This is a genomic window from Bacillus atrophaeus (assembly GCF_001584335.1).
GTDB classification, from domain to species: domain Bacteria; phylum Bacillota; class Bacilli; order Bacillales; family Bacillaceae; genus Bacillus; species Bacillus atrophaeus.
Genome location: NZ_LSBB01000023.1, coordinates 1 through 57,671 on the forward strand (window position 1 = coordinate 1; position 57,671 = coordinate 57,671).

Annotated in this window: 50 protein-coding genes (1 of these 50 running past the window's edge); 13 read left to right on the forward strand and 37 right to left on the reverse strand. The window is 46.4% G+C overall.

The features are described 5' to 3' along the window. From AXI57_RS19400 to AXI57_RS19420, 5 genes are all read right to left on the reverse strand, one after another. Positions 1 to 583: NTTRR-F1 domain (locus AXI57_RS19400; protein ID WP_155724098.1), on the reverse strand; the 583-nt coding region annotated here is incomplete at its 3' end. Between the two features lie 131 nt (positions 584 to 714). Next, a complete protein-coding gene (locus tag AXI57_RS19405) occupies positions 715 to 1,422 on the reverse strand; it encodes a hypothetical protein (protein WP_003328328.1) in 708 nt (235 codons plus the stop codon). A 110-nt stretch (positions 1,423 to 1,532) separates the two neighbouring features. Continuing rightward, on the reverse strand, positions 1,533 to 2,969 hold the full coding sequence (locus AXI57_RS19410) for an anion permease (RefSeq protein ID WP_013390434.1): 1,437 nt from the start codon (positions 2,967 to 2,969) through the stop codon (positions 1,533 to 1,535). 125 nt (positions 2,970 to 3,094) lie between these two features. Continuing rightward, the gene (locus AXI57_RS19415) at positions 3,095 to 4,357 is read right to left on the reverse strand and encodes a pectate lyase (protein ID WP_061671023.1); all 1,263 of its coding nucleotides are present in this window, start codon (positions 4,355 to 4,357) and stop codon (positions 3,095 to 3,097) included. 209 nt (positions 4,358 to 4,566) lie between these two features. Next, positions 4,567 to 4,914: a YflT domain-containing protein gene (locus AXI57_RS19420; RefSeq protein WP_003328334.1), complete on the reverse strand. Its 348-nt coding sequence runs from the start codon at positions 4,912 to 4,914 to the stop codon at positions 4,567 to 4,569. A gap of 229 nt (positions 4,915 to 5,143) precedes the next feature. Between AXI57_RS19420 and AXI57_RS19425 the strand changes: the two genes are divergently transcribed. The 6 genes from AXI57_RS19425 (at position 5,144) to AXI57_RS19450 (ending at position 10,591) form a co-directional block, all read left to right on the forward strand. After that, positions 5,144 to 5,512 carry a DUF3212 family protein gene (locus tag AXI57_RS19425; RefSeq protein ID WP_034718380.1) on the forward strand — a complete coding sequence of 123 codons (369 nt, stop codon included), beginning with the start codon at positions 5,144 to 5,146 and terminating at the stop codon, positions 5,510 to 5,512. A gap of 104 nt (positions 5,513 to 5,616) precedes the next feature. Continuing rightward, complete coding sequence (locus tag AXI57_RS19430; protein WP_061671024.1) at positions 5,617 to 6,558, forward strand: ABC transporter substrate-binding protein; 942 nt, start codon at positions 5,617 to 5,619, stop codon at positions 6,556 to 6,558. A gap of 68 nt (positions 6,559 to 6,626) precedes the next feature. Further along, positions 6,627 to 7,628 (forward strand): Fe(3+) dicitrate ABC transporter permease FecD, encoded by a 1,002-nt coding sequence (gene fecD / locus AXI57_RS19435; protein WP_061671161.1) that lies wholly within the window; start codon positions 6,627 to 6,629, stop codon positions 7,626 to 7,628. Further along, positions 7,625 to 8,626 carry a Fe(3+)-citrate ABC transporter permease YfmE gene (gene yfmE, locus AXI57_RS19440; RefSeq protein WP_061671025.1) on the forward strand — a complete coding sequence of 334 codons (1,002 nt, stop codon included), beginning with the start codon at positions 7,625 to 7,627 and terminating at the stop codon, positions 8,624 to 8,626. The genes fecD and yfmE overlap by 4 nt, the downstream gene beginning before the upstream one ends. Positions 8,627 to 8,638: 12 nt before the next feature. Next, positions 8,639 to 9,436: a Fe(3+)-citrate ABC transporter ATP-binding protein YfmF gene (gene yfmF / locus AXI57_RS19445; protein ID WP_061671026.1), complete on the forward strand. Its 798-nt coding sequence runs from the start codon at positions 8,639 to 8,641 to the stop codon at positions 9,434 to 9,436. A gap of 126 nt (positions 9,437 to 9,562) precedes the next feature. Then, positions 9,563 to 10,591 (forward strand): NADP-dependent oxidoreductase, encoded by a 1,029-nt coding sequence (locus tag AXI57_RS19450; RefSeq protein WP_010787916.1) that lies wholly within the window; start codon positions 9,563 to 9,565, stop codon positions 10,589 to 10,591. 29 nt (positions 10,592 to 10,620) lie between these two features. On the opposite strand, the gene AXI57_RS19455 is transcribed toward AXI57_RS19450, so the two are convergent. Then, a complete protein-coding gene (locus AXI57_RS19455) occupies positions 10,621 to 11,751 on the reverse strand; it encodes a DEAD/DEAH box helicase (protein ID WP_061671027.1) in 1,131 nt (376 codons plus the stop codon). A 168-nt stretch (positions 11,752 to 11,919) separates the two neighbouring features. Here AXI57_RS19455 and AXI57_RS19460 point away from each other — a divergent pair, with 168 nt between their 5' ends. Then, positions 11,920 to 13,476, forward strand: a complete 1,557-nt coding sequence (locus AXI57_RS19460; protein WP_010787914.1) for an ABC-F family ATP-binding cassette domain-containing protein — start codon at positions 11,920 to 11,922, stop codon at positions 13,474 to 13,476. Positions 13,477 to 13,570: 94 nt separating this feature from the next. On the opposite strand, the gene AXI57_RS19465 is transcribed toward AXI57_RS19460, so the two are convergent. The 4 genes from AXI57_RS19465 to AXI57_RS19480 all read right to left on the reverse strand — a co-directional run bounded on the left by AXI57_RS19465 (position 13,571) and on the right by AXI57_RS19480 (position 17,955). Then, on the reverse strand, positions 13,571 to 14,083 hold the full coding sequence (locus AXI57_RS19465; protein WP_061671028.1) for a GNAT family N-acetyltransferase: 513 nt from the start codon (positions 14,081 to 14,083) through the stop codon (positions 13,571 to 13,573). Between the two features lie 190 nt (positions 14,084 to 14,273). After that, positions 14,274 to 15,464, reverse strand: a complete 1,191-nt coding sequence (locus AXI57_RS19470) for an MFS transporter (protein WP_003328347.1) — start codon at positions 15,462 to 15,464, stop codon at positions 14,274 to 14,276. Between the two features lie 63 nt (positions 15,465 to 15,527). Then, positions 15,528 to 15,950, reverse strand: coding sequence for a MerR family transcriptional regulator (locus AXI57_RS19475; RefSeq protein WP_003328348.1), 423 nt, complete (start codon positions 15,948 to 15,950; stop codon positions 15,528 to 15,530). A gap of 115 nt (positions 15,951 to 16,065) precedes the next feature. Further along, positions 16,066 to 17,955, reverse strand: coding sequence for an ABC-F family ATP-binding cassette domain-containing protein (locus AXI57_RS19480; protein WP_061671029.1), 1,890 nt, complete (start codon positions 17,953 to 17,955; stop codon positions 16,066 to 16,068). Positions 17,956 to 18,170: 215 nt separating this feature from the next. Between AXI57_RS19480 and AXI57_RS19485 the strand changes: the two genes are divergently transcribed. Next, complete coding sequence (locus tag AXI57_RS19485; protein ID WP_061671030.1) at positions 18,171 to 19,247, forward strand: tetratricopeptide repeat-containing glycosyltransferase family 2 protein; 1,077 nt, start codon at positions 18,171 to 18,173, stop codon at positions 19,245 to 19,247. A 39-nt stretch (positions 19,248 to 19,286) separates the two neighbouring features. On the opposite strand, the gene AXI57_RS19490 is transcribed toward AXI57_RS19485, so the two are convergent. Both AXI57_RS19490 and yfmT read right to left on the reverse strand, forming a co-directional pair. Further along, a complete protein-coding gene (locus AXI57_RS19490) occupies positions 19,287 to 19,907 on the reverse strand; it encodes a methyl-accepting chemotaxis protein (RefSeq protein WP_371861955.1) in 621 nt (206 codons plus the stop codon). A gap of 252 nt (positions 19,908 to 20,159) precedes the next feature. Beyond that, positions 20,160 to 21,617, reverse strand: a complete 1,458-nt coding sequence (gene yfmT / locus AXI57_RS19495; protein ID WP_061671031.1) for a benzaldehyde dehydrogenase — start codon at positions 21,615 to 21,617, stop codon at positions 20,160 to 20,162. Positions 21,618 to 21,873: 256 nt separating this feature from the next. On the opposite strand from yfmT, the gene AXI57_RS19500 reads away from it, so the two are divergent. Further along, positions 21,874 to 23,259: a branched-chain amino acid transporter BcaP gene (locus tag AXI57_RS19500; RefSeq protein WP_061671032.1), complete on the forward strand. Its 1,386-nt coding sequence runs from the start codon at positions 21,874 to 21,876 to the stop codon at positions 23,257 to 23,259. A gap of 120 nt (positions 23,260 to 23,379) precedes the next feature. Continuing rightward, positions 23,380 to 24,612, forward strand: coding sequence for an MFS transporter (locus tag AXI57_RS19505; RefSeq protein ID WP_061671033.1), 1,233 nt, complete (start codon positions 23,380 to 23,382; stop codon positions 24,610 to 24,612). A 43-nt stretch (positions 24,613 to 24,655) separates the two neighbouring features. Here the strand turns inward: AXI57_RS19505 and AXI57_RS19510 are convergent, their stop codons facing one another. From AXI57_RS19510 to AXI57_RS19540, 7 genes are all read right to left on the reverse strand, one after another. Continuing rightward, the gene (locus tag AXI57_RS19510) at positions 24,656 to 25,591 is read right to left on the reverse strand and encodes a hypothetical protein (protein WP_003328358.1); all 936 of its coding nucleotides are present in this window, start codon (positions 25,589 to 25,591) and stop codon (positions 24,656 to 24,658) included. A gap of 14 nt (positions 25,592 to 25,605) precedes the next feature. Further along, positions 25,606 to 26,769, reverse strand: coding sequence for a glycosyltransferase family 2 protein (locus tag AXI57_RS19515; RefSeq protein ID WP_061671034.1), 1,164 nt, complete (start codon positions 26,767 to 26,769; stop codon positions 25,606 to 25,608). Positions 26,770 to 26,796: 27 nt separating this feature from the next. After that, the gene (locus AXI57_RS19520) at positions 26,797 to 27,708 is read right to left on the reverse strand and encodes a putative nucleotide-diphospho-sugar transferase (RefSeq protein WP_061671035.1); all 912 of its coding nucleotides are present in this window, start codon (positions 27,706 to 27,708) and stop codon (positions 26,797 to 26,799) included. 24 nt (positions 27,709 to 27,732) lie between these two features. Continuing rightward, a complete protein-coding gene (locus AXI57_RS19525; RefSeq protein ID WP_010787904.1) occupies positions 27,733 to 28,701 on the reverse strand; it encodes a GDP-mannose 4,6-dehydratase in 969 nt (322 codons plus the stop codon). A 6-nt stretch (positions 28,702 to 28,707) separates the two neighbouring features. Further along, positions 28,708 to 29,472 carry a glucose-1-phosphate cytidylyltransferase gene (locus AXI57_RS19530; protein ID WP_003328362.1) on the reverse strand — a complete coding sequence of 255 codons (765 nt, stop codon included), beginning with the start codon at positions 29,470 to 29,472 and terminating at the stop codon, positions 28,708 to 28,710. A 248-nt stretch (positions 29,473 to 29,720) separates the two neighbouring features. Beyond that, on the reverse strand, positions 29,721 to 31,643 hold the full coding sequence (gene ltaS / locus AXI57_RS19535; RefSeq protein ID WP_061671036.1) for a lipoteichoic acid synthase: 1,923 nt from the start codon (positions 31,641 to 31,643) through the stop codon (positions 29,721 to 29,723). Between the two features lie 546 nt (positions 31,644 to 32,189). Beyond that, positions 32,190 to 35,375: a bifunctional cytochrome P450/NADPH--P450 reductase gene (locus AXI57_RS19540; protein WP_061671037.1), complete on the reverse strand. Its 3,186-nt coding sequence runs from the start codon at positions 35,373 to 35,375 to the stop codon at positions 32,190 to 32,192. A gap of 171 nt (positions 35,376 to 35,546) precedes the next feature. Here AXI57_RS19540 and AXI57_RS19545 point away from each other — a divergent pair, with 171 nt between their 5' ends. Next, on the forward strand, positions 35,547 to 36,617 hold the full coding sequence (locus tag AXI57_RS19545; RefSeq protein WP_003328371.1) for a DUF3900 domain-containing protein: 1,071 nt from the start codon (positions 35,547 to 35,549) through the stop codon (positions 36,615 to 36,617). 189 nt (positions 36,618 to 36,806) lie between these two features. Here the strand turns inward: AXI57_RS19545 and AXI57_RS19550 are convergent, their stop codons facing one another. The 4 genes from AXI57_RS19550 to AXI57_RS19560 form a co-directional block, all read right to left on the reverse strand. After that, positions 36,807 to 37,451: a Bax inhibitor-1/YccA family protein gene (locus tag AXI57_RS19550; RefSeq protein WP_010787895.1), complete on the reverse strand. Its 645-nt coding sequence runs from the start codon at positions 37,449 to 37,451 to the stop codon at positions 36,807 to 36,809. A 121-nt stretch (positions 37,452 to 37,572) separates the two neighbouring features. Further along, positions 37,573 to 37,887, reverse strand: a complete 315-nt coding sequence (locus tag AXI57_RS19555) for a hypothetical protein (RefSeq protein WP_061671038.1) — start codon at positions 37,885 to 37,887, stop codon at positions 37,573 to 37,575. Between the two features lie 36 nt (positions 37,888 to 37,923). Then, complete coding sequence (locus AXI57_RS21150) at positions 37,924 to 38,100, reverse strand: YezD family protein (protein ID WP_013390429.1); 177 nt, start codon at positions 38,098 to 38,100, stop codon at positions 37,924 to 37,926. Positions 38,101 to 38,357: 257 nt separating this feature from the next. Then, complete coding sequence (locus AXI57_RS19560) at positions 38,358 to 39,227, reverse strand: STAS domain-containing protein (protein ID WP_013390428.1); 870 nt, start codon at positions 39,225 to 39,227, stop codon at positions 38,358 to 38,360. A gap of 214 nt (positions 39,228 to 39,441) precedes the next feature. On the opposite strand from AXI57_RS19560, the gene AXI57_RS19565 reads away from it, so the two are divergent. Beyond that, positions 39,442 to 39,804 carry a VOC family protein gene (locus AXI57_RS19565; protein WP_061671039.1) on the forward strand — a complete coding sequence of 121 codons (363 nt, stop codon included), beginning with the start codon at positions 39,442 to 39,444 and terminating at the stop codon, positions 39,802 to 39,804. Between the two features lie 104 nt (positions 39,805 to 39,908). After that, positions 39,909 to 40,232: a heme-degrading oxygenase HmoA gene (gene hmoA, locus AXI57_RS19570; RefSeq protein ID WP_010787891.1), complete on the forward strand. Its 324-nt coding sequence runs from the start codon at positions 39,909 to 39,911 to the stop codon at positions 40,230 to 40,232. Between the two features lie 89 nt (positions 40,233 to 40,321). Here the strand turns inward: hmoA and AXI57_RS19575 are convergent, their stop codons facing one another. The 14 genes from AXI57_RS19575 to AXI57_RS19640 all read right to left on the reverse strand — a co-directional run. Next, positions 40,322 to 41,017 carry a DUF421 domain-containing protein gene (locus tag AXI57_RS19575; protein ID WP_003328379.1) on the reverse strand — a complete coding sequence of 232 codons (696 nt, stop codon included), beginning with the start codon at positions 41,015 to 41,017 and terminating at the stop codon, positions 40,322 to 40,324. Positions 41,018 to 41,134: 117 nt separating this feature from the next. Beyond that, on the reverse strand, positions 41,135 to 42,481 hold the full coding sequence (locus AXI57_RS19580; RefSeq protein WP_061671040.1) for a family 4 glycosyl hydrolase: 1,347 nt from the start codon (positions 42,479 to 42,481) through the stop codon (positions 41,135 to 41,137). Positions 42,482 to 42,490: 9 nt separating this feature from the next. Continuing rightward, entirely contained in the window at positions 42,491 to 43,378 is an 888-nt protein-coding gene (locus tag AXI57_RS19585) for a carbohydrate ABC transporter permease (protein ID WP_003328381.1), read from the reverse strand. Positions 43,379 to 43,402: 24 nt separating this feature from the next. Beyond that, positions 43,403 to 44,359, reverse strand: coding sequence for an ABC transporter permease (locus AXI57_RS19590; RefSeq protein WP_003328382.1), 957 nt, complete (start codon positions 44,357 to 44,359; stop codon positions 43,403 to 43,405). 55 nt (positions 44,360 to 44,414) lie between these two features. Next, positions 44,415 to 45,938 carry an extracellular solute-binding protein gene (locus AXI57_RS19595; RefSeq protein WP_061671041.1) on the reverse strand — a complete coding sequence of 508 codons (1,524 nt, stop codon included), beginning with the start codon at positions 45,936 to 45,938 and terminating at the stop codon, positions 44,415 to 44,417. Between the two features lie 126 nt (positions 45,939 to 46,064). Then, positions 46,065 to 48,638: an exo-rhamnogalacturonan lyase family protein gene (locus AXI57_RS19600; RefSeq protein WP_061671042.1), complete on the reverse strand. Its 2,574-nt coding sequence runs from the start codon at positions 48,636 to 48,638 to the stop codon at positions 46,065 to 46,067. A 46-nt stretch (positions 48,639 to 48,684) separates the two neighbouring features. Next, positions 48,685 to 50,676, reverse strand: coding sequence for a beta-galactosidase (locus AXI57_RS19605; protein ID WP_061671043.1), 1,992 nt, complete (start codon positions 50,674 to 50,676; stop codon positions 48,685 to 48,687). Positions 50,677 to 50,682: 6 nt separating this feature from the next. Further along, a complete protein-coding gene (locus tag AXI57_RS19610; RefSeq protein WP_061671044.1) occupies positions 50,683 to 51,336 on the reverse strand; it encodes a rhamnogalacturonan acetylesterase in 654 nt (217 codons plus the stop codon). 107 nt (positions 51,337 to 51,443) lie between these two features. After that, complete coding sequence (locus AXI57_RS19615) at positions 51,444 to 53,282, reverse strand: rhamnogalacturonan lyase (protein WP_141292184.1); 1,839 nt, start codon at positions 53,280 to 53,282, stop codon at positions 51,444 to 51,446. Positions 53,283 to 53,334: 52 nt separating this feature from the next. Continuing rightward, a complete protein-coding gene (locus AXI57_RS19620; protein WP_061671045.1) occupies positions 53,335 to 55,185 on the reverse strand; it encodes a rhamnogalacturonan lyase in 1,851 nt (616 codons plus the stop codon). Between the two features lie 138 nt (positions 55,186 to 55,323). Then, a complete protein-coding gene (locus AXI57_RS19625; RefSeq protein ID WP_061671046.1) occupies positions 55,324 to 55,950 on the reverse strand; it encodes a YesL family protein in 627 nt (208 codons plus the stop codon). Continuing rightward, positions 55,947 to 56,606, reverse strand: coding sequence for a DUF1961 family protein (locus AXI57_RS19630; RefSeq protein ID WP_061671047.1), 660 nt, complete (start codon positions 56,604 to 56,606; stop codon positions 55,947 to 55,949). The genes AXI57_RS19625 and AXI57_RS19630 overlap by 4 nt, the downstream gene beginning before the upstream one ends. Further along, entirely contained in the window at positions 56,603 to 57,298 is a 696-nt protein-coding gene (locus tag AXI57_RS19635; protein ID WP_061671048.1) for a rhamnogalacturonan acetylesterase, read from the reverse strand. Before AXI57_RS19635 ends, AXI57_RS19630 begins: the two co-directional genes overlap by 4 nt. Positions 57,299 to 57,315: 17 nt before the next feature. Beyond that, positions 57,316 to 57,671 carry the final stretch of a helix-turn-helix domain-containing protein gene (locus AXI57_RS19640; protein ID WP_061671049.1) on the reverse strand. 1,969 nt of this gene lie beyond the right edge of the window, so the window shows 356 of its 2,325 coding nt (coding positions 1,970-2,325); its start codon lies beyond the right edge, outside the window — the gene reads right to left on this strand; it ends in the stop codon at positions 57,316 to 57,318.

A 57,671-nucleotide genomic window follows, 5' to 3' on the forward strand; every position in this document is an offset into this window, starting at 1 on the left:
CTGTTGGTCCGGTTTCTCCGGTTGCTCCTGTCGCTCCGGTTACTCCTGTTGCTCCCGTTACACCTGTTGCTCCGGTTGCCCCCGTTACGCCAGTTACACCTGTTGGTCCTGTTACTCCGATTCCATTCACAAACTCAACGATCGAAACATCATCTATTAAAACAGGACCAAAAGATGTTTTACTAATTATGATAATAGCGAAAGCTCCATCCGACGGTATTTGATGTGTTGTTTGATAGATTTCATTCCAGGTATTAAATACAAGATTCGGTAAATTGTCAGGAACAATGACAACGTCTAACCCGGTTCCAATTTGTTCGCCTATGTCGTTTACGAATAAGATTTGCATCGATACTTGAGGACTTGGTTCAATACCAAGTGTCCCTAAAGAAACTTGGAAGGCCAGTGATTGCCCGGCAGTAACCGGAACCATTTGTGCGAGAAAAGCAAAAGGTATTGTATTAGCAAACTGTGCAGAATATCTTCCGGTATGGACAAATTGACTGTTTATTTCAGTATATGCTGAGCTCCATCCCGTCAAATCGCCAGTTTCAAACCCCCCGTTTACAATGAGATTACTCATTCAACATCCATCGCTCCCTTGTCTGTTTCTATGGTTTACCTATCATATGCAGCATAAGGACTGCCGGCTTCCTTCTGTCAGACCCAAAAATAAAAAAGATGATTGTGATCTATCACCTTTTTTTAAAAAACTTATATCTGCGGAATCCCTGTGACGTTAAAATTACGAGTCGTCACATCTACTTGTGTGACATCCTTTGCATGTAATACGGTGAAAACCAAATCATAAGAAAGCGATTCACCCGCTGACATTTCATCAACATACGTATAAGGAATGAGGATGGATTGTCCGCCAGAATAAAACAAATTACTCTCACGTATTTGTGTATGAATCGGGATACCATTTCTTTGCAGATTGATAGAAAGCTGCATGGAAAAACTAGGGGCTAATGGATTCACTTCAATATTTACTTGAGCTGTCGCATCCACTTTCACGAATTGGTTGGTTTTTGCATCTAATGTTGCGCTTAACACATTGACCGGCGTATGGTCTAATGGAATTACAACCTGTTCCGATGCGTTTTGAAAGGCCAATATCGGCAGCACCGCAGGAGCCGGGGGACCAGTCGGGCCGATCGGACCCGGCGGCCCCTGTGCACCTTGCGGGCCGCGTGCGCCAACAGGTCCTCTTCTGCCTTCTGGTCCCTGTACTTGATTAGGCGGGCAAATGGCAGGGGATTGTGCGCAGGATACAGAAGTTACATTGGGGTCAGTCCTGCCAGCATTTTTTTCTGTATAAGATTGCAATTTTTCTTTGTACCAGCTTTTCGCATGCCGGCTCATATATTTATAAGGTTTGTATTCCGTGTTCCCATTATGATTTCGGCGAAACCTGCTCATTACATCACCTCATACATCATATTACTCACACCGTTATGTAATGTGATTGTCCGAGGTGTAATATCTGGACATAAAAAAAGCAGAACGCGAAAACGCGTCTGCCTTTTTTTCTACCATATCCCCAACACTTTCCACCATAATCCGCCGATGACCAGCCATGTCACAATATGGACAATCGACAGGATAAATCCGATAGACCACCATTTGCCTTGCGGAATGTATCCTGCTCCGAAGAAGACCGGAGCCGCTCCAGAACCGTAGTGGGTCGTTGACCCGAACAGATTGCTGAAGAATGCGAGGCTCAGCGCTGCTAAAAGCGGCGGTGCGCCCGCTGCCACAACCACAGCCAAAAATGCTGAATACATCGCACTGATGTGGGCTGTGGCACTTGCAAAGAAGTAGTGAGAGTAGAAATACACAACAATTAAGATTAAGAATGCCACAATCCATGAGAATCCTGATACTGAAGATTTCATAGCGTTACTGAACCAAGAAACCATACCTAACTCATTCAGGAAATTGGCCAGCATGACAAGCGCCGCAAACCATGTGAGCGTATCCCACGCGCCTTGTTCTTTCTTAATATCATCCCAAGTCAATACCTGTGATAATAAAAGAACGGACAATCCAATTAACGCTGTTGTCGTGGCATCAATGTTGAAGCTTCCGCCAAAGATCCAAAGAGCGAGCACCAAAAGAAAGACAACAACCATGGATAGTTCAGATTTTTTAAATGGTCCCATTTCTTTCAGCTTTTCTGTTGCAATTTTAGCCGCATCGGGTGTTTCTTTAATTTCCGGCGGATACAGCTTGTAAATGACAAGCGGTGTAATGATTAAGCTCACAAGTCCCGGAACAATTGCGGCAATCGCCCAGCTTGTCCATGTTAAGTCCACCCCTGCGACATCATGGGCCAGCTTGGCAATCAGCGGGTTTGCCGCCATCGCTGTCAAGAACATGGCAGATGTAATCAAGTTCCCCTGAAAACCGGTTTTCAATAAGAAAGCACCGATCTTTCTTTCTGTCCCATCTGCCGGGCTTGATCCGAATGTCTCTGATAATGATCTGATAATAGGAAAAATAATGCCTCCTGCACGCGCCGTATTACTTGGAATAGCAGGTGATAGTATTAAATCACTGAATAACAGTGAATAAGAAAGTCCAAGTGTTTTCTTTCCGAATTTCTGAACGAATACATAAGAAATTCTCGCACCCAGTCCGGTTTTGATAAATCCCCGGGAAATAAAGAATGCGATAACGATAAGCCAGATGGTCTTATTTCCGAATCCGCTTAATGTATTCTCGATAGATAACGTTCCGGTTAAAGCAGTAACTGCCAATGCAAAAATAGCGATTGCACCCATTGGCAAGGGCTTGGAGATAAAGCCGATAATCGTTGCGACGAAAATCGCGAACAAATGCCAAGCTTTAGGTTCAAGTCCGGACGGCGCGGGAATAAACCAAATGATTAATCCCACAGCGACAGTAATCAGTAAAGGAACGAGTTTTACTGCTGACTGTTTTTCTGCGTCTTTTTCTGAAGCCATTGTAGGTCTCCTCCTGTAAACTTGTTTTCCCATCCCCCCTTTTATTTTACTCCTTAACTAAGTTAATAAACGTTTTTCTTAATTAAAAAACACAAAGGGGATCAGTCCTTTGTGTTTTTTAAAATTCAGTTTATTTTACCTGCTCCCGCTTGAGATATAACATTCGATTTCACATTGACGGAAGCATCAATTGATCCATGCAGCGATGGGGTCCAGCCGACAGAAGAACTCAGCCCGTTGGCAGACGATGCGTTGATCTGAGTACCATTCAGCAATGTGCCGGAATCATATAAAGCCGTCCCCCCGCTGAACACGCTGACCGTCTTAGCTGCTGACAGTCCCGGTACGTCAATCGCATTGTTTTGCGCGTAGATTTTAGATGATTTTCCTACTCCCCACGCATAGCTGAAGGCATAACCTGAAGAGCCTGTGCTGCCTTCATAATAGTTGTTGTACAGGTGTACCTGCCCAAAACGGACTCTCGGTGCGCGCTGGACGATATTTTTGTAGCGGTTATGGTGAAGGGTTATTTTTAATTTGCCATCATCTGATGTTTTGCTGTCGCTTGATCCGAAAATAGAGCTTTTATCATGATCGTGATAATAGTTGTAAGACATTGTGATATAGTTGGCGCCATTTGAGGCATCGGTTTGGCCGTCATGGTGCTGATATTTTCTTCCGAAATAATTTGGAGATGTGCTGTCCGGGCGGGAGCCGTCATTAAATGTACAATGATCGATCCATACGTGTGTGCCGCCGTTTATGGTGATGTTGTCATATTGTGAGTTCCAGTTTCCTGAGCTTCCGTCAGTCGGATCCCATTGCGGGAAATAATCATATGCGTCTTGGAATTCAATATTGCGGATGATCACGTTATCGCTCTTGATCTGGAAGTTTCCCCCCAGGATCTTGGCGTCTGTCCCCGAACCGACGATCGTCGTATTCGAAGGAATATCGAGCATGACGCGGGCCTTTTGGTTTTTCTGAGAACGTGCTCTGGCCTCTTCCTGTGTTCCCGACGGCTCTTTTTTGCCCCATGTGCTTGGGTCGTAAGCTTTCAAATATTTGTTAAGGTCGTACTCTGGATCTTTATAGTCGTTTAAACCAAGCGGCTTCAGATTGTCATCCACATTCATGTCAATCGTTCCCTTGATATAAATGATTTTTGGCGTTGTGTTGGTGTTCTTGCCCAATGCAGAAACAAGCTGGTTTCTGTTGCTGGCTGTATATACTTGGGATGAAGATGCTTTTGATCCGCCTGTCGTGCCAGTGGAGTACGCTCCCCAGCCATCATTTGACCCTAACGTCTGATGGCCCAAATCCGCCGCGTTTGCCCCAACCGGAGTCAAACCTAAAAAAAGAGCCGTGGCTAATACCATTTTTTTCATTCACTATGTACCCCCATTTTCTTTTTTGTGAGATTTTATTCCATTTTCTCACAGAAATATAATAGCAAATTCAGGGGTTTTCATAACCGAAAATATACACCATTCTGATTGCGGCATTCTGCAAAAATCACCGCAGAGACCGCAAACCATGTTTTCACGCAAAAAACCCGAAAGGCTTATGTATCGCCTTTCGGGAGTCAGTTTCTGCATTACGCCCATGATTTAACTTTTTCATTATCCGTTACAAAGAGAAGCACTTTTCCTTCATCCAGGCGTTCTTCAAATTGTGAAGCCTCTTGTTCTGAAAAGCCAATTTCATGGATTTTGTTGCGAAGCTCATCGCCTTTTTTATTAAAGACATTACCTACCGCATGCTTAAGCCCTGTTTCTTTCGCCCCAATTGTATTGGCGTCCGTATTGTCGGCTAATCGTTCTGTTCTGTCATCGTCGTGGGATAAGACGTACACATCTTCTTTCGCCACACCCAGCTGTTTCAGCTCTTCGACATCCTTCATTAATTTCTCATCATTTGTATATTCTCTTACTACTGGTTTCATCTCGAATTCCTCCTTTGATGATTCTATTTATTTCATACCCTGTGTGTTTTTTTGTTAAACAAGACGGAGAACATTTCTCTCTAAAAACAGGAAGAATGGTAGTAGATATTTATTTCCCTGCTATGTTAAAGTAAAAGCAACCGTTACTTGTTTTCAGAATAATCAAAACTTGTAAAAAATGGTTCGCGGAAAGCCCGATCGTGTTCCGTACGAGCAGGAGGTGGGTCCCATACAATATTTTTCACCCGAACAACAATACAACGCGTGGGTTGTGAGTGATTTAGTCAAACAGGTATTTCATCAGCGTATTGGCAGCCCGGCCGGAATTCATGAGCTGGCAGTCTTTGCAGAGGAAACCTTCCATATCGATATTGACTTTGTTTTCTCTATTATTATGAATATCGGAGACATTGAATTCGCCGTCTCTGAAGAGTTAGAGGAAAAACTGTCCGGCTATCTCAGCGCTCTCCTTCCGTTTGTCAGTGCTGATATGCTCGCTGCTTCTCAAGCAAATGCCAATGAATTTTTGTCTAATAAACACGACACCAATGCATACCATTTATTTCTTCCTGATGACGCATTCATCAGAAAGCAATAATCATCGTTTCCTTAAAACATCTTGACATGATAAGCCATACTATTATAGTGTTTTATTTGTGATAATGATTCTCATTATTAAAAATCAGAAAAGGGAAGAATAAAATGCGTACCTATCAGAAAAAATTCATTGCAATCATGAGTGTTTTATTACTAGCCTGTTTGATCGTGTCAGGCTGTTCATCCAGCCAAGAAAACAACGGCAGCAAATCCGATAAGAATTCCAGAGTGATCCAGCACGAAGAAGGAAAAACGCCAGTGACCGGCACTCCTAAAAAGGTCGTTGTCCTTGAACTATCATTCTTAGACGCTGTGAAAAATCTCGGCATAACGCCGGTTGGCATTGCCGATGACAACAAAAAAGATATGATTAAAAAGCTTGTCGGCAGCTCAATCGATTACACATCGGTAGGCACACGAAGCGAGCCGAACCTTGAAGTGATCAGCTCCTTAAAACCTGATTTGATCATCGCTGACGCTGAGCGTCATAAAAATATTTATAAACAACTGAAACAAATCGCACCGACAATTGAATTAAAGAGCCGGGAAGCGACGTATGATGAAACAATTGACAGCTACAAAACGATTTCTAAAGCCTTAAATAAGGAAGAGGAAGGAAAAGAAAAGCTTGCGCAGCATAATAAGGTAATTGACGGCCTGAAAGCGGAGCTCCCGAAAGATGAAGACCGCAGCATTGTTCTCGGGGTAGCAAGATCAGATTCCTTCCAGCTCCATACATCATCTTCATATGACGGCGAAATCTTCAGAATGCTTGGCTTTACACACGCTGTCAAATCAGATACCGCCTATCAAGAGGTCAACCTGGAGCAATTAAGCAAAATCGACCCGGATATTTTATTTATTTCAGCTAACGAGGGCAAAACGATCGTTGACGATTGGAAAAAGAATCCGCTCTGGAAAAACCTAAAAGCTGTGAAAAACGGCCAGATTTATGATGCGGACCGTGATATTTGGACAAGATTCAGAGGAATCCAGTCAAGTGAAACAAGCGCCAAAGATGTGCTCAAAAAAGTGTATAATAAGTAGTATCCAAAAAGAAGCGAGGAGATCCCTTGCTTCTTTTTGATAACAGACGCAATAAGGAAGTGAGACTGTTGTATCATTCAGCCAAACGGCGCTCAGCATCTAGATTGATGATTTTTATCATCGCACTTATTCTGTTTATATTCGGGCTGGGGCTGAATCTTTCTGTAGGAGCATCTGACATCGGCATTATTGATGCTTTGAAATATCTTTTTGTATGGGATGGGTCAAAAGAACAGCTCATCATCTCTACCCTCCGCCTTCCCCGAACCTTAATCGGCGTTTTCGTCGGCGCCAGCCTGGCTGTGGCCGGCGCGCTGATGCAGGCTATGACAAGAAACCCTCTGGCTTCACCTCAAATTTTCGGCGTGAACGCGGGTGCATCCCTTTTTGTCGTTGCTTCAATTGTCATATTGCCTGCGTCAGCCTACTCCTCTGTTGTGTTTGCTTTCGCGGGCGCGGCAGCAGGCGGCGCGATCGTTTATATGATTGCTTCATCAGGCGGAATGACACCTGTCAAACTGGCTTTATCAGGTATGGCGGTGCATTTGTTTCTGTCTTCTATGACACAAGCGGTCATTATTTTAAATGAGTCCGGAGAGGATGTTCTGTACTGGATGACGGGAGCGATTGACGGCAGCAGCTGGCAGGATGTCCTGACGATTGCCCCGTTTTCAGTCATCGGGATCAGTCTTGCCCTCGTGTTTTCCGGATCAGTCTCTGTTCTAGGTCTTGGTGATGAAACGGCAAAAGGGCTCGGACAAAATATGAACGGAATCCGGATCCTGATCAGCTTTATTATTTTGATCCTTTCAGGTGCTTCTGTCGCCGTCGCCGGGCCGATCGGCTTTGTCGGATTGCTTGTTCCGCATATTGTCCGCAAGGTCGCGGGAGAAAATTATAAGTATGTGCTTCCGTTTTCCGCATTGTTCGGCGCGATTTTATTGGTATACGCAGATGTTCTGGCCAGATGGATTGCCTTTCCTTATGAATCTCCGGTCGGTATCGTCACAGCTATTATCGGGACACCATTTTTCTTATACTTGGCAAGGAAAGGGCGAAATCTGAAATGAAGAAAACAACCAGAAAACAAAAACGCCCCTTGTTCGTCATACTCATACTGGCTGCGATCCTGCTCGTTCTTTCCGTGATCAGCATCGGATTCGGGGCATTATATATTTCACCTGATGCGGTGATTACAAACTTATTGGGACTGGATGACTCCTTTGAATTTATCATTCAGCAATATCGATTGCCGCGCATTATATTAGCCATATTGGCAGGTGCCGGACTTGCTGCGGCGGGGGCGATTTTGCAGGGCGTCATCCGAAATCCGCTTGCTTCTCCCGACGTGATAGGGATTTCAAAAGGATCGGGTCTTGCGGCAATGGCCGTCATCCTGATCTTTCCTAAATCTCCGGTTTACGTGCTGCCGTTCTCAGCATTTGCCGGAGCAGCCATTATTGCTGTACTATTATTACTGATAGCCCGCAAAAAAAGCATTCAGCCCTCTTCATTGGCTTTATCAGGCATCGCCTTAGGCGCTGTCTGCCACGCCGGCATGCAATATATGATGGTGAAGTTTCCGGGTGATGTGAATGCGGCGCTCATTTGGCTGACAGGAAGCCTCTGGGGCAGAAATTGGGAAGAAGTCAAGCTGCTTTCGCCATGGCTTTTGGTTCTTTTGCCGATCGTCTGCATCCTCATTCCGAAACTTGATCTCATGTCATTAGGAGATGAGCTTGCGCAAGGACTTGGCGAAAACGCAAATCGGCTGAGATTCATCCTGATTTTCACTGCAGTAGCGCTTGCCGGAAGCTGCGTGGCCGTTGTCGGATCTATCGGTTTTATCGGACTGCTTGCCCCGCATATCGCCAGACGGCTTGCCGGAGAAAAAGCCAAATATTTACTGCCTGCATCGGCATTAATCGGTGCTATTATATTACTTATCGCAGATACGTTAGGACGCGGCATCATGCCGCCGGTTGAAATACCGGCCGGAATATTGACAGCCGTGATCGGCGCGCCCTATTTTTTATATTTATTAAAATTCGAAGCGAGGAAACAGTAGGGAGAGAATACAATGGGAAAATTGACTGCAGACCAGCTCACTCTATCATATGACAGCACAGTGATTATTGACGGTGTTGACTTAAAGATTGAAGAAGGAAAAATCACTGCACTCATCGGCGCCAATGGCTGCGGGAAATCGACAATCCTCAAATCGCTTGCCAGACTGATGGCTCCGAAAAGCGGTTCTGTTCTTTTAGAAGGAAAAGATATTCACCGCCAGCCGTCAAAAGAAGTGGCAAAAAAATTGGCGATCCTGCCGCAATCCCCTCAGGCGCCTGAAGGATTGACGGTACGGGAATTATGCTATTTCGGCAGACATCCCCATAAGAAGCTGTTATCCAAGCATACCCAAGAGGACCACGACATGGTAGAGTGGGCGCTGGAAGCAACGGGGATGAACGAGCTGAAGGACCGGACGCTTGATGCGCTGTCAGGCGGCCAAAGGCAGCGAGCATGGATCTCTATGGCGCTCGCACAAGGCACTGATCTGCTTTTGCTTGATGAACCGACCACTTATTTAGATATTTCACATCAGATTGAAGTGCTCGAACTATTAAAAACGCTGAACCGCGACCATGGGCGCACAGTCGTCATGGTGCTTCATGATTTAAACCAGGCCGCTCAATATGCGGACTATCTCATCAGCGTGCTGGACGGAAAAATATACAATGCCGGAACACCTGAAGACGTGTTTACCCAGCCATTTTTCCGAGAAGTCTTCGGACTGGAATGCTGCATCATGAGAAGCCCGATCGATCAGAAGCCGATGTGCCTGCCGACGGGGCTATGTCCGAAATTACGTGCATGAAACAAAAGGAGGGCTGATCCCCTCCTTTTTTATATTTCCCCAGCACACTTTCCCCCCGCGTTACTTTTGTGTTCCTCAGCCTGTCCGTGTTACATTGGTGTAAATCAATATGATAGGAGGATCAGCATGCCAGAATCTCAACAGCAAATACAATTAGCCAGACGCCCTCAAGGGGTTCCCAAACATGAAGACTTCCGTTTTGAAACGATTTCTGTCCCTGAACCCAAACAAGGTGAAGTGCTTGTTAAAACGCTTTATGTATCGGTCGATCCGTATATGCGCGGCCGGATGCAGAATACGAAGTCATATGTGGAGCCGTTTGCCCTGGACGAAGCTTTATCAGGCGGGGTGATAGCTGAGGTTGTGTCAGACGGTGATGGTCAGTTTAAAAAAGGCGATATCGTCATCGGCAACTTAAACTGGCAGGAGTATTCCGCTGCCAGCGAGTCCGCCCTGCGGAAAATTGATACAAGCATCGCTCCGGCTTCAGCTTATCTCGGTATATTGGGAATGACTGGCTTAACCGCATACTTCGGTCTTATGGACATCGGCCGCCCAAAACAAGGCGAAACCGTTGTCGTTTCAGGAGCTGCGGGAGCAGTCGGCTCAACTGTCGGACAGATCGCCAAAATTAAAGGCGCGCGCGTTGTAGGGATTGCGGGGTCTGATGAAAAGATAGCTTATTTGAAGGATGAGCTGCAATTCGATGAAGCCATTAACTACAAAACCGAAGATGACATCCAAAAAGCGCTTGCTGACGCTTGCCCGGATGGTGTCGATGTCTATTTTGACAATGTCGGCGGCCCGATTTCAGACTCCGTTATGAACCTGCTGAATGAGTTTGCCCGCATACCTGTGTGCGGCGCGATTTCATCCTACAATGCCGAAAGCGAGAAGGATGATATGGGGCCTCGTGTGCAGTCCAAGTTGATTAAAACAAAAGCGCTGATGCAAGGCTTTATCGTCAGTGACTATTCTGAGCGTTTTCCTGAAGGGGCAAAGCAGCTGGCGGAATGGCTGAAGGATGGAAAGCTTCATTATGAGGAAACCATTACAGAAGGCTTTGACAAAATTCCTGACGCTTTCCTCGGACTCTTTCAAGGAAAAAACAAAGGAAAACAGCTGATAAAAGTCAGTGAACCAAGTGTGCAATAATAAAAAAGACGGGGAGATCCCCGCCTTTTTTATTTTTCTGCCAATTGGCCTTTAGCATAAACAACCTGCTGTAAAGTCAGTCCAAGTCTCTTTGCCATTTTTTTCAGCTTTGATTCCTCCATTGGAGTGACAAGGCTGATCACGGTTCCTTCTTTTCCCGCTCTTCCGGTTCTCCCCGATCTGTGAATATATCCATCCTCATCAGGAATATCAGCATGAATCACATAAGGCAGATTCTCGATGTCTAAGCCGCGCGCCGCAATGTCCGTCGCCAAAAGCAGCGGAAATTCGCCGTTTTCAAAAGCTGCCAGTATCTTCGCACGCTCCATCTTTTTCGCTTCACTGTGTAAGATGCCAAGATCGACATGGTGATACGCAAGCTTTTCCGCATAGACGCTTAAATTGCCGATATCTCTGACGAATACGAGCGCCTGCATGCCTTGAAGCCTTGAAAGCTTTTGTAAAAGCTTCACTTTATCCCGCTGATCACAGACTAAGTATTGATGCTTCACTTTACCAGCATCGTGTTGGCTGCGCTCCACCTTCAGCACTTCAGGCTCTTGCGTCATTTCACGCAGCACCTGTTCCGTTTCCTGCTTTAAAGTCGCTGAGAAACAAAGCAGCTGCCGGTCCTTAAGCGTCGTTTTGATAATTTGCTTCATTGTTTCACGATGCTCCGGTAAAATGAGCTGATCCGCTTCATCAAGGACAATGGTCTTGACTTCATGCATTTTCAGCTTCTTCATCTTAATTAATTCAGACACTCTTCCCGGTGTACCGACAATGATATGCGGGTGTTTTTTCAGCTTTTCCACCTGCTTTTTCACGTTCGCCCCTCCGATGATAGATGCCGCCCGCAATTCAGAACCCGATTTCCAATCCTGAATCACTTGAAAAATCTGCATCACAAGCTCGCGTGATGGAGCTAAGATGACGGCTTGAGCGTGTTTTTGCTCAGGCTGTAGCCGTTCCAGAACCGGCAGCGCATAAGCAAGCGTCTTGCCCGTTCCCGTTGGCGATTCAGCGATGACATCCTTTCCTTCCATGATGAGTTCAGCCGTCTGCTCCTGTACGTCAGTCGGTTTCGTGAAGCCTGATGTCTCCCAGTTTTCTTTAATAAAAGTCTTTGCGTTATGTAAAAATGGCCATGTTTGCGTCATTTTTTTCTCCTCAATTCTTCAAATCTATTCCATAGTATCTCAAAATGAGAGCCGGAACGCAATTTTTCTTTTCGCTTTCGAGTCTTTTAACAATTCGGATAGTCCGTTATAATCAAACATGAGAACTACACGCAAGAAGCGTGTTTAATTATAGACAGAGGTGTGAATATGAGTATTTTATCAGTGAAAGATTTAAGCCACGGCTTCGGCGACCGGGCCATTTTCAACAATGTGTCCTTCCGTCTCCTAAAGGGAGAACACGTCGGACTGATCGGCGCGAACGGCGAAGGAAAATCAACCTTCATGAATATTATTACCGGAAAGCTTGAACCTGATGAAGGAAAAGTGGAATGGTCAAAAAACGTCCGTGTCGGCTACCTTGATCAGCATACGGTGCTGGAGAAAGGAAAAACCATCCGCGATGCGCTGAAAGACGCGTTTCATTATCTGTTCGCGATGGAAGAAGAAATGAACGGCATTTATAACAAAATGGGAGAAGCCGATCCTGATGAGCTTGAGAAACTTCTTGAGGATGTCGGCGTCATTCAGGACGCTCTCACAAATAATGATTTTTATATTATTGATTCCAAAGTGGAAGAAATTGCCCGCGGCCTCGGCTTAAGTGATATCGGACTTGATCGTGACGTCACGGATCTAAGCGGCGGACAGCGTACAAAGGTGCTCCTTGCCAAGCTTCTTCTTGAGAAGCCGGAAATCCTGCTTCTTGATGAGCCGACCAACTATCTTGATGAACAGCACATCGAATGGCTGAAGCGCTACTTGCAGGAGTACGAGAACGCGTTCATTCTGATCTCTCATGACATTCCGTTTTTAAATAGCGTCATCAATCTGATTTACCACGTAGAAAATCAAGAATTGACCCGCTATGTCGGCGATTATAATCAGTTTATGGAAGTCTATGCAGTGAAGAAGCAGCAGTTGGAAGCAGCCTATAAAAAGCAGCAGCAGGAAGTCGCTGAGCTGAAGGATTTCGTTGCGCGCAACAAAGCCCGGGTCAGCACGCGGAACATGGCAATGTCCCGCCAGAAAAAGCTTGATAAGATGGATATGATTGAGCTTGCCGCAGAGAAACCAAAACCAGAATTCCACTTCAAGCCGGCCAGAACATCAGGCAAGCTGATTTTTGAAACGAAAGACCTTGTCATCGGTTATGATACACCGCTCTCCCGTCCTTTGAATCTCCGGATGGAACGCGGACAAAAAATCGCCCTTTACGGTGCAAACGGCATCGGTAAAACGACATTGCTTAAAAGTCTGCTTGGTGAAATCCAGCCACTTGAAGGCTCAGTTGAGCGCGGTGAGCATCTGTTTACGGGATATTTCGAGCAAGAGGTTAAGGAAACGAACAACAACACATGTATCGAAGAGGTATGGAGTGAATTCCCTTCCTATACGCAGTACGAAATCCGTGCCGCGCTGGCAAAATGCGGGCTGACCACGAAGCACATTGAAAGCCGCGTCTCCGTATTAAGCGGAGGCGAAAAAGCGAAAGTCAGACTGTGCAAGCTGATCAACTCAGAAACGAATCTGCTTGTACTCGATGAGCCGACAAACCACTTGGATGTCGATGCCAAGGAAGAACTCAAACGCGCGCTTAAGGAATACAAAGGCTCCATCCTGTTGATTTCCCACGAGCCTGAATTTTATATGGACATTGCGACAGAAACATGGAACTGTGAGTCTTGGACGACGAAAGTGCTTTAATCAAAATGAAAACCCGCCTCCTTTAAGGGCGGGTTTATTTTGTTACTGCCATTTTTTCTCGGTATATGCTTCCGCTAACGTCTTCGTTTGTAACTCATATCCACTCCTCTTCTAAAATAGCGTAATAATACTCATCCCACCATTGGTTTCCATTTGGAATACATTTTTTAAAATAGCCTTCTCTTCTCATTCCGATCTTCTCCATTACTCGATAGGAAGCGATATTCTGCGGCTGACAGGTTGCGATAATCCGATGTAATTTCATGTTTGTAAAACCAAATTCTAATATAGCTTGTGCAGCTTCTGAGGCATACCCTTTATTATAATACTTCGGATTAAATACCCACCCAATTTCATAACTATGCTCACCAAAATACTTAAAAAAAGCAATGTGACCGATTACAATGTTTTCTTCCTTTAATACCACGGGAAATTTTTCAGCATTTTCACCCATATTTTCATTCACAAACTTCTTGGCATCCTCTTCAGTAAACACACCTTCCGGTATATATTTCATAACATGAGGATTTGATGTGTATTCATAGACATCTTGCCAATCTTCGCATTTAAATTTACGTATTACCAGCCTATCCGTTTTTATATCCATTTGATTCTCTCCAATCATAAATAGTAATCCATTTATCTATTTCGATAGGAAAGATATAAAAACCTTTAACCTGCCCCGATATTGAAATTAGACATTGAAATCCATCAATTCATATCAACCTCCGGCTCTATTTCCTGCATACATTAGCCCTTTAAAAAAAAGACACTGCATCCCGCGCAGTGTCTTTTTTTTAATGTCCAGCCTTAATCCCGGCCAAATGTTTGCGTCCCGCAAGAAGCACGAGCATACCCACAAGAACAACAATTCCGCCAACCGTATACGGTGTATGGGCTGTAAAATGTTCAGACAGCATTCCCGCAATCCACGGCGCGATCGCACCGCCGATGAAGCGGACAGAGCTGTAAGCAGAAGAGGCAATGGAACGTTCGACAGGAGCAGAGCCCATGACGGCGGTTGTCATAATGGTATTGACCATCCCGAGAACCGCTCCCGCAATAACGATACATGTAATCACAAGAACCATATGCTCCGTCCAGATGCCCATGATGAATAAAATTAGGGCAAACGCGATAAACAAAAGAACCAGGGAGCGCACAGTGCCAAGCGCTTTGTGAAGTGCCGGCGCAGTAAATACCGACGTGATGGCTAACAGCAGCCCCCAGCCGAAAAAGACGTAACCAAGTCCGTGTTCATCCAAATCAAGAACAAACGGCGAATAGGCGAGTAAAATAAAAAATCCAAAGTTGTATAAGAATGCAGATACCGCCATTGTCAGCAGCCCTTTGTATTTCAGCGCCTTCATAGCGTCAAACACACCAACACGTTTCGCCGGTTTTGCAATGTTCGGAAGCATGATTGAAATCGCGCATAAAGCGACAAACATCAGGACAGACACACCAAAGAACGGCGCGCGCCATGAGATGCTTCCCAGCTCGCCGCCTAAAAGAGGACCGACTGAAATCCCGAGTCCAAGCGCAGCTTCATACAGAATAATCGCTTTGGCGCTTCCGCCGACAGATACTCCTACGATAACCGCGAGCGCTGTTGAAATAAACAGGGCGTTCCCTAAGCCCCAGCCGCCCCGATAGCCGACAAGCTGTGCAATAGAACCTGAGCTTCCGCCAAGTCCGGCGAAAATAATAATAAAAATAAGACCGAGAATCAATGTCCATTTTGCACCGATCCTGCTTGAAATCGCTCCAGAAAAAAACATCATAAAACCTGTCACGAGCAAATAACTTGTAAATAACAGTGATACTTCACTAGGTGAAGCATGTAATTGTGCTGCAATCGCCGGAAGAATAGGATCGACCAGCCCGATTCCCATAAAGGAAATGACACAGGCAAATGCAACAGCCCACACCGCTTTCGGCTGGCTCAGCAATCCTGTTTTCTGATTCACTTGTGTATTGTTATCCATATGATCTGACCTCCAACTTGATACATTAAAAGAAACGCTACATCCATAGCGTTTTTACTAAAATCATTCGATTGACTGAATAGCGTGTTCCGCTTTGTCTTTCATTCCGTTCAGCCGCTCTTTGAAGCTTTGGAACGTGCGTATCTTTTCATCAATCATCGTAAGCTGATGATTCAATGTTTCCTGAATTTCTTCCAATTTCTCTTTACGCTCTTTTGGATCAAGCGACAGCAAATAGCCTTCTTTCTTTAATTCAAGCTGGCGGCTTGTTTCCATGAAATGCTGAAGCTCCTGAAGAGAAAAGCCGAGCACTTCTTTGGTATTGATCACCTTCTCCAACTCTTCCATATCGTCTTCCGAATAAAGCCGAACTCCGCCTTCTGTCCGTTTCGGCGCAGGAATTAAACCGATCTCCTCATAAAATCGGATGGTCCGCTTTGTCAGCCCGCTTCTTTTGGCCACCTGATCAATCTTCATCCATTCCAAGGTTACTCCCCCTTTTGCTGTATCTGATCTTATTATACACCTTTTGAACCTTAACGTAAACGTGAACTTTTCGACAAAAAGAAAAACCGCGTCACGCGGTCTCCCTTTTTTCTTCTTATTGCTCAAGCTCTTCAATCATAAGCGACAATTCTGTCCAGCGATCCATGGCGGCTTCCAGCTCTTCCGCTGTTTTTGCCTGCTCAGCCATCAGGTCTTGAATTTTTCCAAAATCACTTCCCGCGCCGGCGATTTCTGCCTCAAGCTGTTCGTGCTTCTCTTCCAGCTTTGCGATTTTGTCTTCAATGCCATCCCATTCAAGCTGATCCTTGTATGAAAGCTTCTTCCGCTTTTTCTTCGGCTCTGCTTCAGTGCGTTTCTCTTCTGCCGGCTGTTTTTCTGCTGATTTCTTGGTCTTCGCTTTTTCCATGTACTCACTGTAAGAGCCTTGGAATCGTGAAATCACGCCGCTTCCTTCAAACACAATCAGCCGGTCCACAACTCTGTCAAGAAAATACCGGTCATGGGATACCGTAATGACAACGCCGGGAAATTGGTCTAAATAGTCTTCCAACACGCCCAGTGTTTCTGTATCCAGATCATTGGTCGGCTCATCCAAAAACAGGACATTCGGTTCCTGCATCAGTACATGCAGCAAGTACAAACGGCGTTTTTCCCCGCCGGACAGCTTGCGGATAAATGTGCGCTGCATATGGCGCGGGAACAAGAAACGCTCCAGCATTTGCTCCGCTGTAATGACATCTCCTTCAGTTGTTTTGACGATTTCCGCTGTTTCTTTTATATAATCAATGACTTTCAGCTCGCCATTCATTTCACTGTGGTCTTGCGTATAATAACCGATCCGAACCGTTTGGCCGATTGTAATCTCACCCCTATCCGGTATCACCCGTCCGGCAAGGCTGTTTAAAAGCGTTGTTTTCCCGATGCCGTTCGGTCCGATGATACCGATTCGCTCACCAGGGATGATCAATTCGCTGAAGCTGTCCACCAATGTATTCCCGCCGTATGAAATTGTCACTTGCTCGGCTTCAATCACCTGTTTGCCGAGGCGGTGTGAGCCGATCGCAAAATCGAGTGCACCTGAAGAGGAAGGCCCGTCTTGCTCCTTCAGCGCCTCGACTCTGTCGATTCGCGCTTTTTGTTTTGTTGACCGTGCTTTTGCTCCTCGTCTGAGCCAAGCTAATTCACGTCTAAGCAAATTCTGGCGCTTTGTTTCTTTTTGCTCCGCCTGCGCTTCCCGTTCTGCCCGCTTTTCCAAAAAGACCTCGTAATTTCCTTGATACGTGTACAGGCTGCCATTTTCCAACTCATAAATCCGGTTCGTCACACGGTTTAAGAAATACCGGTCATGCGTCACCAGCATGACCGCACCCGGATACTGCGCCAGATAGCCTTCCAGCCATTCGATCGTCTCATTATCCAAATGGTTTGTCGGCTCGTCTAAAATCAACAGATCAGCAGGCTGAATTAGGTTTTTCGCAATGGCGACCCGTTTTTTCTGTCCGCCCGACAGCTCATGCACAGGTTTTGTCACGTCATTGACACCGAGCTTTGAGAGAACGGTTTTCGCCAAGGTGTTTGCGTCCCACGCATGATTTGTATCCATTTTCCCTTGGGCTGTGAGCAGATTTTTCTGCAATACTGCATTTTCAGGCGCTTCATTCAGTTCCTGAAGCGCTTTTTCGTATTCCCGCAATGTTCTCATCACGGCCGAGTCGCCAGAGTAAATGTGTTCCAGCACCGTCTGCCCGGCAGGAAGTTCAGGGTCCTGATGCAAAAATTCAACATGAACGCTGCCCGATTTAACGATGTCCCCCTCTTCTGTTGATTCAAGGCCGGCAATCACTTTTAACAATGTAGATTTGCCGGTGCCGTTCGGCCCGATCAGACCAATTCTTTCATTCTCTTCTATATGGAAGGAAATATGATTGAATAACGTTTTATCTCCGTATGTTTTATAAAGATGTTCCGCTTTTAGTATGCTCATGGTTCCTATCAATCCTCACGTAAGTTCATGAGTTCATTGTAAATCAGGTGATGGAATAAAACTAGTAAAAGATCATATCGCGTGGTAAGGCGTCCTTTCTCGTACCATATACCAGCTAACAGATTCCGTCCGATGAGGATTCGGCCATTTACAGTGCTTGACCGAAGCATGTTTCCGCCCTCTCCTTTATAAACTGGAAAAGGAGAGGTGATGATATGATCAGCATCAGCTTGTGTATGATTGTAAAAAATGAGGAAGAGGTGCTGGCAGGCTGCCTTGATTCAGTCAAGGGGATCGCCGATGAGTTTGTCATTGTTGATACGGGATCAGCGGATGCGACAAAAGAAATTGCTGCCCGCTATACGGATATGATTTATGATTTTGAATGGACTGACCATTTTGCCGACGCACGCAATTTTGCTTTTTCTAAAGCGTCAAAGGATTATATCCTCTGGATGGACGCCGATGACGTGCTGACGGATGAAGACAGAAAAAAGCTCGCCGATTTAAAAATAAGCCTCAGTCCCGATATTGATGCAGTGTCGATGTATTATCACGTCGGATTTGATGAGAGAGGCGAAGTTAATTTTAAATACCGGAGAAATCGGCTTGTGAAGCGGGAAAAAGGGTTTCGCTGGATCGGAGCGGTCCATGAATATCTGGAGGTATACGGCAATATTTTAGAAACCGATATCGCCGTCACACATCGCAAACATCATAAAACCGCAGCTCCTCCTTCAGACCGCAACTTAAAAATCTATGAAAAAATGGTGGAGGGCAATCAAACACTGACGCCGCGTGATTTATTTTATTTTGCCAATGAACTGAAGGACCACAAGCAATACAACCGCGCCATTACGTATTACCATCATTTTTTAGCTACAAAAAAGTGCTGGATCGAAGACGAAATCAGAACCTGCCAATATTTATCTGACTGCTACCGGGCGCTCGGCCATGAAGAAGCGGCCTTACACTCGCTGTTAAAGTCCTTTTTATTCGATCAGCCAAGACCGGAGTTTTGCTGCCGGCTCGGTGACTATTTTAAAGAAAAACAAAAATACCGGGAAGGCGCCTTTTGGTATGAACTCGCCCTTTCCGCAAAAAGCAGCGATTCAGGATTTACACAAGTGGAATATTCCACCTGGTATCCGCATTTGCAGCTTTGCGTCTGTTACTGGCAGCTCGGTGACAAGAAGACAGCAAAACAGCACAATGATCTTGCCGCCTCCTTCCATCCGACCCATCCAAGCGTCTTGTTTAATAAAAACATATTCGCCGAACAATCAGAATGAAAGCATTAAAAAAAGATCAAGGGCACAGCCCTTGATCTTTTAAGCTTCTTCCAGCGCCTTTTCGGCCATTTTCGCAAGGTGCTGCGCGCTTCCTGAGATTTCCTGCATTGTTGCTGAAATCTGTTCGACAGCCGCTGCCTGCCCGTCTGTATGCTGGTTGATGGATTCAATGGATTCCTCCAGCCCCTTAAGCAGGCTGTGGATTTTTTTCGTGATATGGTCGATCTGTCCGACGTTTTCTTTCGAATGGGTGGCGAGCTTTCTGATCTCATCCGCCACGACGGAAAAGCCTTTCCCCGACTCTCCCGCTCTTGCCGCTTCAATCGCGGCGTTTAAGCCAAGCAGGTTGCTTTGGTCGGAAATTCCCTTAACTGTGACGGAAATATCGGCAATTTCACCGGCGCTTTCACTGACTTTCTTCGCTTGGGAAGAGATGCCTGACATTTGGGTTGAAAAACCGTTAATGGATTCAGAAATATCCTGGATGGCTGATGCGGTTTGTTCTACGACAGCAGACAGGCTCTCCGCCACATCATGAAGCTTGGACGATCCCTCAAGACTTGTGCCGACGCCGACTCCGCCTATAACTCTGCCGTTTTTATCATGAAGCGGGATCGCCCGGGCGATCAGCGGAAAACCAAACAGTTCTTTTGGCACCATGCTTGTTTTCTTCTGGTTGCGGCGGATCGCGTCGGTGATAATATCCCCCTCTTGCAGCGGGTCGCCTGCTTTTACATTGAGAGAAAAGGTTTTCGCCGGGATATTGACGATTAATTTTTCTGTATCATAAATACCGATTGTAATATCGTCTTGAATCAGGCTGTTTAAATAAGGCGCGACTTTTACAAACGCCTCCAGAAGTTCCTGGGTGTCATTCTCCGTGTTTATGGTCACAGTTTATCCACTCCTTTTTTAGTATGGGAAATTGCGTTTTTCATGCTGAACGGAAATCCATTTCATAGTTGTAAATTCTTCAAGGCTCCATTCGCCGTTTAATCGGCCGAGGCCTGATTGTTTTTCTCCGCCGAAGGCTACGTTCGGCTCATCGTTGATCGTCGTATCATTGACGTGGATCATTCCGGTCTCAATTCGTTTCGCAAATGCGACGCCGCGTTCAACATTGGCCGTATGAACCGCTCCGCTTAAACCAAACGGCGTATCATTCGCAATATCAACCGCTTCGTCTTCCGAATCAAACTTCATCACTGAAACCACCGGTCCGAACAATTCTTCATGGGCAATGCTCATGGAAGGTTTGACGTCTTTTAAAATCGTCGGCTCCACGACTGTTCCTGCGAATCCGCCGAGTGTAACCGGAACCGCTCCTTCTTCTATCGCTTTTTCAACAGATTTCATTAATGCATCGGTTTGTCTGCTGTTGATTAACGGTCCGATAATCGTTTCAGGGTCCATCGGGTCTCCGACTTTAAGTGACTCCACTTTCGCCTGATACATCTCCAGAAATCTGTCATGGATAGAAGAATGAACCAAGATGCGGTTTGCAGACATACATATTTGCCCCTGATGCGTAAACCGGCTGAACACCGCCGCATTGACCGCATATTCAAGATCAGCGTCTTCAAGCACGATAAGCGCACTGTTTCCGCCAAGCTCAAGCAAAGGTTTTTTGAAATGTTTCATCGCCAGCTGGCCGATATAGCTGCCCACTTTTGTAGAACCCGTAAACGAGATAATCCGCGGCACAGGATGCTCCACAAAGCTGTCGCCGATTTCTGCGATATCAGTGACGACTACGTTCAAAAGCCCTTCAGGAATGCCGGCCGCTTCAAAAATCTTCGCGATCAAAGTACCGCCGCAAATCGGAGTTTCTTCATGCGGCTTCAGCACGACTCCATTTCCGGCTCCCAGCGCGGGCGCGACGGATTTCACAGATAGGAAGAAAGGAAAGTTAAACGGACTGATAACGCCGACCACACCGGCAGGCACTCTGTACAATCTGTTTTCTTTGCCGTCAATGGTGGATGGGAGAATTTTGCCTTCCATCCGCACCGGAAATGTCGCTGCTTCTTTTATGATATTTTTCACTAGGCCGATTTCGAACGCGGCTTTCAGCCTTGTTCCGCCGAGCTCCTCCATAATCAGATAAATAATGGCTTCTTCATTTTCTTCAATATAAGCCACGGCTTTTTCAAGAATCGTTCTTTTTTCAAACGGATTCACCGCGTCCCATTTTTTCTTTGCTTGTGCGGCTGACTTGTATGCTTCATCTACATCATCCGTATTTGCTTTACGGAATGATGTGATATTTTTTTGGGTATATGGGTTCTTATCTTCCAAAAGACTTGAACCGGCGCCCTCACGCCATTTTCCCCCAATAAACTGTTTGTTTAATTCTTCATATTGAAACATATCAGCAACTCCTTACCCAAGATATTGTCGAAATTTGATGAATATACTTTTTCTATCGGTTTTATTTAAAAAAATTCAATTCTATTTTCAATTTTATTAGCAAAAATTACTATACTGTTATACCACACCGCTTTTATGCTTCTTTCTTTTAAAGCGGAAAAATATTTTATTGACTATCTAAAATTTCGACAATATAATACTACCGTCAATATATATAATTGAAAGAATATTATGATTATTTAACAGGAGGAACTTCATGGGTTCATTATTTCGGAAAAAACCGCTTGATACATTGCTCGCCCAAAGCCAAACAAAGAGCCTTTCCCGTTCTTTAAGCGCTTTTGACCTCGTTTTGTTAGGCATCGGCTGTGTGATCGGCACCGGCATCTTTGTCATCACGGGGACAGTAGCCGCTACAGGCGCGGGGCCCGCTCTTATTTTATCGTTTATTTTAGCGGGGCTTGCTTGTGCGCTTGCAGCCTTTTGCTATGCTGAATTTTCATCTTCTATTCCGGTTTCCGGAAGTGTGTATACGTACTCATACGCAACCCTTGGGGAATTGCTCGCCTTTTTAATCGGATGGGATTTAATGCTTGAATATGTGATCGCGCTTGCTGCGGTTGCAACTGGATGGTCTTCATACTTTCAATCGCTGCTCGCCGGCTTTCATCTGCACATTCCGGCAGCATTGACTGGAGCTCCCGGAAGCTCTCCCGGAGCCGTATTCAATCTTCCGGCGGCTGTCATTATCTTGATCATTACTGCGATTGTCGGCAGAGGCGTCAAAGAAAGCACACGCTTTAACAACGTGATCGTGCTTATGAAAATCGCGATTATTTTATTATTTATCATTGTCGGAATCGGCTATGTGAAGCCGGACAACTGGTCGCCGTTTATGCCGTTCGGTATAAACGGCGTGATTGCCAGCGCCGCGACTGTTTTCTTTGCTTATCTAGGTTTTGATGCGGTATCTAACGCCTCGGAAGAAGTCAAAAATCCGCAAAAAAATATGCCAATCGGCATTATCGGAGCCTTGGCGATCTGTACCATTCTTTATATCGCGGTATCGCTCGTCCTGACGGGCATGATGCCTTATACACAATTAAATGTCGGAGACCCGGTGTCCTTCGCGCTGAAGTTTGTCGGACAGGATCAATTGGCCGGCATCATTTCCGTCGGCGCCATTGTTGGGATTACGACTGTTATGCTCGCTTTGCTTTACGCACAGGTCCGTTTAACTTTCGCCATGAGCAGAGACGGCCTGCTGCCGGCGCTGTTCGCAAAAGTCCATCCAACATTTAAAACGCCTTTTCAAAACACCTGGCTGACAGGTATCGTGGCGGCCGGAATCGCAGGGTTTATTAATTTGGGGACGCTCGCCCACCTTGTGAATATGGGAACGCTCGCTGCATTTACGGTCATCTCGATCGCCGTCATTGTGTTAAGAAAGAAGCATCCTGACGTTACGGCTTCCTTCAGAGTTCCATTTGTTCCGGTCGTTCCGATCATCAGCGCCGGATTATGCCTTTATCTTGCGTCCAGCCTTCCCGGCGTGACATGGCTGGCGTTTGTCATCTGGATTGCTGTCGGAGCTGTCGTCTATTTCCTTTATTCAAAAAAACACAGCCAGCTAAACAACTGACCACAAAAGACTCTTCTTTCGTTTTCCTAAAGAAGAGTCTTTTTTCCTCTTGATAAATCCTTCACCTTATGAATAATATGTTTGTATGTTCTTTGTTACATATGTTAGGAGGAGAATCTGTTGGCTATTGCCGCCCCATTGAAAGAGAAACCTGTCCAAAAACCCGGAAACACGGTGTATTCTATTTTAGTTATCATCGGGATCTGCCATTTGCTGAATGACTCACTGCAAGCCGTGATTCCCGCGATGTTTCCTATTTTGGAACGTTCCATGAGCCTGACGTTCACACAGCTCGGCATCATTGCGTTCACCTTAAACATGGTCTCATCCGTCATGCAGCCCGTTATTGGCTGGTATGCCGATAAACGGCCGATGCCGTATGCCCTGCCGCTCGGACTGACATCAAGCATGCTGGGCATTTTAGGGCTTGCCTTCGCCCCATCGTTTTTGACCGTTTTATGCTGTGTGTTCTTCATCGGCCTGGGCTCCGCCGTCTTTCATCCGGAGGGCTCACGCGTCGCCTACATGGCAGCAGGCTCAAAGCGCGGTCTGGCTCAGTCAATTTATCAAGTCGGAGGAAACTCCGGGCAAGCGATGGCTCCGCTGATCACGGCACTGATACTTGTCCCGCTCGGACAATTTGGCGCCGTATGGTTTACGCTTGTTGCCGCGCTCGCCGTTCTGTTTTTAATTTATATCGCCAAATGGTACACGGCTCGGCTCGGCGACCTGCAGCAGCGGCCGGCTAAAAAAGCGCAAACAGAGGCGAAAAACACGTCCATTTCGAAGTCAATTACTGCCGCACTTATCATTATTATTTTTCTTATTTTCGCGCGCTCTTGGTATGTCAGCGCCATCGGCAACTTCTATACGTTTTATGCGATGGATACGTATCACGTAAGCATCCGGCAGGCCCAAAGCTATATTTTTGTTTTTCTCCTGTTTGGCGCTGTCGGCACGTTTCTCGGAGGCCCGCTTGCAGACCGTTTCGGAAAACGGACCGTCATTATCTTTTCTCTGCTTGTGTCAGCGCCGCTTGCGATTCTGCTCCCATTCGCCGGACCTGTCCTTGCCTATGGGGTGCTCGCGCTGATCGGAGTCATTCTCATGTCAAGCTTTTCAGTCACTGTTGTCTACGCTCAAGAGCTTGTCCCAGGAAAAATCGGCACGATGTCCGGACTGACTGTCGGGCTCGCCTTCGGAATGGGGGCGATCGGAGCTGTCGCGCTGGGAGCTCTTATCGACTCAGCCGGGCTGACGCCAACCATGATTGCCATCGCTTTTCTGCCGATTTTAGGCATTCTGGCTGTCCTGCTGCCGAGTGATCAAAAGCTGAGAGAATGGCATAACTGATCATCTAAAAACCCCTGTCTGCATAGAACAGGGGTTTTTTTCGTTATTCTATTTTATAAAAGTGGGTATCCGGAACCGCGTATTTCGGAATAAATCCGGCTTTAAAATTCGGAAACGCGCGCTGTATTTCTTCTATCCATCTTGCCAGGTTTAAGGTATACGGGAGATAAATGAAATCAATTACCGCTTTATCATCAATATGGTAATACCAGCACAGGTTAAACTCCTTTTCCGTAATAAGAGTGAATCCTGAGAAATGGTAAAACATCAGCGGTGTTCCATTGAGATACACGTTATCATTCTCCAGCGTCACCTTATAATTTTCTATATTCCACAGTGCTGCGTTTGCACCGATGGATGTTACCACATGGACATTTTTGAACTGCCGCGGCCACTTTTCGACATACCTTTGGTCGCCGTATGTCTTTCGCTCCTCGTCCATGTCCACTGTACAATGAGCGATGCAATCCTGTCTCCACTGCCACACAGCTTCATAAGCCTCTTTCACATTTCTGCTGCCGACAAATCCGGTGTTGAATTGCCCCGTCCGCTCATAATATGACATAAACCGTTCAGAATTGCGATGGTCAGTCAAAAACAGAGAGGCCTCTGGTTTTTCAGCAAATATTTGCCCCGGATCAGAAAAGAAATACAGATCCGTATCCATGTGGGCAAAGTACTCCGCGTCACGCCGCTTATTCATCACGTAAAATAAGAAAGCGGGTTTCAGCGTCCAGCAGTATTCGTGAAACGTCCTGTTGCCCTTTGCCTCTAACAGCTCCGGGTCCTCCATTTCATGCAGCTGCGTAAGCGTGACATGCTCCCATGGCACGTGCCGAAGCAATTGATACGCTTCCTGGTCGATGCACAGCACATGCAAGTGAAAGTCGCTGCAATGCTCATGGAGAGAATGAATCATCGGCATCAGCTTAAAAATATGGGTTCTTGAAACGATCGTTGTAAAATGAAATTTACTCACCATACCACATCCATTTATCTAAGATCCACGTATAATAAATCAGCGATCAGCGCATATAGCGCATTGGCAAAGTCATGTACGCCCAATTTCTTTTCCGCTTTAACAAGAAGCTTTTTTATGTGCTGCAAATCAAAGCTTTTCGCTGTCACCCTCGGGCTTTTCTGCCGCCAGTCGGGATCAAGGTTGCGGTCCTTCACTACATGAAGCAGCTCAAGGAACAGGTTCAGCAGCTCTTCATATTTTTCATATTCCAGCAGCTTGGCGATATCCTCCATAATGCCGTTTGTTAAGGAGGCGTTAAATGGCCCGTTAAAGGCGAGATGCACGCCAAGCGAATGGATATTGTTGTACTTGTCACACATATAGGCAATGTTTGTTCTGATATCATCCACAGAAGCGCAATTGCTCGGGTGCTCCTGATGGACGCTCATGATGTCGCGCCGCAGCTTAAAAGAAAGCCCCGCCTGATGAAGCCGAATGCCAAGGTCATAATCTTCAAAGCCGTACCTCACAATGCCTTCATCAAACAAACCGATATCGGCCACGTGGCGCCGTTTGACTGACGAGTTATTCGTAATAAAAAACCGCCAAGGCAGATGGTAGCCCGCCAAGTCATCTCCATACTCGTCTAAAATGCTCTTCAGCGCGTCAATAAAATCGGTATCCAGATCAAAGCTTTTCTTCTGGAAGCTTCCGTCCTTCACCTCTTTTTCAGTTAACAGCGCCTGTTTATTTTTGGCCGGCATATCTTCATAAATCTTTGCGAGACGCTCCTTATGTTCCTTTTCAAAGCGATCATAATAAAAACTGTAGATCCGTTTCCAAAACATGCCGCACACCACAAGACTGTCTTCATTCTCATGGGCTTTAATATGCTTTGCGACAAGATGTTTTTCAGCAAGCATATCGCTGTCATGAAAAATCAGAATCTCTCCTCTTGCATTGCGGACCGCCTGATTTCGTCCATACGCAATTCCTCTGTTCTGTTCAATCCGTACAAAGATCAACGGAAATTCCGCTTTGAAGGATTCGAGCATGGAAAGCGTCCCGTCCTCAGAGCCATTATCCGCCACAATGACTTCAAATTCTTCCTCGCACTCCTGTTCATTTAACGTCAGCAGGCTGTTGTAGAGCCGTTCTTTTGAATTATATGCAGGAATAATAACGCTTGCCTTCACTTTTTTCACTTCCTGTATTTGATTCGTTTATTTGTTATCGTCTTTTGATGCAAAGCCGTTGAAAGCAGGATCAATCTCTTCCACCGTACGGATGACATGCGGCAGCATCTTTTGATACAGCTCATGCACAAAGGGCAGATCCGTCCGGGTTGTTTCATGAATTTGTTTGATTTCGTTTATGCTGACGATTCGATACCCGCTGAAATGGTAAAAAATCAACGGATTCCCGTCTTCCAAGAGAATTCGTCCATCCTGCTGCGAAAGGGTATGCTTCCCGTAATTCCAGTGGCCGATATTTACACCCGGTGTCGTAATGTCGCAAACATTCGGAAACAGATCCGGCATATAGTCCAAGTATCCTTGATCTCCGAACTTGCCTTCACCCGGCGCGTTCTTACACTCCTCAAGACAGCGCTCCATCCACCACTTCAGGCAGTCATTGCCCGCTTGATCATTTTTGAAGCTTAGAAAACCCGAGTTATACCGGCCTAACAGACGCTGGAGCATGTCAATCTGCTCTTGTTCAAACGAGGGGATCACAATGTCGCCGCGAGAGAGTAAAACAGAACAGTCGGGCTGATTCTCAAAAATGCGGCTCGGATCAGAGTAAAAAAACAAATCAGCGTCAATATACGTCACTCGTTCTAAGTGAGGATTGCTGTTGAGCACGGCTTGAAGAAAAATTGGCTTCAGTGTCCAGCAGTACTCGCTTTTGTCCCTCGTGTCCTTCAGTTTCAGCAGGGCGTCATTTTCAAGCGCCGTCACAGGAACAAGCGTGACATGCTTCAGATTCATTTTTTGCAGGACCCCGTACGTGTCATCATCCATACAAAGAGTAAAAATGGAGCAGCTCTCTTGGACCCTCTCCAAGGAACCGAATAACGCGACAGCCTGATACAATCTTCCTTTTGATAAAACGGTACAATACGCGCTGGCCATGTTTTTTTCTCACCTCCATACGTATTACTTTTTAAAGAATTCGGTGTACCACTTAATTGTTTTTTCAAGTCCTTCATCAATCGTGTAGGCAGGTGTCCAGTTCAGCAGCTTTCTCGCTTTTTCAGCGGATAAATATTGGTGCTTGATTTCGTTGCTGCCTTGGTTCAGCACGTTAGGCTTCAGATTGCTGTTCATGGCCTTCAGAATTTTCTCCACGAGTTCAAGCACCGTCAATTGGATTTCATTGCTGAAGTTAAAAGCTTCACCCGCCAGATTGTTCTCCTCCATTTTTTCCGCCAGAAGGAGATATGCCTGTACAGCATCCTCAATATAAAAATAATCGCGGACAAAGGTGCCGTCACTGCGGATTTCCGGCGCTTCGCCGTTAAGCACAAGCTGAATAGTCTGCGGAATGATGCGGTTAAAGTTCAAATCACCGCCGCCATACAGGTTTCCGCAGCGTGTGATACAGACCGGAAGACCGTATGTGTGAAAATACGTGTGGCTGATCAGATCCGCACAGCTTTTTGAGACATCATACGGATGGTTTCCTTGGAGCGGCATATTTTCGTCATACGGGAGGTTTTCTTGATCTCCGTACGCTTTATCACTGGAGGCGACGATGACGCGCTTGATTAACGGATGCTTTCTGCAAGCCTCGAGAATATTCCATGTACCGAGAATATTCGCTTCAAAGGTTGAAATCGGATTACGGTTTGCGACCCCGACAATGGCTTGCGCGGCGAGGTGGAAGACCGTGTCGATTTCATACTCCCCAAGTGCGCGTTCAATCACAGGCAGATCCTCAAGTGCGCCTTGGACGATGTTTATTTTTTGAACGTACTCTCCTTGATAAAGGTTGGACTTCGGCACAGCATCACGGATAAGCCCCGTCACATTGGCTCCCTGATCGACAAGCTCTTTTACCAGATAACTTCCCAAAAGACCTGTACACCCTGTGACAAATACATTTTTATTTTTCCAAAAGCTCAACGCAAATCACCATACCTTCCATACATGTTGTCCTTGCTCCCACATCTTATTAACTTCCAAAAGGTTCTTATACGTATCAATTGCCGTCCAAAAACCGTGATGGCGATAAACCGCAAGCTCACCGTCATTCACCAGATTCCGAAGCGGTTCATCTTCGAACATGACATCCCTGTCTTCGGGCAGATAATCAAACACTTTAGGACTCAGCACAAAGAATCCGCCATTAATGATCCCGTCGCTGGATGTCTTTTCAGAAAATGTTTTCGCCATTCCCCCGTCAACGGTCAAGGTGCCGAATTGCGTCGTTCTATCAATGCCTGTAACCGTCGCAGCCGCGCCTTTTGTTTGATGATAGCTGATCAGATGGAAAAGATTAATATTGGCAAGTCCGTCCCCGTACGTCAGCATAAAGGTTTCATCGCCGATGTACTCTTTTGCCTGCAAAATCCGCCCCGCCGTCAGCGTATCCTCCCCTGTTTCCAAAAACGTAATTTTCCACGTTTCAGGCTGCCCCAGCATCCGCACCTCTCCTGTCGAGCTGTCCAGCGTCATGCTGTGGTGCTTCCAATCGTAGTCTAAAAAATATTCCTTAATTTTCTCTCCTTTATAGCCTAAAAGCAGAATAAATTCGTTCACTCCATAGTACTGATAGATTTTCATAATATGCCATAGAATCGGTTTGCCGCCTATCATGGCGAGCGGCTTAGGAAGCTCATTGGTGACCTCACTCATTCTCGTTCCTTTTCCGCCGCAGAGAATGACCGCTTTCATCTCTACCCCTCATCTCTATGAAAATTGAAATCGAAACCTTTCGAAACATAACAGTCCTCACAATCTATCAAGGTAAACGTCCTCGATAATTTGTCCGAATCTCCATCTCGGTTTCAAATTCTACTGTAATGATATGAGAGAACGGAGCGCTTTGTGACCAATTAGAATCTATTTTTTCAAGTTGGTCTAAAAACCAAAAAAAGAGCCTTAAGCGGATATGATGCTGCCGCTTAAGGCTCCTATACCTATTATTTGCTTGTTTTCTGTTCCTTGCCGTAATGATAGTCAGACGGATCAACCGCTTTAAAATCACTTAGCTTATGGAATCTCAGCAAGTCTTTGTAAAGAACACTATCTGAAAGTTTCAGCTGCTGTGTCACTCTCGTTTTCAGGTTCTTTGTTTCTTCATTCGCCTCTAGTTCTTTCCCTGTCTTCGTATCATAGATGATATTATCGACAGACGTATACTTCGGCGTCACGAAGTCACCGTTTCTAAACGCTACGGTATCATCATGTTCTTTAGAGAATAGATCTGTACCGAAATTGATATAGTTCTCAGAATCAATGCCTTGCAAATGAAGCAGTGTCGGCATAACATCGATCTCACCGCCGTACGTATGATTCACTCCGCCTTTTTTTCCGGGAACATGAATCATAAGAGGCACACGCTGGTTCTGCGTGTTTTGATAAGATGTAATCTCTTTTCCGAGAATTTCCTTCATCGCTCGGTTATGGTTTTCAGATATGCCGTTATGGTCTCCGTAGAGCATCACGACAGAGTTATCATAGAGACCGGATTCTTTCAGCTCTTTAAAGAATTGCTCGAGCGCTTCATCAAGATAACGGGCTGTTTGGAAATAACTATCAACCGTTTTATCGCCGGTCGTTGCTTTATCAATCGTCGCATCTTTTTCATCCAAGTTGAACGGATAATGGTTTGTCAGCGTGATTAAATGTGCGTAGAACGGCTGCTGCATCGATTTAAGCTTCGATGTCGATTCCGTAAAGAACGGCTTATCCTTCAGCCCCATATTGACGACATTTTCATCTGACATGTCATACGTGCTTGCATCAAAGAAGTCATCATAACCGATATGTTTATAAATCTGGTCACGATTCCAGAAGGACTTATAATCACCGTGTAAAACAGCGCTTGTGTAGCCTTCTTTCTGATCTAATATCGCAGGCAGCGATTGATACGTATTTTCTCCTTTTGTCACAAAGGCTGAACCTTCAGGAAGGCCGAAAATACTGTTATCCATGATCAGCTCGGCATCCGCTGTTTTTCCCTGGCCTGTCTGGTGAAAGAAGTTATCGAAATAAGTCATGTTATCTCCGCCGTGCGCAAGCTTATTCAAAAACGGCGTGACTTCTTCACCGTTCAGCTTATAATCGATCAGGAACGATTGGAAGCTTTCTAAGTGAATCTTAATAATGTTTTTGCCTTTTGCAGCGCCAAAGTACTCTGCATTTGGTTTTGCGTAATGAGACGTCGTGTAGTTCTCGACGCTTGTCAAATCATCGCTGCTTGCGTAAGCTCTTTGCGATTCCGTCTGAGCGGTCTGCACACCGTCATAAATCGTGTAATTGTATAGACCCAGGTATTTTACGATATAATTGCGGTCAAACGTTCTTGTCAACAGCTGCGGGCGATCCTTTTCAGCGACAGCCAAGTTGATGAAGAACAACGCGATACCCGCTACAATCACTAACGATGTAAAGCGTTTTTTCATCTTGTAGCCCTTCAGCTCAGGTCTCCAGATCAGTACGGCAATCAAAATGATAAAATCGACAAAATAGAAAATATCATGAGCGGCCATAATGCTGAAAATCCCGTCTCCCATGTTTCCGACATTGCCTGACTGCTTAATGTTCGGGAACGTCAAGAAGTCATCAAAGAAACGATAGAATAGGATATTTGCATATAAGATGAATGTCATCACAAAATCAATAATCAGCATAATAATGGCCGATTTACGCCCTTTCGCAAACAAAGCAAGTCCTAAAAAGACGATGGCGCTTGAGAACGGGTTAATCAATAATAGAATTTCCTGTGTTGTGCCCTTTACCCCAAGGTTGAATTCTGTCTGATAAGATAAATACGTTTTTGCCCAAAACAGAATAACAGCCAGCACAAAAAAGCTAAGTTTGTAAGAAAAAAGTTTCTTCATGTCAACCTCTACTTTCTTAAACACTTATAATCTTTTTTTAATGTTTATCTTTATCCTTTAATCCAATTCCTTCTTTCCTAACAAAATCAAGGCATCACACAACAAATAAACATGCCGATCAAAAATCGGAATATTTACGGTTTGTACCATACCATTTTTATAACAGCTATTTCAACGCCAAACACTAGACGCAAGAACTCTTCTTTCCGTTTCAAAAAAAAACAAAAAAACTTGCAGAACCCAGTGCTGCGGGGCCAGATACCCCTTTACCCATCCAGAAGGAAACAGATATAAATATAAGAATAACATAAACTAGCAAAAACGAAAAATGGGCATACGGACAGACGCCTTCTTCCGGACTGTGGTTATTGTATGCATGAACCTTTCGGGTGATCACTTTTTTTGAGAATCAAAAGATAAACAGTCTATGATGCAGCAGAATAGGCGAACGCTTTTTTCCGCCTCTGCAAACACAGGTATTTCTCCATTATACAAAAAAGGAAAAAGGCTGGATTACTCCAGCCCTCCATGTAAAACTGGTTGCCCTTAAATTCCAGCCCAGACATCTTTAGCATACATACCGTTTGTTTGCAGATTTCCCAGCCATTTTTGTGCTTCCTGCTCTCCCACTCCATGAACCGACTGATACGCTTTTTGCAGCGTCGTCTCTACATCCGGCGCCATTTTACTGCCATCGCCGCAAACGTACAGATGCCCTCCCTGGTCAAGGATAGAAATTAATTCCTCGGCATTCTCCGCCATTAAGTGCTGTACATACGTTTTCGGAATTCCCTCTTTTCGGGAGAAAGCCGTATGGAGCGTTACGATTCCTTCTTTTTCATATGCCTCAAGCTCGCCCCGATAAATAAAATCGTTATCGTTTCTGCATCCGAAATACAAGTGAGCCTCGCCCAGCGTTTTCCCCTCCTGCTTCAATGCCGCGCGTGCCTGCAAGAAACCGCGGAATGGGGCGACACCGGTCCCCGGGCCGACCATGATGATCGGTTTTTCGGGATCTTCCGGAAGCTGGAACTGAGATTCCGGTGTACGGACAAACATGTCAATATCATCCCCCGGCGTACGGTCCGCCAAGTAATTCGAAGCTACTCCGCGATATTCGCCATGCCCGCTCCAAGCAGGACTTCGGACCACGCCGACGGTAATGGCAGCTTGTTCCGGGTTCACTCGCGGAGAACTTGAAATGGAATAATATCGCGGTTTAAGCGGACGTAAAAGCTCCAAAAACCGTTCAAACGGCATTTCACATGCCTCGTACTTTTCGAGAAGATCCAGCATCGAAATGCGTTTCTGCAATATTTTCTCCTGGTAGACACCCTCTTCTGCCAAATCTTCCAATTCGCGTTTATGCGGCGGGCAAACTGTAAATGCCGCCAGCTCCCGTATTTGTGCCCTGGTCGCTGCTTCTTGTACATCAACACTGTAGCTAAGAAGATCATGTAAACTGACAGGCCGGTCCAAAGGCAGATGGGCTGCGCTGCGTCCGCTTGCAGTCAGTGTGACTTGATCATTTCCTTTCAAGCCAAATCTTCGAAGAATTCGATTGACTTTTTCCTGACTGTTACTTGGCAGCACCCCAAGGTGGTCTCCTTCCTGATACGTCACTCCCGGCGGTAAAGCGATCTCAATATGCCGGGTGCTTCGATCGCTGTCCGCAGACTGAAGTTCTCGATTTTCCGTAACGGATGCGTGAACGGCTTCGTACGACCGGGCCAAAGGAGATCCGCCAAGCCCCCTGACAAACTCAAGGCTTAGCGTACTTCGTTCCTTCTCCGCATTTTCGTTGAGCTTCAGCCCGAACGCGTTCATCGCGTCCGACCACATGGTTTGTTTCCATTGGTCAAGCTGTCCCTCAAAATCACCGCTTACATCGCCCTCGCCTCGTGCTGAGAACCGTGCTGCCCCTTTTTGGGCAAGCTGCTCATCAATATATCGCGGGACATCCTGGTACGTACTGGCCCAGTTATGATCTCCGCAGCCAAACACAGCATATTGAACACCTGTAAGCTCACCCGGTTTGATTTCTTCGAGCCATTGCACGAATTGTCCCGCATTGCTTGGCGGCTTTCCATTATAAGATGAGGTGACGATCAGAACGGCTCCTTCTTTCGGCAATTTGCCAATCTGATCATTAAGAGCCGCTACCTCAGTCCGGACACCGTGCATACTGGCCGTATCCGCGAGTTCCCGCGCCACACCCTCTGCGGTCCCCGTGTCAGAGCCGTAAAGGACAAGCAAAGGACGATTATTGACACCTACGATTGAAGCGCTCTTCGTGTCCGGTTTCTCCTTTTGATCATCCGGCGCTTTTTCATCAGATGTCAGAACAGCTGAATTCATGGCCTCCTGATTTCGGGATTGAACCCGGATTTTAAAATCACCCGGTTTAAGTGTTAACGTTTGTTTGATGTCCAGTTCATAATTCGTATGATCAGTTAATTTAAAATATTGGAGAATCATCCCCAGCACGAGAGTCGCCTCATGAAGGGCAAACTGCATGCCGATACATGCCCGCTGTCCATTCCCAAACGGTTTGTAGGCATGATGCGGCACTTGATCCGGATTTTCAAACCGCTCAGGATGGAATTCTTCCGCGTTCTCTCCCCAAGCCTCTTTGTCACGGTGAAGCTGAGGAATCAGAACGGAAATTCTATCTTTTGTCGTGATCGGATATTTCCCTCCAATCACTGTGTCTTCTTTTGCATAAAGGCTAAAAGCCGGAGCAGTGGGCCATAAACGTAATGATTCGTTTAAAATCATCCGGATATATGAAAGCTGCAGCACTTGTTTGTATGTAGGAGTCGGACCTGTTAACACCTGATCGACCTCTTCATACGCTTTTTTCATTTTATCCGGGTTTTTCAATAAAAAGTAAATCGCAAAGGACAATAAACCGCTCGTTGTTTCATGCCCCGCAATTAAAAATGTAATGATTTGAAAACGAATATTCTCATCATCCAATTTCTCCCCTGTTTCCGGGTCTTCCACATTCAGCATTCGGGCAAGCAAATCTTTTTCGTCTTGATCTCCATCTGCCTTGCGTTCAGCAATAATACTGTCTACTAAAGAAAACATGGTTTGAATATCATGGTGAAATTGGCGTTTTGTCCTGACCATAAGTTTGTCTTGAAAATCAAGCCGCTGCATTTGATGCATAGCTTCATCAAGCGCGCGAACCATACTGTTAATAAACGGATGGGGCGTTTCCCTATAGTAGCTGTTAAAACGATAGTTAAACCCGCACAAACCAATCGTGTCCAATGTAAGCCGAGTCATATCTCCCGGCACATCAACTGCTTCGTTAGGGTTAAGCCTGGCCCATTTTTGAATCAGCTGGACGGCGATATCGACCATCATGGAGTGATACTCTTTCATGGCCCGCTGGCTGAAAGTCGGCATTAGAATATTGTGCGCTTTTCTCCAGTTAGGCTCATGCGTCCAGCTTGTAAATAATCCGTCTCCGGAAAAAGCGCGGACTTTTTCTAAAGCGCCTTCAATGCTTTTATCAAAGCGGGACTCATCGCAAATCTCTTCTACTAACTCATGGCCAGAAACAATGATCGTCGTGCCCGCAGGCGTATTCAATTGAAAAATGGGGCCATACTCATCCGCCAATTTGCTAAGCGACAGAGTCGGCCTGTCTTTATCAATTAAAGGAAGATTGCCAAGCGGTCCAAACGTTTTTGGCTGAGGAATCGGGCTTGTTTTCTTCATAAAAACATCCTTTCTGCATTCGATGCCTTCTATCTCTAAACTACAATGCCCTTTAAAGGCAGCAATTATCCGTTTTGTGTGACAAACATCCCTCCACTCTCCAATTGACGTATGATCACTGTTTTTTCTATACTTGAGAAGCTGTAAAATACGCAAATAAGGTGAGTTCATATGGAGTTTGAAATCAAGTTTTTATCCTTTTATGTCATACAGGTGGAAGGCAAGGACGAGCAGGCGAATAAGACATTTAAGCACTTCCAGACGCTGAACACCGAAGAATTTGAAGAAAGCGAGCTGAAGGATTTTCTCGACGGCGAGCTGAAAAAAATCGTCAAACGGAAAGCAGAACGCCACCCCCAGTCCGAGCAGGTGCCGACCAAAATCGGCCATTTTATCGTCGAACCGGGGCATGAGCTTGATTCCAATCCGAACTACAACATGTTCAACCGCGCACGCCTGGCGGAAACAAAAGAGGATTTTAACGAGCTGAGCGAGCAATTCGTCAGCACGTATCTTGATACGAGTGCTGTTCGCGGCGGCGTTTTCTTAGTTGCTTCCGCAGTGCCGCGCAAATACTTTGACGATTCCTTCGTCTTCATTATGAAATGTGATTTTGAGCCAAAGGTCGCCCGCATTTCAGACACGTCTTCCCTCATTAAAAAAGTCGAAATGGCGATCACGACGAAAAACATGAAAAGCATTCAATACCCATTCATGCCAGAGGAAGGAATGGTCGAAGAAGGCGAGCTGAAAATCCACCAGGCGTCACACGCCCGCTACTTCGAAGATTTTCTGAAGTTTGTTGAGTATGGAGAATCCATGCCGGAAATCATGAAATCGCAAGTCATGAACATGGTCCAGGAGCATGTATATGAAACATATGAAGAAAACAGCGAAGAGCTTCAGCAGTTCGAGCAAGACATTGAAATCTGGGAAGCAAGCGAAAAACGGGAAATCCAAGAACGGCTCGACACCCACCAAGTGATCGAAGCCTCCGCGCAAATCATCGAGCACACACCTGAAGCCGGGCTGAAGATGAAAGTCGGAGAAACTGAGATTAAGGGAATGCTTGCTGACTTTGGGGATTCTATTCATCTTGCAAAGGTGAACGGCAGATATGTCGTTCTTGTTGAAGCCGATACGATTTCTTTTGAGAAAGGAAGTTCTCCTGTTGAGTTTCATAAGCCTGAGGGGCTGCATGAGGTGATTGAGCGGATACGCCAGAAAACAGAACAAGAATGACAAAAAGTCCAGAATCTATTTTTCTGGACTTTTTTAGATTAGCAGGCTTCCTTTAACAAAGCATAACATTCACCAATCAGCGTCTCCGTCCCAAGCTGCCTCAGGATGATTACAGATCCGCTTCAAGAGAAAATCATGGTGTTAATAAAAATAAATAAGCGCCCATCCCATGGATAGGCGCCTTTTCATTTAATCATCACTGCTCAAAATTCCGAAGAAGCGCAGCAAATTAATAAACAGGTTAATAAAATCAAGATACAGTGACAAAGCCATAACCGGAATTAAGTCTTCCGTGATATGCCGATGCTTGATTTGATTCAAATCATATAAAATGTAGAGTGAAAACACAATCGTTCCGATCACAGAATACGCCAGCATGGCAGCTGAATTCAGCGGGCTGAAGATGCTGAAAATGCCTACCGCGATTAATGCGATCAGCGCAACCAAAAGGAATGACGCCAAAAACGAAAGGTCTTTCTTCATTTTCGCTCCGATTGTTCCGAGAACCGCAAAAATCAAAAATGTTGAACCGAATGCTTCAAGAACAACATAAGCTCCGGCGGTTGAAGCGTAGTAGCTGACGACCGGAAAAAGGGTAATCCCCGAGATAAAGGCAAACGCATAAACAAACGCATATCCCACCGCTTTTTTTCTCCGCAGCCAAAACGCCGCGATAATCATCCCTACTTCCACGATGGACAGGGGCAGCATCAAGGCCGCAGGCACAAATTGGCCGGCACAAAGCCCGATGGTCGCGACCAGCAAAGTGAAAACAAAGACCGTTAGGATGCGCTGCATGATAGAATGCTTATTTTCATGAACCGTTGCTTGCATGTCAAAAATCCTCCCAGAAATTGATCTTAAAATTCTATTATATAAAAATTTAGGAGAATTTGTATATACACAAGGGGATTTTAAGGTAATTTTTCATTTTAGGGATTTCTTTGATTTTCTTTTAGGAACAGACTTTTTCCTGTGACTCCATAAATTCAAAAAGCTTTCTGGCCAGTCCGCCGTTTCCGAATTTCATAAATTTGTGTTTGTCGGATTTCATTCCGGAAGCTTTTGCAAATTCCAAAAAAGCCAATACATGAATCCGGCGGCTGGCGATATTGATGATGCCCGAATCGTAAAACCAATTATCAATCGTATTCAGCACCCCTTTATTTAATCCATATTGATTGCGGCACCAATGGAGAAAGCGTGCTTCAGGCAGATTCAGGTACTTGCTTTCGGCCAGTGAATGATGCGGATATGGTGTGGTTTGCATAATCGATGCCTCCTGACATTGGTTTTACAGGCTGCTTTAAGATTTAGATTTGGGGTCCTTGCTTTGCAGTGAAAAGCGGTATTTTTCAACTTTATCAATTTGGGTGACTTGTGAATTGTGGACGGTGATTTGCACGGTTCCAAAATCTAATGTTTCTAGCGCACTGATAATTTTTTCGAGTACCTCTGGATCAACGGTTGCTTTGGAAGTCAATGACATTCTCCCCCTTTACTCATTTCAAGCGCTGTTTGTTCCAATGCTAATCGTACCCCGGCAGTCTTCTGCATCACGAATACACTAGGATTACAAAGCACAATCCTTACTAATCCTATAGGAAATATAACATTATATTATTACCTTTTATTCAATAAATCAATAACTTTTGTATATTTCTGAAATATCGCAAATCCACTCTTTCATATTTGTTATCAATTAAAAAAAGCCCCCGCTATAAAGGCGGGGAGCTGATGTTATGGCTGAATGTTCTCTTCAATAATACATTGGACACCCATGCGAGCCAAAGCCTGCTTCAGGGTGCCGTACGTTTCGTAATCATCAAAATCAAGCCCCAACTGGATTGAAGTTTGCGCCACATCCGGACGAATGCCGGAAAACACAGCTTTGACTCCTAACAAGAACAGCGTTTGAGACAGGTTGAATAATTGCCTAGCAACCATTGTGTCCACAATCGGAACACCGGATAAATCTATGACGAGGCTGGTGATTTGCTGTTTGATACATTTTGCGGGCACCGATTCTAACATCACGTGCGCTCGCCTTGTATCAATTGAACCGATGAGCGGCAATATGCCAATTTCCTCTGCAATTGAAATTACCGGGCAGCCTAATTCGCCAATTAATTCCTGCTGGGAAGTCAATCGGAGCAGCATGAATTTTTGATATTGCTTGCAAAACTCAGTGATCAGCTTATCAAACGCTTGGTTTACAATCCGGTTCCAGCGATGGATATCCTCATTTGTCACCACGTTTTCTTGTTCTTTGCTGAACTGAATAACCGCGTCCCAAAATGTCACTCTTGAGTTTGAGATCGCTTCCACAACCTCATGAATTTTTGCGTCTTGTTCCACCCTATTTTTCGCCACAGTCACTGCCCATTCTGACACGTGTTCTTCAAAGACGTTTTGATCTTCCAAAAATGAGCTTGCGATCGTTTTATTTGTAAGGGTGTGCTGTTCCGCCAAAAGTTTTTTCATCTCTGCGCTTAACTGATCGGAGGAATAAAATTCTCCTTTCAATTCGAATCTCAGGCTGAACCATTTTTCGGTAATATCGCTTGAATGCTCTATAATATATTCATATAATAATTGTTCTTTATTCACGCTACGGGTCTCCTTTTTCATGATGGAAGCCTCTTTATTATAAAGTGTTTAGAAGCCGGGGAATAGAGAAAAAGGTGTTATTTCGCTTCATCGTCAAAAAGACGCAAAACGCTGCGGGCTGAATCTCTTTTAACAGCAGATGATATTTTAATGTTATTTTTCATGATAGCAGGATAAAATAGAGCTATCTTATCGTAAATGGAGGTTTCCCCCTATGATTAAACAGATCGCCACAGTAGCCGTGTATGCAGAAGACCAACAAAAAGCGAAACTTTTTTGGACAGAAAAAGCGGGGTTCGAGGTAACCTCGGAACGTCCCATGGGTCCGGATGCCAGCTGGCTTGAAGTCGCGCCAAGCGGAGCGCAAACACGTTTGGTCATCTATCCAAAGTCCATGATGCAGGGCTCGGAGCATATGAAAGCATCCATCGTGTTTGAATGTGAAGACTTATTTGGCACCTATGAAAAAATGAAAACGAACGGTGTGGAATTTTTAAGCGAGCCTAATGAGATGCATTGGGGCACGTTCGTTCAATTTAAGGATGAGGACGGCAACGAGTTTTTATTGAAGGGATAACGTGAAGGCAGATTCAGGATAGAATCTGCCTTCTTTATTCTTTGACTTTGATAATCATTATCATTTAAGATGAAAGAATAGACATATTGAATGGAGAGGTGCACATGTTTGTACAATTAAGAAAAATGACGGTAAAAGAAGGCCACGCGGATAAAGTGATCGAACGGTTCAGCGCGGAAGGCATCATTGAAAAACAGGAAGGCTTAATTGACGTAACGGTTCTTGAGAAAAAAGTCCGCCGCGGAGATGAAGAGGTAGTCGTGATGATTCGCTGGGAATCAGAGGACCATTGGAAGCAGTGGGAGAAGAGCGACGCACACATTGCCGCCCATAAAGCAAACAAAGGCAAAGCCCAGCCTGATTATATGCTCGGCACGGAAGTCAGTATGTATCATGTAAAAGCTGTGAAAAAAGGTATTCAAGAATAAAAAAGAGCCTCGCGGTTATGAAGTGACCCTCAAATTTTAAACACAGTTAAAATTTTGAGGTCCTTCATTACGCAAAAGCTCTTTTTTTATCATTTATCTGATCCGCTGTCATACTTGATAAAAAACAGCGGCTGGCCTGCATGCCATTCTGCAAACAGCACGTCCTTACATTCATTTACTCCCTGGGACGCCAGCTCTTGTTTCAGCCACTCTTCATCCACTCCCGCCTCTTGGAGATTATCATATACGACTTCGCCATCAAGAATAAGTGTAATCGGCAAATAAACCTGCTTTGGGGCCAGCTCTACATCCTGCATTTTCGGGGTGTCATATTTGGATTTCAGCAGGACACTGATCATCCCGTTGGTTTCTAGTATCGCGTATTCCGCCTCCTTAATGGAAAAGCAGCCCTGCTGTCTTAAAAGGCTTTGCAATTGATTGATGTCCAGCTTATTCTTCTTCAGCACTTCATATTTTAATATCCCTTTTTGAATCACAATATTCGGTTCGCCCTCTAAAAACTTTCTCGTTCCTTTCAGCTTTTGAGTGATAAATTCTATGATATAGATCAGCAGCCCCCATAATAGAGAGGCGAAAATAATCTCTTTTATCCTAACTTCATGATCGTACACTGCGTTTCCGACCAATTCCCCCAATATTAAGGCAGATATGAAGTCAAACGGAGTAATTTGTGAGAATTGTGTTTTCCCCAAACATTTTAAAATGAGAAATAATATACCAAGTCCGCAAATCAGTTCAACCGCCACTGCCAGATAATGTTCCATATACATAAGCACCTACTTCTTCAAAGTCACTACCATTATTGTCAATCAAACCTTTTATATACGGTGTTATCAAGATTTCACCGTAAGAAAAAACAGCCCTTATATGCAGGCTGCTTGTTATCGTGCTCCTATTTGATTGCAGGACAGCATTTCACGAAAGAGACGCTCGGCATCTGCTCGGTCTAACGTGATGAGAGGATCGTTGATGAATGCTTGAAAAGCAAGACTGTCATCCTGAGTGAAACCGGCTTCCGCCACCGCCTCCTGATTTGATATGTGCCTGTTTGCCAGCATTTCCAAACGCTTCGGCAATGTTCCTGAAAAGATCGGCTGCACCCTGTTGCGGGTGATATACGCGTTCGTTTCCACAATTGCCCCCATAGGCAGATTGGCTGCCTGGCCTTCATTGGGGAGGTTCACATTTGTCATCAGATCACCCAGTCCCAGCAAGGCCGCAATCATATTGACTCCTTCTTCACCCGATGCTTTCAGCGCGGCACCTTGTTTTTGTTTTATCATATGGTCGGTTTCTTTTTTTCTCCTTACCGATTCTTGTTTCCGATAGCCGACGGAGGTCAGATGAAACTTCCATTTCTCCGGATCTTTCAAATAAAAGGCGGGGAAAAATTCCGCAAGATGGCGGTCACCCGCGGCCGGGATCGCGCCGTATGTTTCAAATAAATGAAAGGCTACACGGTGAGCGGAATGAAATACGCTGTCCCGCCAGCTCTCCCCCGAGGGTTCATACCCCGTCTCGGCGTATTGCGCCGCAAACTCTTGAAAAACGGGAACCAAATCAATGTGACGGAACGAGGCTTCCGTCACCCATGTAAAGTGGTTAATGCCGAGCACATTGACTTTGATGTCTTCCCGCTGTTTCACATTCAATCCCAGTCTTTCTTTTACCATTTCACAAAGCAGCTTTTGTGTGCCGAATACCTCATGACAGCAGCCGAATGCCTTAATATCGGGAAACTCTTTATACAGCATCCTCGTACAAACAGACATCGGGTTTGTATAATTCATGACCCATGAGTCCGGGGCATAGTCTCTGATCGCACAGGCGATATCCGCAAACATCGGCGCAGCCCGCAGACCTCTAATGATTCCGCCCGGTCCGACTGTGTCACCCACTGATTGATAAATGCCGAACTGTTCAGGCAAATGGACATCCGTTTCCATATGGTCTAACGTTCCCGGCAGGATTGAGATGATGGTCACATCCGCTCCTGATAATGCTTTTTTCAAAGAAGAAACGGCTTCATATCTCCATTTTCCGTTTCCGCTGAGATTGCCGATCGCTTCATTTTGCAGCGCCGCTTCAAAATCAAGATCATACAGGGCAACCATGCCTGACATGCGTTCATCAAGAGCCAGATCGCTCATCAAGCTTCTGGCCCACCCTTTGGAACCGCCGCCGATATAAGCGATTTTTATCTGTTTTACCGTTTCGATATTGAACACTCCTTTTCTTCAGCCTTTCACAGAGCCTATTAATATTCCTTTTGCGAAATGCTTTTGCAAAAATGGATAAACCGCTAAAATCGGTATCGTGGCAATGACAATGACGGCAAGCTTAATGCCTTGCTCCGGCGGCACCGTGTTTTGCACCATATCACCGTTTGCCGCCGTTAAGTCCGACAAAATCGTCACTTGGCGGAGAACCATTTGCAGCGGCCATTTTGCACTGTCATTGATATATAAGAGCGCGTGGAAGAAATCATTCCAAATTCCGACTGCGTAAAACAGCGCAAAGGTCGCAATGACTGGTTTTGAAAGCGGGAGCGCAATCCGCCAAAAGACGCCGATTTCTGAACAGCCGTCAATTTTCGCAGATTCTTCAAGCTCACGCGGAAGCTGCTGAAAGAAGTTCTTGATAATGATGAGGTTAAATGGATTAATCGCCATCGGCAAAATCAGGGCCCAATAGGAATCAAGCAGTCCGAGCGATTTCACCACAATGTATGTCGGAATCATTCCGCCGGAAAACAGCATCGAAAAAATGACGAGATTTAGTAAAAGGTTCCGTCCCTTTACATGCCGCTTGGCGAGCGGATAAGCCATCGTGAAGGTGAAAAACAATTGAACCGCCGTTCCGACAACCGTGATGAAGATTGACACGCCCATGCTTCTGATAAATGTCGGCGTTGAAAACACGTACCGATACGCATCCAGCGTAAAGGTTTTCGGAAAAATGAAAAAACTTCGCTGCGCAAGCTCTGCTTCAGTTGCAAATGAGCCTGCGATAATATACAAAAAAGGCAAAATCGTGATGGCTCCGACGCCGCCCAGAAAAAGAATATTGCATACGTCAAACACCCGTCCGGCCTTTGTATTGTGCTTTGATTGGATATCAGCCACGAAATCCCCTCCTTCTCTCTGTTCTTAAAACAAGCCTTCCTGATCGAATTTTTTCGCAATATAGTTCGCTCCGAAAATCAAAATAATCCCGACAACAGATTTAAAAAGACCGACCGCGGTGCTGTAGCTGTAGGCGCCCTGGGTAATCCCCACCATATAAACGTAGGTGTCGAATATATCGGCGACGCTGCGGTTCAGGGAATTCGTCATCAAAAACACCTGTTCAAAACCGATATTTAAGAAGCTGCCGATTCGTAATATCAACAGGACAATAATGGTGCTTCTGATGGCCGGGAGCGTAATATGCCACATGCGTTTGAACCGGCCCGCTCCATCCATGATGGCCGCTTCATACTGCTCCTGATCGACTGTCGCCAGCGCCGCCAGAAATAAAATCGTTCCCCAGCCCGTTTCCTTCCAGATGCTTTGCATCACAATCATCGGACGGAACCAATCGGCATCAGACAAAAACGAGATTTGCTGCCCCGTAATGCTTTCAGCAATCTTATTGATTACCCCCGTATCTACCGTAAAGAAGACAAAGGTAATGCTGACGACGATTGTCCATGATACAAAGTGCGGCACATAAATAAACGTCTGAATGCATCGTTTATAAACCGCTTTTCTCAGCTCGTTTAACAGCAATGCCAAAATAAGAGGCGCGGGAAAGGCAAAAATCAAGTCAAGGCTTGCCAGCATCAGCGTATTCCGCAAGAGGCGGAAGAAATCTGGATTCATAAAAAAGTCTTTAAAATACTCCAAGCCGACCCATTCGCTTTTCCAAAATCCAAGGTAGGGAGAATAATCTTTAAAAGCGATTAACACACCCCACATCGGCAAATATTTGAAGATCAAAAAATATAAAATACCGGGAACAAGAAGAAGATAAAGCCATTTGTCTCTTTTAAAGGCCGCCTGCCAGCCCGTTTTATTGGCAGCATGAAGAACGGGGTTTTTCCTGCTCTTTGGCACCGTTTCCATCTCCGCTCTCCTTTCTTCACACAGGGCGCCCGCCGTTTTAGACAGGCGCCTTGGTTTATTTGGATGATGCTTTATACAGTTTATTCAAGTCTTTCAAAAGCTCAGTCCCGCCGCTGTTCTCCCAAAGCCGGACAGCATCCCGGAATCCTTTTTCGTCGATTTCTCCAATGATAAACTGTGTTCTTGCATCAAGGATAATATTGTCAAGCTGTGCTCCCTTTTGGGTATAAACATCGGATACCAAGGATTCCGCCGGGTTGAATACAGCTATTTTTTCGCCCGCAGTAATGATATCTTTCCGGTGCTGAAAGAGCTTCGTTTTTTGTTCCTCGATATAATACTCGCTCTTAGGGATTGACATGCTGAACTGGGCGAGACCTTCATGCTCATAAAGAAGAGCCTTGTTGTTTTTTTCGAGAGAGGTGAACTTGCCGTGTTTTAGCTCGTAATTGCGCCCTTCTACTCCGTTGTTCGTTAATATCTGCGCCTCTTTATCATTCAGCTTATCGAGGAAGGCCAGCACCCTCTTCAGCTCTTTCTCTGTTTTAACGCCTGATTTCGGTATAGCGATCATGCCGGAATAGCCTGAGGTCGGAAACGTTTTCTTTCCTTTGGGGCCTTCGACCGTGCCGATAATGTCAATGATCTCTTTCGCCGACTCATCCGACTCTTCCATCGTGCTTTGAATCTGTGACGCCCTTGACCCTGTATCGACGATGACACCCGCTTTCCCTTTGACAACCGGATCATTCCACTTCGCCGAATCCATGACGGCAAAGTCCTTGTTGATCAGCCCTTCATCATAAAGCTTTTTAAAGAAGGTCAGAGCGTCCATGTATTCCTTCGTTGTAAAGTCAGGGACGAGCTTTCCGTTCTCGATGCCGTAGCGGTTTGGCGCTCCGAACCAAATTTGGAGGATATCCCACGGGCTTCCGTTGCCGAGTCCGAGCCATTTCGGCACCACCATGCCGTACGTATCATCCTTACCGTTTCCGTCAGGGTCTTTTTCTTTAAACGCCTTCAGCACTTCATAGAAGTCATCAAGCGTTTCCGGCATATCAAGTCCTACTTTCTCAAGCCAATCTGTCCGGATGATCATGCAGGCACGGATGAGGTCTCTGGATCGGTAAATGCCGTAAACCTCTCCGTTGACAGAGCTGTTATTGACAATCTTTTCATCTGCTTGGCTTAAATTCTTGTAGTCTTTTAAATAGGGGGACAGCTCCCAAAACGCCCCCGCTTTAACAGATTTAATGAAACCGGCTGATTTATCTTTGATGACAATCGCTTGCGGGAGATCTCCGGAAGCCATGACAATATTGAATTTGTCATTATAGGACGAGTCCGGCACCCATGTTACATTAATGTTTTCATCTGTATAGGTCTCCAGCGCTTTTAGTGACGGGCTTTTACTGCCTGGGCTTTCCGGCGAAAGCAGAGGAGCCATAATGTTGATCGTGTCTTTGGAGCTGTTTTCAGGATTGGATGTCTCTGAATGGCTGCATCCGGCTATGATGGAAACAGCGAGCGGAACGGCCAGCCATTTTTTTCGCAATCTTTTTTTCTCGTATTGTTTCATGATGAGCGAAGTCCCCCTTTTATCATTTTGCTGCTTGGTTTTCCTTTTGCCCATTCAATATAAAGCGCTTACATAAATCTTGCAATCTTCATTTTTTGCTCCCTTTATCCTATGATTTTCTGTCTGTTATCCTTTTTTGCCGGGTTTCTCTTTTCTTGCAGGCAGGTCATCTCCGATCAATTCCAGTGCCGCCATGACATTTAAACACCATTGAGATACGGTGTTCGTCGTCACCCAGGGGAGCTCCTCCAACTGTGTCCATGTGTTGATCTGAGAGGGCTGGATCGGCAGCGGGGTATGGCTCATTCGGTGATCAAGCAAAAGATTCCATGCTTTGGCCGCCAACTGTTTGTCTTGTTTTTTTCTTGCAGCGTAGGCTGTCATCGCGGCGGCGAACATCGGCCAATGAAAATGCCCGTCATGGAGCGCGCCTCCGCTTTTTTGCCGTTTTTCTTCATCTGTCAGTGTGTAAAATTCACCGAATTCACTCAGCATTTCCTCCCATTCCGCATCCTCAAGAAGCTCGGCCAGCTCCATCCAGACCTGCGGCGCACCGAACGCGATGATCATGTGATAGCCGCCAGCCGTGCCGTCGCCCATATGATGAAGCATGGAGGCCGCCGGATCGTACTCGAATGTCGGGCCGGATAATAAACGGAGCGGCAGGCGTTTCAGACAGCTGATGCCTGTAGTGATTTTTTTCAAATAATCAGGATTTCCCGTTCGTTCCCATTCCGCGAGCCAGTTGGAGCAAAAAGCTGCCCAATCCGGTCCTGTTCTGACGTGGGTCGGATGCTCTCCTTTTGAATAAAATTCTCTCATCGGATCTGTTTTTACGAGCGCAAAGTCCGCATCTTTCACTTCTGTCAGCACATCTCCCATACGCTCATCGCCTGTCAGAAAGTAATACCATTTATAAAGCCCCGCCATGCTGATTCTCGCTTCCTTGCAGCCGCAGCCCCAATGGACGACGTTATGCCTTGATCCCAGTCCCGCGTAGTCACCGAGATGAAAGCAGTCTGTCTCGCTTGTGTGGCGGGTCATAGCTTCGGCCATTCGGAAAATGTCTTCTCTTCCCGAGCGAAAAAACGCCTGCCACAGCCATAAAGTAGGAACAAGCTCGTTGTTTTGCCACGCGTATCCGCCAAGATCATACCGCCACATGTGCCGGATCGGATCATACGTGTGCATCACATCCCCGTAGTTCCAGAAACCGTACCATTTGCGCTGCTCCACTTCTTGTTTGTAAAACATAAAAGCGGCGTTGAGCTGTTCTTCCAGCTCTTTTTTCAACGGATTGGCTGTGTTTTGTAAGCTCCAGACGCCAAGCGCCCGTGAACTGTGATAATGCTCCGGTTCACACACGAGCAGCGGCGGAGACTGCCATTGGTCGGTTAACCGATTCAGTTCAGCATCCGCAGGCGTTTGTGAAAAGCAAGCCAGATTTACCTCATTTGTATTTGCGATTCCAGTCGGATCTGACCTCATTTCCGCAAATCCTTCATAAGCGCTGACTACGTGAGTACCTTCTGAATAATGGCGGAAATCCATTGCTTCGGCGTCCGGCGGCCACAGCCAGACGGTCATTTTTGTATCGCTGCTGCCCAGGCCGCTGATTTCCAGTGCTGAAGGATATTTTTCAAAAAAGTGCCGCAGCCCGGCCGCCATGCCGCCGTTCTCTCCGCCCGCATAAAAAAGCCCCTTAGACCGTTTTCCGTGCAATATGTTCACCCACACAAAGTCCTTTCCGGTCCGTTTACACAGACTGTAATGATCAGAGGAATTCTGTACGAGCTTCACATCATTCCAGACCGCGTTCTGTCTTCCGTGGCAGAACAGTTTTTGGTGTTTTTCTTCAGAGGTAAGCGTTTCTCCGTTGATCTGCCGCTGATAAAGGGAGTTGTGTTCATTGAATGCACGCGTCGCAAACAGCTGGGCCGGTTCTTTATAAATACCGGTGTCTCCTGCAAAACGAAAATGGCGGTTGTACGGTTCTCCCTGTAAAAACAGATCGAATTCCATACCGATTCCTTTCAAAAATTCCGATTTAAATTGACGGTCAATCAGCAGCGTGTGTTTGATGTTAACCTCGGAAACGCCCGCGTAAAAAGTCAGCCTGAGGATAAACGGGAGCCGCTCATCTTTTGTGCCCCTATTCAGATGGACGCCCTCCAGTTTAATAACCGTTTTAACATGCCCGCTGGTTTCAACTGCTGCTTGTTTGATGAAACTGCCTGAGCTTTCATACTCATGGATCATTTTCTCTTCTGTCCCGCTTCTCGTTTCTTTTATCGCAGTCAGCCGCCCGCCCGCGGCAATTTTCTTTCCGTGAATGGCCAGTGATTGAAATATCTCCTGCCCCGATGTATGGATGGTGCATGTAAGCGGTCCGGTATCCGCCTTGATCACATCCGCTGACTCGTTTACAGTGACAGTTTGGTCGGGTGCCGCAGCTTCGCCTTTTTGCAGAACGTAACAGCAGTCCGCCTGTCCGCCGAACACGGCCGCATGCTTTGTCCATTTGACGCTCCCGTCCGGCCAATAGGCCGACGGTTCGCTTTGCGTACACAAGCTATTTCCCTGTGAATCCAAAAGTGTCAGAGACTCTCCTTTTTTTAAGTCCCCTTTTTTCCAAGGCACCCCCCAGGTCACTCCGCCCGCCATCGGGGGCTGTTTGCTCAGCCATTTTAGTTTCGCCATTTGTCCGCTCCTTCCATTTAAAAAAGCTGACTCCGTCAAGAATCAGCTATGGTCTGTCAAACTGAATGATTCGGTACTCATACTCGCCAATGGACAAACTTCCCGCTTCAACAGCAAGGGCTGACAGCATGTCAGTTCCCGCTTCCGGGAGTGTGACGCTCCCCCCTTTTCCATCCATATTTACGATCACCCATATCAAACCGCTGTCGCCTATTCTCGGCGCCACAATTGTTCCTGGTGTAACATTCGTTCGTAAGGTGAGACCGGCTTCTTTGGCATAATGGGCAATGAGCGCTTCAAGCATAGCCTCTCCGTCTTTTCCGGAAGGCGTTGATCCGAGCAAGACAATTTTGCCCGCCCCGTGCTTTTGTTCCGTCAAAAACGCCTTGCCTGAGGCCGGGCCCTTTTCAATGGTGCCGACGGTTTCTCCTGATTTCGCGTCAAAAACCGCGCTCCATAAGCCAAGCGGCGCACAAACACCAAATGCCCTTCCGGAATCGGTGTCTTCATCCATAGGGAAGGTGAAAAGCGTTTTGATACCCGCCGTTTTTTCAAGTTCGCCCAGCGCGCAATCCGTATGGATCGTATGCTCTTTTGTACGTCCGCCCGTCATCGGCCCCGCGATCCAAATCCCTCCCGCTTCGGCAAACGCTGAAGCTTTTTTGATATAGTCGGAAGAAAGGTAAGGCACATACGGTGTGAAAAGCAGCTTGTAGCCGTCTAGCGGGTGGTGTTCGGGAATCACATCCCGATGAATGCCGGCTTTCAGAATCCGTTCGTAAAAAGAGGTAACCAAAGAGCGATGATTCAGTTCTCGATGAGGCTCCGTTCTGAAAAACGCTTTCGCTCTGTCGGAGTATGTCATCGCTGCTTCCGCCTGTGCCGGCACGGTCGAAATGATGAACGGCTCGATTTCCTTCCTTGCCCGCTCAACGTCAAGCACGTTCTTATAGCCGATCGTTTTCTCTCCCCAAGCGCTGAGAACAGATCCGTGAGGAATCTCGCTGCCTGAACGCTGCTGTCTCCACAGCCAATAGCAAAACGCTTCGCCGCCTAACGCGTAAGAAGATACTGCTTCCGCTTTTAAATAGCCGTCTGCGTGCGGGAAGGCGTAGCTTTCAAGCGATGCGGCGTAAGAAGGGCTTGTTTCCAATATCCAGAAGGGCCGGTCTTTTTTGAAATGTCTCCACAAATCACAATTGAATAAGAACGCGGAGGCGTTTTCTTGTGTAGCGTACGTATCGAATGACGCGACATCGAGGCCCTGAAACAGCCGTTCATTGTCAACACTGAACATGACGGTGCTGTTATGGGAAATCGGCGCATCTGAATAGATTCTGATGATCCTTGCCTGCTCATCAGCAAATGCAGCAATCTTTTCCATAGAAAACAGCTGATACATCGTGCGCAGAGAAGCGTGGTGCAAAAATGGGGCCGGGCCCGGCTGCGGCACTTGTTCGAACGATTGATACGTTTCGCTCCACACATCCGTCCCCCACGCTTTATTCAAACGGTCAATCATACCGTAGCGATTCTTGAGCCATTCATGCCACAGCCCCAAACATGTTTCACACATGCATTCTCCCACATGGCATTTGAACTCATTATCGAGCTGCCAGCCGATCACGCCGGGCAGCCTCCCCAATTCTTTTGCGAGACTTGTCGTGATCAGGGCTGCTTTTTTTCTGAAATAAGGGTGATTGGTGCAAGCGTGCTGACGCGATCCGTGCCCCATGATCGCTCCGCTTTCATTCACATACATTCGCTCCGGGCGGCCATGCGAGAGCCAAATGGGCGGTGTCGGCGTCGGTGTGCACATGATGGTTTCGATGCCGTTTTCATACAGACGGCCGATGATTTCTTTAAAAAAATTGACATTTATGTTTCCTTCTTCAGGCTCCATGACAGACCAGGCGAACTCGCCGATTCGAACGACGTTAATGCCTGTTTCACGCATAATGGTAATGTCCTGCTGAATCGTTTCCTCATCCCATAGTTCCGGATAATAGCACGCGCCGTGGTATAGCTTTTTTGCCATGTCATCTCATCCTTTTTTTAAAGTCGATTCCGTTAAGGGAAGGCCCAGTTCTTTAATGCCTTCTGCAACAAGTTTCGCTATCTCGTTTGCGCCTGTTTTGGTGAAGTGCGTGTAATCATTGACCCCTTCTGACACCATAAAGTAGGAATAGACCGTTTCCTCGCCTTGTGCTGTAAAGAAGGCCAGGCTTTTCTCCATTAAATCAATCAGCCGTACGTTCTCCTCAGCAGCCGTTTGTTTCATCGCGATGCAGTAATCAGGGAAATCATTTAAAAATACGCCATTTTGATAATGGAACCGGGCCACCGGTGTGATCAGAAGCGGGTGGGCGCCTTTTTCCCGCGCGCCTGTGACATATTGCTTCAGGTATTGTTTATAAGTTGTATATGGTTCTGTGTAGCGTTCCGGCTTATCCTTGGATGCGTCATTATGGCCCATTTGGACAAACAGCCAATCGTCCGGTTCAATGATATCCAAGATAGCTTGAAGTCTTCCTTCCTCTACAAACGTTTTCGAGCTTCTGCCGCCGATCGCTTTGTTGATCACCTGAATGTGATCAGGCACATGTCCGCCGAGAAATTGACCCCAGCCTCCTTGATTCGTGCTTTGGCCGTATGTCTGAACAGTGGAATCACCGGCAAGATAAATATGATTTGGCATCAATCATTCCTCCTTAATGGTTTCATTTAAAATCGCTTCAATAGCGGCAAGCTCTGCATCTGAAAAAGGCAGTGACTGGAGCATGCGGACATTTTATACTTCCCCTCCTAAAGCGGCATTTCTGCTTTATTGCCCGCCAGATATATGGCTGGCTTCGGCGGCTTTTTCATTCCCGTGCCGAGATAGTAGCCTGTGTGCGGCGGCTGATTATAAGCTGTGTTCTGCCAGGCAATCCCGAGTCTGTACACCGGGTCGTGCATCAGTGTATAAAGGCGGTGGCGTGTGATGTCGGTCGTTGTATAGATGCGGAGCGCATCACTTTCTTCCGTTCTCCAAATAACCTCTTCCCGCCAGTCCCCGAACAGGTTAGCTTGGAGTACCGGGTTTCCTTTTGTTCCATTGTTGGACAGCACTCCCTCCGGCTGAAAAACCGTCTTCAGGCATCGGTTTTCAGCGTCCCATTTATCAATTTTCGGCCGGCCGATCGTTCCATTCCAGTCGTGATCCAGCAGCTCTCGTACCAAGTCGCCGTCCCACCAGATGGCAAAGTTGGCTGATGCGGGCGCTTTGTCACTGACCTTTTCTCCTTTACTGGTGTACAGGCCATATGAAATTCCCTCGTTCCCCGGCGGGTCGATGCCCCAAACGAGCGAGCCTTCATACTGAGGGTCAATGTGGGCCGCCATGCCTCTCCCCACGTCTGTGCCGGCATGGACTCCCCACAATATATCGCCGGTTCCGGCATCCCGGAAGGACAATCCATACGGCGAATAATGATCTTCATGCACTTGAAAAACCTCCAGCCCTTTGCGTGAGGGATCAAGATTGCCGACATGCATCGCATCACCGTGTCCAAGCCCCGTTGTATACAGACCGGTGCCGTCATGATCGACAGCCATGGCGCCGTAAATGATTTCATCCTTCCCGTCACCGTCCACATCCGCCACGCTTAAGCTATGGTTCCCCTGCCCGGCGTACCGTTCATGTCCCGGTTTATCCGAATCAAATATCCACTGTTTTTCCAGCCTGCCGTTTCTGAAATTGTATGCGGCAAGAACCGATCTCGTATAATAGCCGCGTGCCATCACAAGGCTCGGCCGCTCACCGTCGAGATAAGCGATTCCCGCCAAAAAACGGTCCATCCGGTTTCCATATCCGTCCCCCCAATCCTCAAGTGTGCCGCGGGGCGGATCATAATCAACGGTCGAGAGCGCTTCACCGGTTTCACCCTTAAACACAGTCAAATATTCGGGGCCGGATAAGATTCTGCCTTGTTCGTCCCTGAAATCAGCATCTTCATTTCCGATAATATTGCCTATCCCGTCTGTTGTTCCGTCCGCTGTTTTCATCGCGATTTCGGCCTTCCCGTCCCCGTCAAGGTCATACACCATGAATTGGGTGTAATGGGCGCCTGCTCTGATGTTTTTTCCGAGATTGATTCTCCATAAAAATGTGCCGTCCAGTTTATACGCATCAATCAATACCTCGCCTGTATAGCCGTTATGGGCGTTGTCTTTTGAATTTGACGGGTCCCATTTTAAGATGATTTCATATTCACCGTCACCGTCCACATCCCCGACACTGGCATCGTTCGCGCTATAGGTGTACGGCTGTCCGTCCGGCGTAGTGCCGCCTTCAGGTTTTTTGAGCGGAATCGTCAGGAACCGTTCCGGCCAGACCGCGGCTTTCGGTGTACGGCTGATTTCAAAGCCCTTTTTCACAACCGATACACGATAAACAGAAGCTAATGTTCCCGCCGGGTCAAGAAAATTGGTGCTCTCTGTGATCAGCTTTTTACTCACCCGCTGCCCATTCCTGTAAAGATGAAAAGCTGTATCCTCATCATCGGTGCCGAGAAAACGCCAGCTGACAAAGACGCCGCCTTCGGTTTTCACTGCGATGAGACCTCTTGTCAGATATTCCATCTGTCTCTTTTTTTGTTTCATATGATTGGAACGGGCGTGAAAAACGCCCGTTCCTTCCCCCTTTCATTCCGCTTTAGGGCGTGTACATGTTTGGCTTTTCCGGTGAAGCCATCCCGTTTCCTAAAAAGAAGCTTGGATGAGGCGGCTGATTGTAGGCGACATTCTGCCAAGCGATCCCGAGACGGTAAACGGAATCATGCATCAGTGTATACACACGGTGCTCCGTGATATCTGTCGTTGTATAGATCCGAAGTTCGCTGCTGTCTTCATTCCGCCATACAGCTTCCTCCCTCCAGTCACCAAGCAAATCCGCCTGAAGACTCGGTGTCGCTTTTGTGGAATTATTGGAAGCGGCGCCTGAGGCTGTTAACAATGTTTTTGATACGCCATTTTGGTAATCCCATTTATCTATCCTGTTACTGTCAAGCTGTTCTCGCAGGAGATCTCCGTCCCACCAGATGCCGAAGTTGGTCGATGAAGGAACAGTGCTTCCGATCTTCACGCCTTTTGCCGTGTAAAGCGAACCGTTTGCCCATACCTCCTGTCCCGGATAGCGCGGATCAATATCAGCGGCCATCCCTCGGCCTACATCTTTGCCGGCATGAACCCCCCATATGATTTTTCCTGTTGCCGCGTCTCGGAAGGATAAGCCATAAGGAGAGTTTTTATCTTCATGAACCTGAAACACTTCAAGGCCCGGACGGCTTGGATCGAGATCGCCCGCATGCAGCGCGTCCCCGTGCCCAAGTCCTGTAGAATACAGCCCTTCTCCGTCATGATCGACAGCCATTGAGCCATAAATGATTTCATCTTTTCCATCATAGTCGACATCCGCTATGCTTAGATTGTGGTTGCCCTGCCCGGCAAACGTTTCATTTCCCGACTTTGTTGAATCAAAAGTCCAAAGTTTTGACAGCTTTCCGTCTCTGAAGTTATAAGCGACAAGCATCGTTTTCGCATAATATCCTCTCGTCATAATCAGGCTCGGCCTTTGTCCGTCGAGGTACGCTACTCCAGCCAGAAAACGATCGACTCTGTTTCCGTAACCGTCGCCCCAATCGGAAACATTCCCTCTCGCCGGTTCAAATTTCGCAGTGACAAGCTCTTTTCCCGTATCCCCTTTGAACACGGTTACATATTCCGGTCCGGAAAGAATGCGCCCTTGCTCATTGCGATAGTCGGCATTTGCATCGCCAATCACTTTTCCTGTCCCGTCCTTCGTTCCGTCTGCTGTCTTCATAGCCACTTCCGCTTTACCGTCACCATCCAGGTCATATACCATAAATTGAGTATAATGCGCGCCCGCTCTGATGTTTTTTCCAAGCCCGATCCGCCACAGCAATGTCCCGTCAAGCTCATATGCGTCAATGAAAACTTCTCCGGTATAGCCGTCCTGTGAATTGTCTTTTGAATTGGATGGGTCCCACTTGAGAATCAGCTCATATTCTCCGTCCCCATCCACATCGCCTGCACTTGCATCATTGGCGCTGTATGTGTACGATTCGCTTTTTGGTATCTGGCCGCCGGCCGGCTTTTTCAGCGGAACAGAATGATACTGCTTTCCCCATACCGCCGCTTTTTCGGACGCTGCCTGCTCGGTTCCGTTTACAACGGCCTTCACCTGGTAAACAGCGCTCGTTGAACCGCCTTTATCCAAATAATTTGTGCTTGAGGCAATGGGTGAAGCGTTCAGTTTCTGCCCGTTTCTGTACACATTGAACGAAACAGAAGCATTCTCTGTGCCCAGAAGCCTCCAACTGATAAATACTCCGCTCTCTGTCTTTACAGCCACAAGCCCTCGGTTTAAAGCCTCCAGTTGTCTTGCCGCCCCCTCGGCCTTAGCCGGAAATACTGACGCACCGATCATCAATAACAGTGTCAATACAGTGAAAATGGACAACATGCTTTTCTTTTGCATACTCATCAGACAGCCCCTTCCCATTTGTTGTAAACGCTTACCCAAATTGGATTGTATGCGCTGGGCGCGCTGCCATCAATTGCACTTTTTTGCAAAAGAGGTATTGAGGGACTGAACTTTTTTGCGTTTTTATCACTTTTTTGTTTATGGAGCCTGATGGTGCTGCGCTTCCGTCTTTACGAACCCCCGATAAGCAAAAAACATCAGCACAAGCCCGAATAAACTGGGACCGTAAAAGGGGATCAATCCCGGAAGCGTATATAACAAATAAAGGACAAACGCACTCCCTAAAAGCATGCAGGCCGTGGTCAGCGGGCGCATAACGCCGAACAAAACGGCTTGGAACAAATATTTCAATAAAGGCAGCTCGTAATGAACATAGAGGGGAAAGACATACATCAGCGCCACCATATAAATGAGACCGGCGATTAATGTACAGCTTGTAATTACAAACGAAAGCCAGTCTGCACTCGCTGAAAAATAATGATAATTGGCAGACAAAACAAATAACAGGACCATAAATGTCAAACCAATCACATTTACTTTTAGAAACTCTTTTTTATATGCGCCAAGAAAGGTCGCAAAAACCGGCACATTCCTTTGCCCCATCAGCCATTTTCGGATCACGGCAAACATGGCGGCTGTGCTCGGCGCCCACCCAAAAACAATACCGCCCGCCAGTGTAAACAAAAGCCACAAGCCGTTCAGCCACGCGATTTTCACAACAGCCTCGCAGCCTGCATAAAGAGCATCCGCCACATTTGTCTTCATCTTCTCACCGCTTGATGCACAGACAGATCATGATAAGCGGCTTTCATTGGCGCCATCTGCCGCAGACCGATTTTCCCGCCGTGTAAGAGAGGGCCGTACGTTTTGCCGTCATCCCGCCATTCGAGCACGGCAAGGCCATTGATTGAAAAATGTACGTAATTCTTCACTTTGACAAGCTTCATGCAATATGGAGAATCGGCATCCTCCGGCGAAGGCAGCGGATCGGCTCCCATGGCGACGAGATGGAAACCCCGGCTTTTTCTTAAATTGCAGGTGAGAAACGCTCTTTCTTCCGCATACTTTCTGCGGAAGTAAGACAAGTGCAGCGCGTTAATGTCACCTGAATGGTACTCTTGATAGCTTCCTGTTCTTTTGTTCAAACTGCTGTCAAAGAGGTCCTCTCCTTTACCTCCTGCTGCCGCAAAAAACAGCATACAAAGGCCGGGCTGTTCGATCGGGTAAAAGTTCCATGTCACAACGATGCCGTCGGGAAATGTTTCCGGACACCATAAAACAAAATGCGCTCCGTCGTCTTCATGTGACAGGTTCAACGAGCCGTTTTCAAAGGAAAGCCTCCCGCCGCCCTCCATCCGCCAGTCTTTTACATCATCAGGTGTGCGTAAAGGATTCCGGTACAGACAAACACCTTCCTTTATACATCGCTGTTTTCCTCCACACTCAAAAGGCGGCGGCTCAGCGGAAGCTTACATTCTGCGATGCCTTCTGCGACAAGCTTTGCCACCTCTAAGGCCCCTTCTTCCGAAAAATGCGTATTGTCCTGAATGCCCTCGGGATAATTCGGGTGTACATTCGGCTCAAACCAGACGAACAAACGCTTTGACTCTTCAACTCCATATGCTTCATAAAGTACTTTTGTTTTCAATAACAGATCAATGACCGGCACATCTAATTCACTCGCCAAAGCTCTCATTGCTTCCGGATACTCGCCCAATGTATGCTCGATTCGCCCGTCCGCATCAAACCGGCGACGCTGGACTGAGGTAACAAAAACAGGAACTGCCCCTTTGCCGCGCGCTGTTTCCGCAAATTGCCTGAGGCATTGCTGATACGTGGAATACGGCTCTGTGCCGCGCGGCTTTTGGTCATTGTGGCCGAATTGAACGAGCAAGTAATCTCCCGGTGAAATCTTCTCAGAAATCGCTTGCAGCCTGCCTTCCTCAACAAAAGAATTCGTACTCGCGCCTCCTTTCGCGTGATTTTGTACCTTTACATCCTGAGAAAACAATCGGCCCAAGACTTGCCCCCAGCCCGCCATCGGCGCTTCGTGCGCGGGACAATCGCTCACTGTGGAGTCACCCGCTAAAAACACTTGAATCTGCTTTTCCATCGTTCATCCCTCTCCCTTCATGACGTTTCCTGATACATTTGCCGATAGACACCGGGCGGCATGCCCACCTGCTTTTTAAAAATCCGGTTAAAATAGCTGTGCCGATAGCCGACTTCTTCCGAAACGTCGTGGATTTTTTTATTTGTGCTGACCAGCAGCTCTTTCGCCTTTTCTATTCTGATGTCCGTGACATAATCAATAAAATTCGTGCCCGTCACTTGTTTAAACGCTTTGCTTAACGTGTACGAATTGGTACCCGCAGCGTCCGCACAGCTTTCAAGAGAAAGATCAGCCATATACTGATCATGAATCATCGCGATGACATGTTCAGTCAGTTGTTTCTGCTGTCTGTTTTTCCTGCCGTCAAGCTTTG

Bases quoted from the DNA above. Each gene is read 5' to 3' on its own strand.
- AXI57_RS19530 (WP_003328362.1), bottom strand. From the start codon at position 29,472: ATGAAAGCGGTCATTCTCTGCGGCGGAAAAGGAACGAGAATGAGTGAG.
- AXI57_RS19485 (WP_061671030.1), top strand. From the start codon at position 18,171: ATGATCAGCATCAGCTTGTGTATGATTGTAAAAAATGAGGAAGAGGTG.
- AXI57_RS19605 (WP_061671043.1), bottom strand. From the start codon at position 50,676: ATGGCAAAAAAGCTATACCACGGCGCGTGCTATTATCCGGAACTATGG.
- AXI57_RS19430 (WP_061671024.1), top strand. From the start codon at position 5,617: ATGCGTACCTATCAGAAAAAATTCATTGCAATCATGAGTGTTTTATTA.
- AXI57_RS19550 (WP_010787895.1), bottom strand. From the start codon at position 37,451: ATGCAAGCAACGGTTCATGAAAATAAGCATTCTATCATGCAGCGCATC.
- AXI57_RS19625 (WP_061671046.1), bottom strand. From the start codon at position 55,950: ATGAAGACAAATGTGGCGGATGCTCTTTATGCAGGCTGCGAGGCTGTT.
- yfmE (WP_061671025.1), top strand. From the start codon at position 7,625: ATGAAGAAAACAACCAGAAAACAAAAACGCCCCTTGTTCGTCATACTC.
- AXI57_RS19635 (WP_061671048.1), bottom strand. From the start codon at position 57,298: ATGGAAAAGCAGATTCAAGTGTTTTTAGCGGGTGACTCCACAGTGAGC.
- AXI57_RS19500 (WP_061671032.1), top strand. From the start codon at position 21,874: ATGGGTTCATTATTTCGGAAAAAACCGCTTGATACATTGCTCGCCCAA.
- AXI57_RS19480 (WP_061671029.1), bottom strand. From the start codon at position 17,955: ATGAGCATACTAAAAGCGGAACATCTTTATAAAACATACGGAGATAAA.
- AXI57_RS19450 (WP_010787916.1), top strand. From the start codon at position 9,563: ATGCCAGAATCTCAACAGCAAATACAATTAGCCAGACGCCCTCAAGGG.
- AXI57_RS19520 (WP_061671035.1), bottom strand. From the start codon at position 27,708: ATGGCCAGCGCGTATTGTACCGTTTTATCAAAAGGAAGATTGTATCAG.
- AXI57_RS19620 (WP_061671045.1), bottom strand. From the start codon at position 55,185: ATGAGTATGCAAAAGAAAAGCATGTTGTCCATTTTCACTGTATTGACA.
- AXI57_RS19610 (WP_061671044.1), bottom strand. From the start codon at position 51,336: ATGCCAAATCATATTTATCTTGCCGGTGATTCCACTGTTCAGACATAC.
- AXI57_RS19415 (WP_061671023.1), bottom strand. From the start codon at position 4,357: ATGAAAAAAATGGTATTAGCCACGGCTCTTTTTTTAGGTTTGACTCCG.
- AXI57_RS19590 (WP_003328382.1), bottom strand. From the start codon at position 44,359: ATGGAAACGGTGCCAAAGAGCAGGAAAAACCCCGTTCTTCATGCTGCC.
- hmoA (WP_010787891.1), top strand. From the start codon at position 39,909: ATGTTTGTACAATTAAGAAAAATGACGGTAAAAGAAGGCCACGCGGAT.
- AXI57_RS19420 (WP_003328334.1), bottom strand. From the start codon at position 4,914: ATGAAACCAGTAGTAAGAGAATATACAAATGATGAGAAATTAATGAAG.
- yfmF (WP_061671026.1), top strand. From the start codon at position 8,639: ATGGGAAAATTGACTGCAGACCAGCTCACTCTATCATATGACAGCACA.
- AXI57_RS19555 (WP_061671038.1), bottom strand. From the start codon at position 37,887: ATGCAAACCACACCATATCCGCATCATTCACTGGCCGAAAGCAAGTAC.
- AXI57_RS19465 (WP_061671028.1), bottom strand. From the start codon at position 14,083: ATGGATATAAAAACGGATAGGCTGGTAATACGTAAATTTAAATGCGAA.
- AXI57_RS19405 (WP_003328328.1), bottom strand. From the start codon at position 1,422: ATGAGCAGGTTTCGCCGAAATCATAATGGGAACACGGAATACAAACCT.
- AXI57_RS19600 (WP_061671042.1), bottom strand. From the start codon at position 48,638: ATGGCGAAACTAAAATGGCTGAGCAAACAGCCCCCGATGGCGGGCGGA.
- AXI57_RS19540 (WP_061671037.1), bottom strand. From the start codon at position 35,375: ATGAAGAAAACAAGCCCGATTCCTCAGCCAAAAACGTTTGGACCGCTT.
- AXI57_RS19410 (WP_013390434.1), bottom strand. From the start codon at position 2,969: ATGGCTTCAGAAAAAGACGCAGAAAAACAGTCAGCAGTAAAACTCGTT.
- AXI57_RS19545 (WP_003328371.1), top strand. From the start codon at position 35,547: ATGGAGTTTGAAATCAAGTTTTTATCCTTTTATGTCATACAGGTGGAA.
- AXI57_RS19460 (WP_010787914.1), top strand. From the start codon at position 11,920: ATGAGTATTTTATCAGTGAAAGATTTAAGCCACGGCTTCGGCGACCGG.
- AXI57_RS19565 (WP_061671039.1), top strand. From the start codon at position 39,442: ATGATTAAACAGATCGCCACAGTAGCCGTGTATGCAGAAGACCAACAA.
- AXI57_RS19595 (WP_061671041.1), bottom strand. From the start codon at position 45,938: ATGAAACAATACGAGAAAAAAAGATTGCGAAAAAAATGGCTGGCCGTT.
- AXI57_RS19575 (WP_003328379.1), bottom strand. From the start codon at position 41,017: ATGGAACATTATCTGGCAGTGGCGGTTGAACTGATTTGCGGACTTGGT.
- AXI57_RS19615 (WP_141292184.1), bottom strand. From the start codon at position 53,282: ATGAAACAAAAAAAGAGACAGATGGAATATCTGACAAGAGGTCTCATC.
- yfmT (WP_061671031.1), bottom strand. From the start codon at position 21,617: ATGTTTCAATATGAAGAATTAAACAAACAGTTTATTGGGGGAAAATGG.
- AXI57_RS19470 (WP_003328347.1), bottom strand. From the start codon at position 15,464: ATGGATAACAATACACAAGTGAATCAGAAAACAGGATTGCTGAGCCAG.
- ltaS (WP_061671036.1), bottom strand. From the start codon at position 31,643: ATGAAGAAACTTTTTTCTTACAAACTTAGCTTTTTTGTGCTGGCTGTT.
- AXI57_RS19455 (WP_061671027.1), bottom strand. From the start codon at position 11,751: ATGACGCAAACATGGCCATTTTTACATAACGCAAAGACTTTTATTAAA.
- AXI57_RS19490 (WP_371861955.1), bottom strand. From the start codon at position 19,907: ATGGTGCCAAAAGAACTGTTTGGTTTTCCGCTGATCGCCCGGGCGATC.